The organism is uncultured Stenotrophomonas sp., assembly GCF_963519925.1.
In the GTDB taxonomy this organism is placed as follows: domain Bacteria; phylum Pseudomonadota; class Gammaproteobacteria; order Xanthomonadales; family Xanthomonadaceae; genus Stenotrophomonas; species Stenotrophomonas maltophilia_AE.
The window spans coordinates 1-41,791 of sequence record NZ_CAUQPH010000024.1; the positions used below are offsets into that span (position 1 = coordinate 1).

At 67.9% G+C, this 41,791-nt stretch carries 46 protein-coding genes, 1 tRNA gene and 1 pseudogene; 11 read left to right on the forward strand and 37 right to left on the reverse strand.

The features are described 5' to 3' along the window. From RWO33_RS06755 to rlmE, 11 genes and pseudogenes are all read right to left on the reverse strand, one after another. Positions 1-227 (reverse strand): annotated as a pseudogene (locus RWO33_RS06755) (repressor LexA); the annotation flags it as partial. A 358-nt stretch (positions 228-585) separates the two neighbouring features. Beyond that, positions 586-2,259, reverse strand: coding sequence for a 2-polyprenylphenol 6-hydroxylase (ubiB, locus tag RWO33_RS06760; RefSeq protein ID WP_314103504.1), 1,674 nt, complete (start codon positions 2,257-2,259; stop codon positions 586-588). Between the two features lie 35 nt (positions 2,260-2,294). Further along, the gene (locus tag RWO33_RS06765; RefSeq protein WP_145477997.1) at positions 2,295-2,795 is read right to left on the reverse strand and encodes a CinA family protein; all 501 of its coding nucleotides are present in this window, start codon (positions 2,793-2,795) and stop codon (positions 2,295-2,297) included. Then, the gene (gene hflX / locus RWO33_RS06770; protein ID WP_314103507.1) at positions 2,789-4,099 is read right to left on the reverse strand and encodes a ribosome rescue GTPase HflX; all 1,311 of its coding nucleotides are present in this window, start codon (positions 4,097-4,099) and stop codon (positions 2,789-2,791) included. The genes RWO33_RS06765 and hflX overlap by 7 nt, the downstream gene beginning before the upstream one ends. A 23-nt stretch (positions 4,100-4,122) precedes the next feature. After that, positions 4,123-4,407, reverse strand: a complete 285-nt coding sequence (hfq, locus tag RWO33_RS06775; RefSeq protein ID WP_145477999.1) for an RNA chaperone Hfq — start codon at positions 4,405-4,407, stop codon at positions 4,123-4,125. Between the two features lie 102 nt (positions 4,408-4,509). Beyond that, positions 4,510-5,463 (reverse strand): tRNA (adenosine(37)-N6)-dimethylallyltransferase MiaA, encoded by a 954-nt coding sequence (gene miaA, locus RWO33_RS06780; protein ID WP_314103511.1) that lies wholly within the window; start codon positions 5,461-5,463, stop codon positions 4,510-4,512. Beyond that, on the reverse strand, positions 5,463-6,362 hold the full coding sequence (gene folP / locus RWO33_RS06785) for a dihydropteroate synthase (protein WP_314103514.1): 900 nt from the start codon (positions 6,360-6,362) through the stop codon (positions 5,463-5,465). The genes miaA and folP overlap by 1 nt, the downstream gene beginning before the upstream one ends. 56 nt (positions 6,363-6,418) lie before the next feature. After that, complete coding sequence (locus RWO33_RS06790; RefSeq protein WP_314103516.1) at positions 6,419-6,919, reverse strand: hypothetical protein; 501 nt, start codon at positions 6,917-6,919, stop codon at positions 6,419-6,421. An 86-nt stretch (positions 6,920-7,005) separates the two neighbouring features. After that, entirely contained in the window at positions 7,006-7,188 is a 183-nt protein-coding gene (locus RWO33_RS06795) for a hypothetical protein (RefSeq protein WP_314103591.1), read from the reverse strand. After that, the gene (gene ftsH, locus RWO33_RS06800; protein WP_186308830.1) at positions 7,185-9,128 is read right to left on the reverse strand and encodes an ATP-dependent zinc metalloprotease FtsH; all 1,944 of its coding nucleotides are present in this window, start codon (positions 9,126-9,128) and stop codon (positions 7,185-7,187) included. Before ftsH ends, RWO33_RS06795 begins: the two co-directional genes overlap by 4 nt. A 53-nt stretch (positions 9,129-9,181) precedes the next feature. Then, positions 9,182-9,814, reverse strand: a complete 633-nt coding sequence (gene rlmE, locus RWO33_RS06805; protein ID WP_145478004.1) for a 23S rRNA (uridine(2552)-2'-O)-methyltransferase RlmE — start codon at positions 9,812-9,814, stop codon at positions 9,182-9,184. A 65-nt stretch (positions 9,815-9,879) separates the two neighbouring features. Between rlmE and yhbY the strand changes: the two genes are divergently transcribed. Then, positions 9,880-10,185, forward strand: a complete 306-nt coding sequence (gene yhbY, locus RWO33_RS06810) for a ribosome assembly RNA-binding protein YhbY (RefSeq protein ID WP_145478005.1) — start codon at positions 9,880-9,882, stop codon at positions 10,183-10,185. Between the two features lie 7 nt (positions 10,186-10,192). Further along, positions 10,193-10,588 (forward strand): Mth938-like domain-containing protein, encoded by a 396-nt coding sequence (locus tag RWO33_RS06815; RefSeq protein ID WP_314103519.1) that lies wholly within the window; start codon positions 10,193-10,195, stop codon positions 10,586-10,588. 157 nt (positions 10,589-10,745) lie between these two features. Here RWO33_RS06815 and RWO33_RS06820 read toward each other — a convergent pair whose 3' ends face one another. The 4 genes from RWO33_RS06820 to surE are packed head-to-tail and all read right to left on the reverse strand — an operon-like array spanning position 10,746 to position 13,603. Beyond that, positions 10,746-11,519, reverse strand: a complete 774-nt coding sequence (locus RWO33_RS06820) for a peptidoglycan DD-metalloendopeptidase family protein (protein WP_314103522.1) — start codon at positions 11,517-11,519, stop codon at positions 10,746-10,748. Further along, complete coding sequence (locus RWO33_RS06825; RefSeq protein ID WP_145478008.1) at positions 11,516-12,130, reverse strand: YqaA family protein; 615 nt, start codon at positions 12,128-12,130, stop codon at positions 11,516-11,518. Before RWO33_RS06825 ends, RWO33_RS06820 begins: the two co-directional genes overlap by 4 nt. Positions 12,131-12,149: 19 nt before the next feature. Next, positions 12,150-12,827, reverse strand: a complete 678-nt coding sequence (locus RWO33_RS06830; RefSeq protein ID WP_145478009.1) for a protein-L-isoaspartate(D-aspartate) O-methyltransferase — start codon at positions 12,825-12,827, stop codon at positions 12,150-12,152. Beyond that, positions 12,824-13,603: a 5'/3'-nucleotidase SurE gene (gene surE / locus RWO33_RS06835; RefSeq protein WP_314103526.1), complete on the reverse strand. Its 780-nt coding sequence runs from the start codon at positions 13,601-13,603 to the stop codon at positions 12,824-12,826. The genes RWO33_RS06830 and surE overlap by 4 nt, the downstream gene beginning before the upstream one ends. Positions 13,604-13,790: 187 nt before the next feature. Here surE and RWO33_RS06840 point away from each other — a divergent pair, with 187 nt between their 5' ends. After that, entirely contained in the window at positions 13,791-14,330 is a 540-nt protein-coding gene (locus RWO33_RS06840; protein WP_314103528.1) for a Smr/MutS family protein, read from the forward strand. Positions 14,331-14,425: 95 nt separating this feature from the next. Here the strand turns inward: RWO33_RS06840 and truD are convergent, their stop codons facing one another. The 7 genes from truD to RWO33_RS06875 all read right to left on the reverse strand — a co-directional run bounded on the left by truD (position 14,426) and on the right by RWO33_RS06875 (position 20,662). After that, positions 14,426-15,469: a tRNA pseudouridine(13) synthase TruD gene (truD, locus tag RWO33_RS06845; protein WP_314103531.1), complete on the reverse strand. Its 1,044-nt coding sequence runs from the start codon at positions 15,467-15,469 to the stop codon at positions 14,426-14,428. Next, entirely contained in the window at positions 15,466-15,963 is a 498-nt protein-coding gene (gene ispF / locus RWO33_RS06850; RefSeq protein ID WP_145478013.1) for a 2-C-methyl-D-erythritol 2,4-cyclodiphosphate synthase, read from the reverse strand. Before ispF ends, truD begins: the two co-directional genes overlap by 4 nt. 64 nt (positions 15,964-16,027) lie before the next feature. Continuing rightward, a complete protein-coding gene (gene ispD, locus RWO33_RS06855; RefSeq protein WP_145478530.1) occupies positions 16,028-16,726 on the reverse strand; it encodes a 2-C-methyl-D-erythritol 4-phosphate cytidylyltransferase in 699 nt (232 codons plus the stop codon). Next, the gene (gene ftsB / locus RWO33_RS06860; protein ID WP_145478014.1) at positions 16,723-17,073 is read right to left on the reverse strand and encodes a cell division protein FtsB; all 351 of its coding nucleotides are present in this window, start codon (positions 17,071-17,073) and stop codon (positions 16,723-16,725) included. The genes ispD and ftsB overlap by 4 nt, the downstream gene beginning before the upstream one ends. Positions 17,074-17,078: 5 nt before the next feature. Continuing rightward, positions 17,079-18,365, reverse strand: coding sequence for a phosphopyruvate hydratase (gene eno / locus RWO33_RS06865; protein ID WP_145478015.1), 1,287 nt, complete (start codon positions 18,363-18,365; stop codon positions 17,079-17,081). A gap of 69 nt (positions 18,366-18,434) precedes the next feature. Then, complete coding sequence (locus RWO33_RS06870) at positions 18,435-20,084, reverse strand: CTP synthase (RefSeq protein ID WP_314103536.1); 1,650 nt, start codon at positions 20,082-20,084, stop codon at positions 18,435-18,437. Between the two features lie 335 nt (positions 20,085-20,419). Further along, on the reverse strand, positions 20,420-20,662 hold the full coding sequence (locus RWO33_RS06875) for a hypothetical protein (protein ID WP_314103538.1): 243 nt from the start codon (positions 20,660-20,662) through the stop codon (positions 20,420-20,422). Between the two features lie 162 nt (positions 20,663-20,824). Here RWO33_RS06875 and parE point away from each other — a divergent pair, with 162 nt between their 5' ends. Beyond that, positions 20,825-22,714 carry a DNA topoisomerase IV subunit B gene (gene parE, locus RWO33_RS06880; protein WP_145478018.1) on the forward strand — a complete coding sequence of 630 codons (1,890 nt, stop codon included), beginning with the start codon at positions 20,825-20,827 and terminating at the stop codon, positions 22,712-22,714. A gap of 613 nt (positions 22,715-23,327) precedes the next feature. Here parE and RWO33_RS06885 read toward each other — a convergent pair. Next, positions 23,328-24,449 (reverse strand): inorganic phosphate transporter, encoded by a 1,122-nt coding sequence (locus RWO33_RS06885; RefSeq protein WP_145478020.1) that lies wholly within the window; start codon positions 24,447-24,449, stop codon positions 23,328-23,330. Between the two features lie 13 nt (positions 24,450-24,462). Continuing rightward, a complete protein-coding gene (locus RWO33_RS06890) occupies positions 24,463-25,089 on the reverse strand; it encodes a DUF47 family protein (RefSeq protein WP_070207259.1) in 627 nt (208 codons plus the stop codon). 272 nt (positions 25,090-25,361) lie between these two features. Between RWO33_RS06890 and RWO33_RS06895 the strand changes: the two genes are divergently transcribed. Together RWO33_RS06895 and RWO33_RS06900 are read left to right on the forward strand one after the other, a co-directional pair. Then, positions 25,362-26,684, forward strand: coding sequence for a hemolysin family protein (locus tag RWO33_RS06895; RefSeq protein WP_145478021.1), 1,323 nt, complete (start codon positions 25,362-25,364; stop codon positions 26,682-26,684). Continuing rightward, the gene (locus RWO33_RS06900) at positions 26,668-27,327 is read left to right on the forward strand and encodes an exopolysaccharide biosynthesis protein (RefSeq protein WP_314103547.1); all 660 of its coding nucleotides are present in this window, start codon (positions 26,668-26,670) and stop codon (positions 27,325-27,327) included. Before RWO33_RS06895 ends, RWO33_RS06900 begins: the two co-directional genes overlap by 17 nt. Before the next feature lie 171 nt (positions 27,328-27,498). On the opposite strand, the gene RWO33_RS06905 is transcribed toward RWO33_RS06900, so the two are convergent. The 4 genes from RWO33_RS06905 to RWO33_RS06920 all read right to left on the reverse strand — a co-directional run bounded on the left by RWO33_RS06905 (position 27,499) and on the right by RWO33_RS06920 (position 30,390). Then, a complete protein-coding gene (locus tag RWO33_RS06905) occupies positions 27,499-27,999 on the reverse strand; it encodes a pyridoxamine 5'-phosphate oxidase family protein (RefSeq protein WP_314103549.1) in 501 nt (166 codons plus the stop codon). A 127-nt stretch (positions 28,000-28,126) separates the two neighbouring features. Then, the gene (locus RWO33_RS06910; protein ID WP_314103552.1) at positions 28,127-29,116 is read right to left on the reverse strand and encodes an LLM class flavin-dependent oxidoreductase; all 990 of its coding nucleotides are present in this window, start codon (positions 29,114-29,116) and stop codon (positions 28,127-28,129) included. A gap of 116 nt (positions 29,117-29,232) precedes the next feature. Then, the gene (locus RWO33_RS06915) at positions 29,233-29,979 is read right to left on the reverse strand and encodes a sulfurtransferase (protein WP_314103555.1); all 747 of its coding nucleotides are present in this window, start codon (positions 29,977-29,979) and stop codon (positions 29,233-29,235) included. A 45-nt stretch (positions 29,980-30,024) separates the two neighbouring features. After that, complete coding sequence (locus tag RWO33_RS06920) at positions 30,025-30,390, reverse strand: DUF6164 family protein (protein ID WP_314103557.1); 366 nt, start codon at positions 30,388-30,390, stop codon at positions 30,025-30,027. Positions 30,391-30,453: 63 nt separating this feature from the next. Between RWO33_RS06920 and RWO33_RS06925 the strand changes: the two genes are divergently transcribed. Beyond that, positions 30,454-30,894 (forward strand): FKBP-type peptidyl-prolyl cis-trans isomerase, encoded by a 441-nt coding sequence (locus tag RWO33_RS06925; protein WP_314103560.1) that lies wholly within the window; start codon positions 30,454-30,456, stop codon positions 30,892-30,894. Positions 30,895-30,899: 5 nt separating this feature from the next. Next, on the forward strand, positions 30,900-32,144 hold the full coding sequence (locus RWO33_RS06930) for a TIGR03862 family flavoprotein (protein ID WP_314103562.1): 1,245 nt from the start codon (positions 30,900-30,902) through the stop codon (positions 32,142-32,144). A gap of 102 nt (positions 32,145-32,246) precedes the next feature. Here the strand turns inward: RWO33_RS06930 and RWO33_RS06935 are convergent, their stop codons facing one another. The 5 genes from RWO33_RS06935 to RWO33_RS06955 form a co-directional block, all read right to left on the reverse strand. Continuing rightward, a complete protein-coding gene (locus RWO33_RS06935) occupies positions 32,247-33,869 on the reverse strand; it encodes an FMN-binding glutamate synthase family protein (protein ID WP_314103564.1) in 1,623 nt (540 codons plus the stop codon). 47 nt (positions 33,870-33,916) lie between these two features. Next, positions 33,917-35,224 carry a nucleotide sugar dehydrogenase gene (locus RWO33_RS06940; protein ID WP_314103566.1) on the reverse strand — a complete coding sequence of 436 codons (1,308 nt, stop codon included), beginning with the start codon at positions 35,222-35,224 and terminating at the stop codon, positions 33,917-33,919. A 227-nt stretch (positions 35,225-35,451) separates the two neighbouring features. After that, a complete protein-coding gene (locus RWO33_RS06945) occupies positions 35,452-35,931 on the reverse strand; it encodes a BLUF domain-containing protein (RefSeq protein ID WP_314103568.1) in 480 nt (159 codons plus the stop codon). Between the two features lie 58 nt (positions 35,932-35,989). Then, positions 35,990-36,949 carry a TraB/GumN family protein gene (locus RWO33_RS06950; protein ID WP_314103570.1) on the reverse strand — a complete coding sequence of 320 codons (960 nt, stop codon included), beginning with the start codon at positions 36,947-36,949 and terminating at the stop codon, positions 35,990-35,992. Positions 36,950-37,087: 138 nt separating this feature from the next. Next, positions 37,088-37,813 carry a glutathione S-transferase family protein gene (locus RWO33_RS06955; protein ID WP_222116588.1) on the reverse strand — a complete coding sequence of 242 codons (726 nt, stop codon included), beginning with the start codon at positions 37,811-37,813 and terminating at the stop codon, positions 37,088-37,090. 51 nt (positions 37,814-37,864) lie between these two features. Here RWO33_RS06955 and RWO33_RS06960 point away from each other — a divergent pair. Then, a tRNA-Leu gene (locus RWO33_RS06960) sits at positions 37,865-37,951 on the forward strand. A gap of 28 nt (positions 37,952-37,979) precedes the next feature. Here RWO33_RS06960 and RWO33_RS06965 read toward each other — a convergent pair. From RWO33_RS06965 to RWO33_RS06980, 4 genes are all read right to left on the reverse strand, one after another. Beyond that, positions 37,980-38,270 carry an addiction module antidote protein gene (locus RWO33_RS06965; RefSeq protein ID WP_314103574.1) on the reverse strand — a complete coding sequence of 97 codons (291 nt, stop codon included), beginning with the start codon at positions 38,268-38,270 and terminating at the stop codon, positions 37,980-37,982. A 23-nt stretch (positions 38,271-38,293) separates the two neighbouring features. Then, positions 38,294-38,623: a type II toxin-antitoxin system RelE/ParE family toxin gene (locus RWO33_RS06970; RefSeq protein ID WP_314103577.1), complete on the reverse strand. Its 330-nt coding sequence runs from the start codon at positions 38,621-38,623 to the stop codon at positions 38,294-38,296. 191 nt (positions 38,624-38,814) lie between these two features. Then, positions 38,815-40,224, reverse strand: coding sequence for an oxygen-independent coproporphyrinogen III oxidase (gene hemN / locus RWO33_RS06975; RefSeq protein WP_314103579.1), 1,410 nt, complete (start codon positions 40,222-40,224; stop codon positions 38,815-38,817). 44 nt (positions 40,225-40,268) lie between these two features. Beyond that, positions 40,269-40,706 carry a group III truncated hemoglobin gene (locus RWO33_RS06980; RefSeq protein WP_314103582.1) on the reverse strand — a complete coding sequence of 146 codons (438 nt, stop codon included), beginning with the start codon at positions 40,704-40,706 and terminating at the stop codon, positions 40,269-40,271. 104 nt (positions 40,707-40,810) lie between these two features. On the opposite strand from RWO33_RS06980, the gene RWO33_RS06985 reads away from it, so the two are divergent. Together RWO33_RS06985 and RWO33_RS06990 are read left to right on the forward strand one after the other, a co-directional pair. Further along, on the forward strand, positions 40,811-41,104 hold the full coding sequence (locus tag RWO33_RS06985) for a hypothetical protein (RefSeq protein ID WP_314103585.1): 294 nt from the start codon (positions 40,811-40,813) through the stop codon (positions 41,102-41,104). After that, on the forward strand, positions 41,101-41,791 hold a 691-nt coding region (locus RWO33_RS06990), incomplete at its 3' end, for a 4Fe-4S dicluster domain-containing protein (RefSeq protein WP_314103588.1). The genes RWO33_RS06985 and RWO33_RS06990, both read left to right, overlap by 4 nt.

A 41,791-nucleotide genomic window follows, 5' to 3' on the forward strand; every position in this document is an offset into this window, starting at 1 on the left:
CCCTCCTGCAGCGGCGGCGCCTGGACCAGCCGGATGCCGCGCGCCTGGCCGGGGATGCGACGGATCGCCCCGGCCTGTTCCAGCGCTTCCAGGTGGTACTGCGCGGCCCGCACGCCCTTGAAGCCGAACGCGCGGGCGATTTCCGTCTGCGACGGCGGCGCGCCGTCGGTCTCGATGCGCTCGGCGATCAACTGCAGGATCGCCTGCTGGGTATCGGTAAGGTCCATGGTTAGTAGTAATACTACTAACACCTGATCGGCACAAGTGCCCCGATCAAAAAAGCGGAGAGCAGCCACGCAGGGCGTGGCTCTACGTCGGTCGTGCCATCGCAATGCGCGACGACCCTGGGCGCGAAGAGCAGCCACGCAGGGCGTGGCTCTACGGTGGTCGGGCCATCGCAATGCGCGACCACCCTCGTAGCAGCAGGTGTAGATCCACGCCCTGCGTGGAGACCGCGCGCAGCGCGGCCACGTGTCCGAAGCCGCACCCGCCCTCTTCCGGCCATCCGTCCAACGTTTAGAGGTGCCGAAGCCGCCGGTCAGGTGTCATGACGCCGCCCGAAGTGCAGCCGACCAACGGTCGGCTCTACCGCCCCGATCGCCAGATCGAAAACAGGATCCACACCCCGCACAACCCCGCCCCCACGAACCCGGCCACGCCCAGCGCCAGCAACCAGCGGCTGGAAAGCCCGCCCACGCTGTGCATCACGATCGACGAGCCGATGATCAACGCGGCGGTGATCACCCCCACCACCAGGCGGTTGGCAGCACGATTGACCTGCTCGCCGAACCCCTGCAGCGCCGTCGTTTCCACTTTGAGCTGCAGGCGCCCGCGGCGCGCCATCTGCACCAGCCGGCGCACGTCGCGCGGCAGGTCGCCGGCCAGCTCGAGCAGGCCGACCACGCTGCGCTTGCCCCGCTTGAGCAGGGCCGAGGGCGCGAAGCGCTGCCACATGACCCGCTCCAGGAACGGGCGCGCGGCAGTGGCCATGTCGAACTGCGGGTCGAGCTGGCGGCCCATGCCTTCCAGGGTCAGGAAGGTCTTGATCATCAGCGCCAGGTCGGCTGGCAGGGTCAGCCCGTACTGGCGCAGGATCTGGGTGATGTTGCCCAGCATCAGGCCCATGTGCAGGTCCTTGAGCGGCACCCCGCGGTACTGGTCGACGAAGCTGCTGATGTCCTGCTGCAGCCGCGATTCGTCCACGTCGATGCCACCGGACCAGTCCAGCAACACGTCGGTCACCGCTTCGGGCTCCTGCGCCACCAGGCCATGCAGCAGCTGCGCGACCTGGAACCGGCGCTGCTCGGAGATCGCCCCGACCATCCCGAAGTCGATCACCCCGATCCGGCCGTCGCGCAGGTAGATGATGTTGCCCGGGTGCGGGTCGGCGTGGAAACAGCCATCTTCCAGCACCATCTTCAGCACGATGCGGGCACCGGTGCGGGCCAGCCGCACCCGGTCCAGGCCGGCGGCATCCACGCCGGCCAGGTCGCGGCCGGGAATGCCGTCGACGAAATCCTGCACGTTCAGGCTTTCGCAGGTCCACTGCCAGTGCACGCTGGGAATCAGGATGTCGGTACGCCCTGCGAAATGGCGCGCGATGCGTTCGGCGTTGCGGCACTCGGCGGCGAAATCCAGTTCGCGCCGCAGCGACACCTGGAACTGCTGCACCACCTCGGCCGGACGGTAGCGCTGCAGGTCCGGCAGTCGCGCCTCGACGATCTCGGCCAGTCGCGCCAGCAGGCGCAGGTCGGCTTCGATCACGTCGCGGATGCCGGGGCGGCGGATCTTCAACACCACCGCGCGGCCATCGTGCAGGGTGGCGCGATGCGCCTGCGCCAGCGAGGCGGCCGCCATCGGCGTTTCATCCAGCCAGGCGAACACCTCGCTGGCCGGCGCGCCGAGGTCGGCCTCGAGCTGTTCGAGCACGGCCGCATAGGGCAGCGCAGGCACCGCGTTCTGCAGTTCGGAGAACTCGGCGATCCACTCCGGCGGAAACAGGTCGACGCGGGTAGCCAGTACCTGGCCGAGCTTTACGAAGGTCGGGCCGAGCTCCTCCATCGCACGCCGCACCCGCACCGGCGCGGTCATGCGCAGGATCTGCCCGGTATCGTTCCAGTGCAGCAGGCGGCCGGCACGTTCAAGCACATCGGCCAGGCCGATGCGGCGCACCAGGTCGCCGAAGCCGTAACGGATCAGGACCGAGGCGATTTCCTGCAGGCGCCCCAGGTCACGGACGGTTCCCAGCGTTTCCCACATTGGCGCACCCTCGTTCGACGACCCGTCTCAGGATGTCACACCGCCGGGAAAATTCCCGTCAGCGCCTGCAGCACGGTCTGGCGGCGGATCGCATCGCGGTCGCCGTCGAACTGGAACAGCTGGGCGCGGGCATAGCCGCCGCGCTGTTTCCAGCCGATCCAGACACTGCCCACCGGCTTGTCGGCGCTGCCGCCGCCCGGGCCGGCGATGCCGGTTACCGCCACGGCCATGCCGGCGCCGGAATTGACCAGCGCGCCGGAGACCATCTCCAGCACGGTCTCGCGGCTCACCGCGCCGAACTGCTCCAGGGTCTGCGCGCGCACGCCAAGCAGGCGCTGCTTGGCTTCGTAGCTGTAGACCACCATCCCGCAGTCGAAGAAGGCCGACGAACCGGCAATGTCGGTCATCGCCTTGGCGATCCAGCCGCCACTGCAGCTTTCGGCCGTGACCAGCTGCAGCGACGCCTGCTGCAGGCGCTGTCCGACCTCGCGGGCGAGATCGGACAGGTCGGCGTCGGTGGGAACGGAGGTCACCATTCCGGAACCTTCTCGGGCAGCAGCGTGCGGATCGGCGCGCCGTCGTCTGCCGCGGCCAGCTTCTCGGCTTCGGCGATCGGGATTTCCACCTGCAGCAGCCAGCCGTCTTCGTCGCTGTGTTCGCCGCGCACCACTTCAAGCTGGTGCAGGCGCGAGCGCAGGCGACCGGCGGTCGGTGGCAGGCGCAGGTCGCCGCTGACATGCTGCAGGCCCAGGCGCTTGCCCAGCACCGACTGCAGCAGGTCCAGGCCCAGCCCATCGCGCGCCGACATCCAGACCCGCTCGCGGCGGGCGCTGTCGGGGATGCCGTCCTGGCCGTCGTGACGGACCTCGCTGCCCTCGATGCGGTCGATCTTGTTGAACACCAGCAGCTGCGGCAGCTCGCCGGCGCCGACTTCGTTGAGCACCTCGTCGACCTGGGCGATGCGCTCTTCGCGATGCGGATCGGCCGCGTCGACGACGTGCAGCAGGAAATCGGCTTCGCGCGCTTCGCTCAGGGTGGCGCGGAAGGCCGCGACCAGTTCGTGCGGCAGGTCGCGGACGAAGCCCACCGTGTCGGCCAGCACCACGTTGCCGCCCGGCACCGCGATGCGCCGCACGGTCGGGTCGAGGGTGGCGAACAGCTTGTCGGCCGCGTAGGCCTCGGCCCCGGTCAAGGCATTGAACAGGGTCGACTTGCCGGCATTGGTGTAGCCGACCAGCGCCACGCGCGGCAGCTCGCTGCGCACGCGCGCGCGGCGCATCTGGGTACGCTGCACTTCGACCTTTTCCAGCCGCTTCTGCAGCTGCTCGACCCGCTTCTGCAGCAGGCGACGGTCGGTTTCCAGCTGGGTTTCGCCCGGACCGCGCAGGCCGATCGAACCGCCGCGCTGGCGCTCCAGATGGGTCCAGCCGCGGATCAGCCGCGTCGACATGTGGCGCAGCTGGGCCAGTTCGACCTGCAGCTTGCCTTCATGACTGTGCGCACGCTGGGCGAAGATGTCCAGGATCAGGCCGGTACGGTCGATCACCCGGCGCTCGAGGAACCGCTCCAGGTTGCGCTCCTGCGACGGCGACAGCGCATGGTTGACCAGCACCAGGTCGGCACCGGTGGCCTCGGCAGCTGCCTTGATTTCGTCGAGCTTGCCCGAGCCGATCAGCACCGACGGATTGGGCCGGTCGATGCGCGCGGTAAGGGTGGCCGCGATGCTGGCCCCGGCCGAGCGGGCCAGGTCGGTAAACTCTTCCAGCACGTCTTCTTCCAGCCTGCCGGCGTGCGGCTGGATCAGCAGCGCGTGTTCGCCTCGCTTTGAACGGTCAAACACGCGCGCCTCCGTTGTTGCTTACTTCATTCAACGTCGTCTTCTTCCTGGGCGCCGTCGGCGCCACCGTCACTGGACTGCACATAGCCACCACCGGGGCCTACCTTGACGTTGCGTGCCGGCACCACGGTCGAAATGGCGTGCTTGTACACCATCTGGCTGACCGTATTGCGCAGCAGGACAACGAACTGGTCGAACGATTCGATCGTTCCCTGCAACTTGATGCCGTTCACCAGATACACCGACACCGGCACGCGCTCGCGCCGAAGTGCATTCAGAAACGGATCCTGCAGCGATTGCCCCTTGGACATTGCACACTCCTCATTATTGTTTTTATGGTCTTCCGGCAGTCGCCACGGCCCCCGCCACCGGAACCCCCGATGGTACACGGGCCGGCGGCAACACGCTGTGGCTCAGCGGGCCACAAAGGCGGCGACCGCATCCGCCAGGGAAGCATGGTCGATATGGGGGTCGAACCAGCGCGCATCAAGCTCGCCGCGCAGCCAGGTGAGCTGGCGCTTGGCCAGCTGCCGGGTGGCGTAGATGCCCCGGTCGCGGAACGTGGCGGCCGTCCCCTGCCCGTCCAGGAACTCCCAGGCCTGCCGGTAACCGACCGCGCGCACTGCCGGCAGGTCCAGCGGCGCGGCGGCGGCGGCCATCTGCGGCAGCGCCCGCAGCGCCCGCACCTCGTCCAGGAAGCCGTGCGCGAGCATGCGGTCGAAGCGGGTCTCGATGCGCTGGTGCAGGACGCTGCGCTCGCGCGGGGCCAGCACCAGCTTCAGGCAACGCACCGGCAACCTGTCCACGCCAGGCTGCTTCTGCCAGTCGCTGATCGGCCGCCCGGTCAGCTGGTAGACCTCCAGCGCGCGCTGGATGCGCTGTGGATCGGTGGCATGGATGCGCGCAGCGGCCACCGGGTCGACCGCCGCCAGCTGGGCGTGCAATGCCGGCCAGCCCTGCACTGCGGCTTCGGCGCTGATCCGGGCGCGCAGCCCTGGGTCGGCCGGCGGCATCGGTGACAGCCCCTGCAGCAGGGCGCGGAAATAGAGACCGGTGCCACCGGCGAGGATCGGCATGCGCCCCCTCGCGACGATGTCGGCCACGGCGCGCGCGGCGTCGGCGCCGAACTCGGCCGCTGAATAGGTCTGCCACGGGTCGCGCAGGTCCAGCAGGTGGTGCGGCGCCTGTGCGCGCTCGTCGGCATCGGGCTTGGCCGAACCGATGTCCAGCCCGCGATACACCAGTGCCGAATCGACGCTGACGATCTCGCCGCCCAGCTGCCGGGCCAGGGCGATGGCGGTCGCGGTCTTGCCCGACGCGGTCGGGCCCATCACCGCGATCGCGAGCGGGCGCCGATCGACCGCCATCAGTCCTCGTCCGGCCAGCGCGGCATGGCCGGTGCGGCGTCCACGCGCGGCATCGGCACCGCGTCCACCGCCGCCCACACCTTCAGCGCATCCACGGTGGCCGCCACGTCATGCACGCGCAGGATCATGGCGCCACGCTGCGCGGCGAGCAGGTGTGCGGCCACCGAGCCGGCGACACGCTCACGCGGCACCTGGCGTCCGGTCAGCTCGCCGATGCTGCGCTTGCGCGACAGCCCGGCCAGCATCGGCACGCCCAGCTCCAGGAAGCGGGCCGAGCGCGCCAGCAGGACCATGTTGTGGTCGGTGGTCTTGCCGAAGCCGAAGCCCAGGTCGATGACCAGGTTCTTCTTCGCGATGCCGGCCATTTCCGCCGAGAACATCCGGTCGGCCAGGAAACGGTGGACCTCGGCGACGACGTCGTCGTACTGCGGGGTGTCCTGCATGCTGCCGGGCTCGCCCTGCATGTGCATCAGCACCACCGGCACGCCCAGCTCGGCGGCAGCGGCGAGCGCACCCTCCTGGCGCAGCGCGTGGATGTCATTGATCATCCCGGCGCCGGCGGCGACCGCCGCACGCATCACCTCGGGCTTGAAGGTATCGATGCTGATCGGCACGGCGGTCTGCCGGGCCAGCTGCTCGATCACCGGGATCACCCGGCGCAGCTCTTCGTCCAGCGGCACCGGGGCACTTCCCGGCCGGGTCGACTCGCCGCCGACATCGAGCAGGTCGGCGCCTTCGGCCACCAGTTGCAGCCCATGTGCGACTGCTGCGTCCACCGTGTCGTGCGCGCCGCCGTCGGAGAACGAATCCGGGGTGACGTTGACGATGCCCATCACGCGCGGGCGGTCCAGCCGCAGCACGCGGCCGCCGCAGTCAAGCTGGGGAGAAGTGTCGAACATGGGCCATCCACGAAGTACGCCAGCGCCTAGTTTACGCTGGCGCATGGCAGCCCCCCTCAGCGGGTGTCGCCCAGGCGTACGTTGTCGACCGGGTCGGCCAGCCACTGCGCCAGGTCGCCGCCGATGGCGGTGACGATCCGCTCCAGCGCTTCGCACGAGCCCTTGTTGCCGCCGCTGGAGACCAGTCCGGAAGAACGGCGCGCGGTCACGCCCGCCAGCCGCCGGCCATCTTCATACAGCTCGCCCCGCACCGTGGCCGACTTGCCGAAGCCCAGGAACATGTTGCCCTTGCCGTTCGCTTCGATGAACTCGAGCTTCAGCACGCGCCCCTGCCCGCCCGGTTCCGCCTGCAGCTGCACCGTGTTGCCAAACTCACCGGCACGCTCGGCGAGCGCGCGGGCCAGCTGCTGGCCCATCTGGCATTCGGACATGATGTAGCGCGGGATGTAAGCCTCTTCCGAAAACGGCACCGGGTCCTGTACCTGGACGGTAGCGGCCATGACGGGCGTGGCACAGCACAGCAGCGCGGCGAGCGCCGCGCGCATAGAATGACGCATCGAATTCCCCCTGGATTGTGGTGCGCGGACGCGACATGCGACCCCGCATGCGCATCCTGCCCAGTGCGGGCAGCCGCTGCAATACCTCAGCGCCTGCGCCGCCTGCGGTCCAGGTAGACGGTCTTGCCCACGCTCAGGACGATGCCGAGCCCGATCCCGACGATGCCACCCAGCAGGTAGTTCTCGCTGAGCAGGCCCACCGCAGCGCCCACCACCGTGGCGATCACCATTTCGGTGGTATGCGAAACCGGGGGCGGTGGCACCCTCAGATCTGCTCGGCAGGCCCGGCGATCGGCGGCACCGGACGGGCGTCCCCACCCTTGTCGTTGTTGTTGTTGCCGCCGTCCTTGTTGGACTTGCCCCAGCCCATCGGCGGCGGCGGATCGCGCCCTTCCATGATCGCGTCGATCTGCGGCGCGTCGATGGTTTCGTACTGCAACAGCAGCTGCGACATGGTGTGCAGCTTGTCCATGTTGGCCTTCATCAGCTCCGTGGTGCGGGCATACGCCTTGTCCAGGATGCTGCGGACCACTTCGTCGATGCGGCGCGCGGTGTCGTCGGAAACGCTCTTGTGCTGGGTCACCGAACGGCCCAGGAACACTTCGTCGTCCTCCTCGCCATAGGCGATCGGGCCGAGCTCGTCGGACAGGCCCCACTTGGTGACCATGTTGCGGGCCATCTTGGTGGCGCGCTCGATGTCGTTGGAGGCGCCGGTGGTGACCTTGTCGGCGCCGAAAATCAGCTCTTCGGCCACGCGGCCGCCGTACAGCGAGCACAGCTGCGATTCGATCGCCACGCGGTTCATCGAGTACTTGTCGCCTTCCGGCAGGTACATGGTCACGCCCAGCGCACGGCCGCGCGGGATGATGGTGACCTTGTAGACCGGGTCGTGCTCGGGCACCAGGCGGCCGACGATGGCATGGCCGGCCTCGTGGTAGGCGGTGAGCGTCTTTTCTTCCTCGCTCATGGCCATCGAGCGGCGCTCGGCACCCATCAGGATCTTGTCGCGCGCGCGGTCGAAGTGCTCCATGCGCACTTCCTTCTCGTTGCTGCGGGCGGCGAACAGCGCCGCTTCGTTGCAGAGATTGGCCAGGTCGGCACCCGAGAAGCCCGGGGTACCGCGCGCGATCACCATCGGCTCGACATCGTCGGCCAGCGGCAGCTTGCGCATGTGCACCTTGAGGATCTGCTCGCGGCCCTTGACGTCGGCCAGGCCGACCACGACCTGGCGGTCGAAGCGGCCCGGGCGCAGCAGCGCCGGGTCGAGCACGTCGGGACGGTTGGTGGCGGCGATCACGATCACGCCCTCGCCCCCTTCGAAGCCGTCCATTTCCACCAGCAGCTGGTTCAGGGTCTGCTCGCGCTCGTCATGCCCGCCACCCAGGCCGGCACCGCGATGGCGGCCGACGGCGTCGATTTCGTCGATGAAGATGATGCACGGGGCCTGCTTCTTGGCCTGCTCGAACATGTCGCGGACGCGGCTGGCGCCGACACCGACGAACATTTCAACGAAGTCCGAACCGGAGATCGAGAAGAACGGCACCTTGGCCTCGCCGGCGATGGCGCGGGCCAGCAGGGTCTTGCCGGTACCCGGCGGACCGACCATCAGCACGCCGCGCGGGATCTTGCCGCCGAGCTTGGTGAACTTGGTCGGGTCGCGCAGGAAGTCGACCAGTTCGCCGACTTCTTCCTTGGCTTCGTCGCAGCCGGCAACGTCGGCGAAGGTGACCTTGATCTGGTCTTCGCCCTGCAGCTTGGCGCGCGACTTGCCGAAGGACATCGCGCCCTTGGCGCCACCGCCGCCGCCCTGCATCTGGCGCATGATGAACAGCCAGAAGCCGATGATCAGGATCACCGGGAGGAAGTTCATCAGGATCGCCCCCAGCGAGATGCCGCTGGACGGCTCTTCCTGGACGATTTCCACGTTCTTGCCGCGCAGCACGTTGATCAGGTCGCGATCCATCGGGGCGTTGATCGTGGCCGACTGTCCGCCGCGCGTGGTGTAGGTCAGCTGGTTGGTGCCGCTGCGCAGGTCGCCGCTGAAGGTGACCTTCTGCACGTTGCCGCTGTCCACCTGGTCCAGGAACTGCGAATAGGTCGCACCCTGGGCACCGGCGCCACTGGTCTTCGGCGAGAAGCTCTGGAAGACCACCATGAGCACCACGGCGACGACCACCCATAGCAGGAGGTTCTTGGTCAAGTCGTTCATCCTCATTGGCTCCGGTGTTCCTCTAATGCCTGACGCTATTGGTATGGTTGAGCTTACTTGATCTGGGCGCGTTTGCCCTGCCCCAGGGCATACACCTCGGGCGAGCGCTTCCGCGACGCTTCAGGCTTGCGGATCACGACCTTGTCGAACCGGCGGCGCATCTCGCGCACGTAGTCGTCGAAGCCCACGCCCTGGAACAGCTTGATCAGGAACGCGCCACCCGGCTTGAGATGGTTGTCGGAGAAGTCCATCGCCAGCTCGGCCAGGTGCATCATCCGCGGCTGGTCGACCGCGTCCACTCCACTCTTATTGGGGGCCATATCCGAGAGCACAAGGTCTACCGGCTGGTCGCCCAGCATGGCTTCGAATGCTGATAGGACGGCCTGCTCCCTGAAGTCGCCGTGAAGGAACTCCACGCCGGCCAGCGGCGGCATCTCCAGGATGTCCAGGGCCAGCACCCGGCCGGTGTCGCCGATCTGGCGCCGGACCTGCTGCGACCAGCCGCCCGGGGCGGCGCCGAGGTCGACCACGACCATGTGCGGCTTCAGCAGCCGGTCGCGCTCGAGCAGCTCCTCCAGCTTGTAGGCCGCGCGCGAGCGCATGCCTTCGGCCTGGGCCTTCTTCACGAAGGGGTCGGCGAAGTGTTCTTTCAACCAGCGTTGACTGCTCTTGCTGCGGGAAGCCATTGGAAATAGGGCCGGACGGGGTGGTCATGATACCCTGATCGCCCCAGTTAACCGCTTGTTCCTGAATGTCTATCGTCCTGACCTCCGCCCAGACCCGCTTCCTCCGCGGCCATGCCCATGATCTGAAAGCCCTGCTGCAGATCGGCGGCAAGGGGGTCACGCCGGCCTTCCTGGCCGAGCTGAACGAGGTGCTGGAGCGCCATGAGCTGGTCAAGATCAAGGTCGGCGCCGAGGATCGCGAGGCCCGCGACGCGATGATCGCCGAGCTGGCCCAGGCCACCGAGAGCGCGCTGGTGCAGCGCATCGGCCATGTCGCGGTGCTGTACCGGCCGAGCCGGGAACAGCGCCAGATTGTGCTTCCGCGCGGCTGAGCCAGCGATGCAGCTGAACCACGAAATCCCGGATTTCGCCTATGCGTTCCGCGCCGTGGGTGACAGTTCGGTGCTTCTGGAGGACCGCGAACACGGCGAGCCGCGGACACTGGTCCAGAGCTTCGCGCTGACCCCGCACTCGCTGCTGGATACCTGGGCGGTCCCGGGCGCGGTCCGCGACATGACCGCCGAGCACCTGGCACCGGTGCTGGCGCTGAAGCCGGAGCTGGTGATCCTCGGTACCGGCAGGACCCAGCAGTTCCCGCCCACGGCCGTGATGGCCGCCTGCCTGACCCTTGGCATCGGCATCGAAGTGATGGACAACCCGGCGGCCGCACGCACTTTCAACCTGCTGGCCGGCGAAGGCCGCAACGTGGCTGCGGCGATCCTCCTGCCGGGCTGAAATTGGTTGAATCCGTTCAGGAAAGGCTGCCGTTGGCAGCCTTTTTTGTGTCGACTGACCGGACGCTGCAGCCACGCAGGGCGTGGCTCTACGTTACCCGCACCGCCATACGAGGCCTCGACGCACGGGTAGAGCCACGCCCTGCGTGGCTGCGCGATCACCTGGGAGGCAGATACAACAACGGGTCGACCGGCTTGCCGTTGTAGCGGATCTCGAAGTGCAGCATGTCGCGGGTGGTGCCGGTGCGGCCCATTTCGGCGATCTGCTCGCCGGCCTTGACGCTCTGGCCCTCGTTGACCAGCCGCTTGCGGTTGTGGCCATAGGCCGACAGCCACTGTTCGTTGTGCTTGATGATGATCAGTTCGCCGAAACCGACCAGGCCCGCGCCGGAATAGACCACCACGCCCGCCGCCGTGGCCCGTACCGGCTGGCCGCTGCTGCCGGCGATGTCCACGCCCTGCTTGGTGACGTCGGCGCCGACGAAGCGCCCCACCAGCGCACCATCGGCCGGCCAGCGCCAGTTGATGCTGCTCTTGATGGCGGTGGTCGGCGACGGCGTCGGGGTGGGCGCCGGGGTCGAGGTGCCCGGGCGCGGCGCGGTGACCACGGTGGTGGGCGCACGCCCCGGGCTGCCGCCCGGATACAGGCGCAGGGACTGCCCGGGATAGATGGTGTACGGCTCGCTCAGCCCGTTCCATGCGGCCAGGTCGCGCGGGGTGATGTTGTGGATGCGTGCCAGCGCGTAGAGGGTGTCGCCACGGCGCACGACCGCGGTCTGGCCGGGCTTGGCCACCGAAGTCTGCGGCGTGGTGTGCGCGGTGCGCCCGCCGGACGGTTTGACCACCGTAGCGGTGCCGCAGGCACCCAGGGTGGACACCACCAGCAGCAACGCGGCCAGCCGCGCGGCCCCGCTCATACGATCAGCACTCATGCGAACTTCGACCTCCATACAAGCCAGGCCACCAGACCCACCACCAGTACGGTGGCGACCCAGCCCAGCGGTTCAATCCAACGCCGCAGGGCGGCTTCGGCACGTGCGCCGCCGATGCGGATCACCGCAGCCAGGACGTACACGCGCTTGCCGCGACCGATCAGCATGCTCAGGAAGTACTGCGGCAGCGGCACCCCGACGATACCCGAAGCCCATGTGAAGACCTTCATCGGGATCGGCATGAAGCCGCCCAGTACCAGGAAGGTGAACACCGCCCACGGGGATTCGGCCATCTTGGCCTGCACGATGGCGATGCCGCCTTCGATGCTGGTCAACATGCCCATCGCGGCGAACAATGGCTTGATTGCTTCGAAGGCGTAATGGCCCAGGGCGTAGCCGACCAGCGCACCGGCCATCGACCCGGCCAGGCTGAGCGTGGCGAACCACCAGCCGCGTTTGGGCTGGGCCACGCACATCGGCGCCAGCATCACCTCCGGCATCACCGGGAAGATGATCGCCTCGATGAAGCTCAGCACGGTGAGATAGGTTGGCGCGCGCTCGTGCGCGGCCCACTTCATTGCCCGCTCGTACAGCGGACCGAAAATCTTCATGACGCGATGCTCCTTGGGATCAGTCCAGCATGCCAGACAGCAGCGGTACGAACGTGACCGGCGCCAGTACCTGCTGCTCGACACTGCCGTCTCCACGACGGGTAAGCTGGATCAACGACTGCGCACCGGCCGCGCCCACCGGCGCCACCAGGCGCCCGCCCACCGCCAGCTGCTCGACCAGCGCATCCACCAGCGCCGGTGCGGCGGCGGTGACCACGATGGCATCGAACGGACCGTGTTCGGCCCAGCCGACACGGCCGTCGTCGTGCTTGCTGCGGATGTTCATGCCCAGCGCGCGGAAGCGCTTGCGCGCCTGCCGCAGCAGGTCGCCGATGCGTTCGACGGTGTACACCTCCAGCCCCAGCGCGCCGAGCACGGCGGCCTGGTAGCCCGAACCGGTGCCGACCTCCAGCACCTTCTTCGGTGCCGACTGCAGCACCGCTTCGGTCATCCGCGCCACCACCCACGGCTGCGAAATGGTCTGGCCATGGCCGATCGGCAGCGCGGTGTCTTCATAGGCGCGCGAGGCCAGCGCTTCGTCGATGAACAGATGGCGCGGGACCACCCGGATCGCGTTCAGCGTGTCCTCGTCGACGATGCCGCTTTCGCGCAGGCGTTCGACCAGGCGGTCGCGCACGCGCTGCGAGGTCATGCCGATGCCGACCGCTTCGGGTTGCAGGCGCAGGCGCTGGCTCATGCCGGGCGATCCAGCGCTGCGGTCAGTCCACCGACCCAGCTGGCGACCTTTTCCAGCGCCTGGTAGCGGGTCAGGTCGACCTGGATCGGGGTGATCGAGATGTAGCCGTTGCGTACCGCATGGAAATCCGTGCCCGGACCAGAATCCTGTTCCCGCCCGGCCGGCCCGATCCAGAACACTTCATTGCCGCGCGGGTCGCGCTGGGCGATGCAGCCTTCGGCCCGATGGCGGTTGCCCAGCCGGGTGACCTCGAAGCCACGTACCTGGTCCCAGGGCAGGTCCGGCACGTTGACGTTGAGGATGGTGTCGGCGGGCAGCGGGTCGGCCTTGAGCCGGGTGACGATTTCAACCGCGGCACGCGCGGCGGTTTCGAAGTTGCGTGGATCGTGGTTGTGCGTGACCAGCGACATCGCCACCGCCGGCAAGCCGAGGAAGCGCCCTTCCATCGCCGCAGACACGGTGCCGGAGTAGATGACGTCATCGCCGAGGTTGGCGGCATTGTTGATGCCGGAGACCACGATGTCCGGGTCGTATTCCAGCATGCCGGTCAGCGCCAGGTGCACGCAGTCGGTCGGGGTGCCGGCCACCGAGCAGGTGGCGGCGTCGATGCGCTTGACCCGGACCGGGAGGTCGAGGGTCAGCGAGTTGCTGGCCCCGGAACGGTCGCGGTCGGGGGCGACCACCATCACGTCATGGCCGGCCTCGCGCAGTACCGAGGCGAGCATCCTGATGCCCGGGGCATCGACGCCATCGTCGTTGCTGACCAGGATCCGCATGGGAGTTTTAACCGCTTGATTGTTCAAGACTTCATTTCCATCACTTTCCAGCGTTGGCGGGGCCGGCCCTCTCCCGAGCCGGGATCGGCGACCGCGCAAGTGCGTCAGCTATTGTGCCGCAAGCGGGCAGATCGGCCTACCCCGCCGGGAGGTAGGCAGGGCCGATCCGGGGCATTAGGCTGTACCCATGTCACATCCTGAAGACGAAGATCCGGCCGCGCTGTTCCGGGCTGCCATCGGCGAGGTCACGCCGCTGCGCAGACCGGTGGCTGCCCCGCCGGCCACGCCACGGCCGAAGCCGCGCGCGCGGATGGCCGAACAGGACGACGACGCCGCGCGCGGGGAGTTCGCCCGGCTGCTGCGCGACAGCAGTCCGCTGGAAGCCGGGGACACCGCCAGCTACCGGCGCGACACCTTGCCGGCGCGGATGTTCCAGCGGCTCAAGCGTGGGCAGTATTCGGTGCAGGACGAACTGGACCTGCACGGCGCCACCGCGGCGCAGGCGGAAACGCTGCTGCGCCAGTTCCTGCTGGAAGCGCATGCGCACGAGCATGGCTGCGTGCGCATCATCCATGGCAAGGGGCTGCAGTCCGATGGCGGCGCACCGGTGTTGAAGAACCTGGTGGACCGGTTGCTGCGCCAGCGCAACGATGTGCTGGCGTTCCATTCGGCGCCGGCCGGGCAAGGCGGGACCGGCGCGGTGCTGGTGTTGTTGGCGCGGCGGTGATCGCCCGCACCGCGCAGCCACGCAGGGCGTGGCTCTACGGCAAGGTGGCGACGGATCCGTCGTAGAGCCACGCCCTGCGTGGCTGCACGTAAAAATCAATCGTTCGACGAAGCGCTGCTGGCGTCGTCCACCGGACCCAGCTCATGCAGGACGGCGGTGGCATAACACCCCGGCGGCAGCGCGAAGGTCAGCTCCAGCACATCGGCTTCCAGCCAGCGGTGCTGCAGATTGGCCGGGCGCAGGCGCAGGGCGCGGCGCTCCTGCTTCAGGCGGGCGCCTTCCAGGCCGGCACGCAGGCGCAGGGATTGGTCGTCGCTGATCGCGCCCAGCTCCAGTGCCGCCGCCGCCCCCGTGCTGCGCAGCTCGCCTTCACCCCACAACGGCCCGCTGGGATGGATGTCGAAGCGTCCCAGGCGGTCGGCCAGCAGGTCGGTCCACGGCTCGGGGCCGAACACGCTGCGGCTGCCATCCAGCATCCACACTTCGCCCTCCAGCGAGCTGTCCCAGTTGCCCTGCGCGACGCGCTCGGCCAGCACCTGGTTGAACAGCGCCGACCGCGCCGCCGACAGCAGCAGCGAACGCTGGTCCGGGCGCATCCGGCGGCCTTCGAACATCGCCAGCGCGGCCGGCACGTTGCCGCCGTCGCGGCCGAAGCGCTGCTCGCCGAACCAGTTCGGCAGGCCGCGCGCGGCAATCAGCGAAAGACGTTCGTCGATCGCCCTGGCATCGCCCTGGACATTGCGCAGCACCAGCCTGAACCGGTTGCCGGCCAACGCACCGCGCTGCAGCTTGCGGTTGTGCCAGGTCGATTCAAGCACCTCCACTTCGTCGGAGGCCAGGCTGGCGACATCCGGCGCGACGCGCTTGGGCAGGTGCACGCTGAACCGCTGGGTGGTGACGGCGTGGCGATCCTTCATGCCGGCATAGCTGACCGCCATGTCCGGCAACCCGGCCCACCTGGCCAGCAGCTTGGCCACGTGCACGGTATTGGCGCCGCGCTTGCGGATCGTCAACAGCAGGTGCTCGCCCTCCCCGCTCGGCTCGAACGCCGGCAGTTCGTCGACCTGGAAGTCCTCGGGGGTGGTACGGATGTCGGCGTGCAGCAGCGGCGCGCCGAACGCCAGCGGCAGCGGGATCACAGCGCCACCAGCAGCACGACGGCCTGGGCCGCGATGCCCTCCCCGCGCCCGGTGAAACCGAGCTTTTCCGAGGTGGTCGCCTTGACGCTCACCGCATCCAGCGCGATGCCCAGCAGGCCGGCAATGCGTTCGCGCATCGCCAGCGCATGCGGGCCGACCTTGGGGCGTTCGCAGATCACGGTGATGTCGGTGTTGCCGACCTGCCAGCCGCGCTCGCGCAGCAGGCCGTTGCAGTGCTCCAGGAAGCGGCTGCTGTCGGCGTCTTTCCAGCGCATGTCCGACGGCGGGAAGTGCTGGCCGATGTCGCCGAGCGACAGCGCCCCGAGCATGGCATCGCACAGCGCATGCAGGATCACGTCGCCGTCGCTGTGCGCCAGCACGCCACAGCTGTGCTCGACCCGGATGCCACCGAGCATGATGTGGTCGCCCTCGCCGAAGGCGTGGACGTCGTAACCCTGGCCGATGCGGACGGGCGGAAAAACAGGCGTGCTCATGGTTGGAACCCAACGGTAACGCCGGGCACGGCCCGGCCGGGTGACAGGGGCGCAGCGCGGGAACTCAGGTCCCGCGGCGCGACAGTTCGAATTCGAACCGGGACAGATCGGCCCGGGTGGTGACCTTGAAGTTGTCTTCGCTGCCCTCGACCAGCAGCGGGCGCAGCCCCTGCCGTTCCATCGCCATGGCCTCGTCGGTCACTTCCACGCCGGCCGCGGCCGCGTCCTGCAGCGCACGCGCCAACTGGTGGCGGCGGAACAACTGCGGCGTGAGCGCACGCCACAACCGCGCACGCGGCTCGGTGGCGTCGATGCCGCCGTCGTCGCCGGCGCGCTTGAGGGTGTCGCGTACGGGCGCGGCCAGGATCGCGCCGACCGGGTCGTTGCGCCCCACTTCGAGCAGCCGGCCGAGGTCGGCTGCGGCCAGGTTCGGCCGTGCCGCGTCGTGCACCAGCACGAAATCATCCGCGCGCACGCTCTCGGGCAGTGCCTGCAGGCCGGCCAGCACCGAGTCGGCACGGGTTGCCCCGCCGGTGCAGGTCAGGATCGGCTTGTCGGCCAGTGACTGCCAGCCGGGCCAGTCGGCATCGTGTTCGGCGATCACCACCATCACCCCGGCCACCACCGGGTGCGAAAGCAGTGCTTCCAGGGTATGCGCGAGCAGCACCCGGTCGCCTGCGGGCAGGTACTGCTTGGGCACCTGGCCACCGAAACGGGTTCCCCGTCCGGCGGCCGGGACCACGGCCCAGACGCTGCCCATCAGGGCACTTCCTGGTGCGGCGCGTCCGGGTCGGCCAGCAGCGCCGGCGCGCGCGGCGGAGCCACCGGCGCGTTCTCGACTACGCGGTAGAACGTCTCGCCAGGCTTGATCATGCCCAGCTCGCTGCGCGCGCGTTCCTCGATCGCGGCCTCGCCTTCCTTGAGGTCCTTGACCTCGGCCGCCAGCGCATCGTTGCGCTGCTGCAGGCCGGCGTTGTCGCGCTTCTGGGCTTCGACCTGGGCTTCGAGCGTCATCACCTCTCCCGAGTTGCCCGGGCCGAACCAGAAGCGGTACTGCAGCCATGCCAGCAGTACCGCAAGCACCAGCAGCAGCCAGCGCCAGTTGCGCATGCGGATCAGCGCTTCAGCGAAACGAACGCGTCACGCCCGGCGTAACGCGCGCCGGCACCGAGGGCTTCCTCGATGCGCAGCAGCTGGTTGTACTTGGCCACGCGATCGCTGCGGCACAGCGAGCCGGTCTTGATCTGGGTGGCGGTGGTGGCCACGGCGATGTCGGCGATGGTGGTGTCTTCGGTTTCGCCCGAACGGTGCGAGACGACGGCCGCGTAGTTGGCGCGGTCGGCCATCGCGATCGCTTCCAGGGTTTCGGTCAGGGTGCCGATCTGGTTGACCTTGATCAGGATCGCGTTGGCGGTGCCGGACTCGATGCCTTCCTTGAAGATCTTCGGGTTGGTCACGAACAGGTCGTCGCCGACCAGCTGCACCTGCTTGCCGATGCGGTCGGTGAGCAGCTTCCAGCCCGCCCAGTCGTTCTCGGCCAGGCCGTCTTCGATGGTGATGATCGGGTACTGCGCGGCCCAGTCGGCCAGGAAGTCGACGAACTGCTCGGAGGTCAGGCGCTTGTTCTCGCCGACCAGGTTGTACTTGCCGTTCTCGTAGAACTCGCTGGAGGCCACGTCCAGGCCCAGCAGCACGTCTTCACCGGCGGTGTAGCCGGCCTTGCCGATCGCTTCGAGGATGGTGTCCAGGGCCTCGACGTTGCTGCGGAAGTCCGGCGCGAAGCCGCCTTCGTCGCCCACCGCCGTGCTCAGGCCATGGCCCTTGAGCACCGACTTGAGCGAATGGAAGATTTCGGTTCCGGCGCGCAGCGCTTCGGAGAACGAGGTGAAGCCGACCGGCAGCACCATGAACTCCTGGAAGTCGACATTGTTGTCGGCATGCGCGCCGCCGTTGATGATGTTCATCATCGGCACCGGCAGGGTCACGTCACGGCCCTGGGCCAGGTACTGCCACAGCGCCTGCTTCTTCGACGCGGCCACGGCATGGGCGTTGGCCATCGAAACCCCGAGCAGCGCGTTGGCGCCCAGGCGGCCCTTGTTCTCGGTGCCGTCCAGGTCGATCAGGCGACGGTCCAGGCCTTCCTGGTCGGCGGCATCGAAGCCCTTCAGCGCCGAGGCGATGGTGGTGTTGACGTTGGCCACGGCATTGCGCACGCCCTTGCCCAGGTAACGGGTCTTGTCGCCATCACGCAGCTCGACCGCTTCCTTGGTACCGGTGGAGGCACCCGACGGCACGGCGGCACGGCCGAACGAGCCGTCCTCCAGGGTGACTTCGGCTTCCAGCGTGGGGTTGCCACGGCTGTCGAGGATTTCACGGGCGTGGATGCTGCGGATCGCGGTCATGGCGGGCCAATTTCCAGTCGGTAAGGGGAAAGCGCCGCCCTCTGGCGGCGCGTCAAACATGCGTCGTGATTATGCAGCAGAACGTGCAGCTTTTCGCTCGCGGGCGGCGCTGATGAAACCGATGAACAGCGGATGGCCATCGCGCGGGGTGGACAGGAATTCCGGGTGCGCCTGGCAGGCCAGGAACCACGGGTGCTGGTCGCGTGGCAGTTCGACCACTTCGACCAGGGTGTCGTCCATGGACTTGCCGGCGATCACCAGGCCGGCGTCTTCGAGCTGGGTGCGGTAGCGGTTGTTGAACTCGTAGCGGTGGCGGTGGCGTTCGGAGACCACGTCCTTGCCGTACAGTTCGCGGGCCAGGGTGCCCGGCTTCAGGCGCTGCTCCTGCAGGCCCAGGCGCATGGTGCCGCCGAGGTCGCTCTTGTCGTCGCGTTTTTCGACGTCGCCGGTGGCGGTGCGCCATTCGGTGATCAGGCCGATCACCGGGTTCGGCGACTGGCGGTCGTTCTCGGTGCTGTTGGCGCCTTCCAGGCCGACCACGTTGCGGGCGAAGTCGACCACCGCGGCCTGCATGCCGTAGCAGATGCCGAAGTACGGCATCTGCTGCTCACGGGCGAACTGCGAGGTCAGCACCTTGCCTTCGAAGCCACGGTCGCCGAACCCGCCCGGCACCAGGATGCCGTCGACGTCCTGCAGCGCGGCCATGTCGGTGCCTTCCAGGTCCTGCGCTTCCAGCCACTTCAGGTTGACCTTGGTGCGCTGGCGCAGGCCGCCGTGCTTGAGCGCTTCGCCGACCGACTTGTAGGCGTCCTGGTGGTCGACGTACTTGCCGACCACGGCGATGGTGACTTCATCCACCGGGTGCAGGGTGGCGTCCAGCGCGGCTTCCCATTCGTGCAGGTCGGCCGGACCGGCCTTGTCGCCGAGCTTGAGCTGGTTGATGACGATCTCGTCCAGGCCCTGCGCGTGCAGGCCCATCGGAATGCGGTACAGCACGTCGACGTCGGGCACGCTGATCACGGCACGTTCGGAGACGTTGGTGAACTGGGCGATCTTGCGGCGCTCGGAATCGGGTACCGGCTGCTCGGAGCGGCACAGCAGCACGTCCGGCTGGATGCCGATCGAGCGCAGTTCCTTGACCGAATGCTGGGTCGGCTTGGTCTTGAGCTCGCCGGCGGCGGCGATGTACGGCACCAGGGTGAGGTGCATGAACAGCGCCTTTTCCGGACCGCGCTCGGTGCGCACCTGGCGGATGGCTTCCAGGAACGGCAGCGACTCGATGTCGCCCACGGTGCCGCCGATTTCCACCAGCGCCACGTCGAAGCCTTCGGTGGCTTCGTCCATGCAGCGGCGGATCTCGTCGGTGATGTGCGGGATGACCTGCACGGTGGCGCCCAGGTAATCGCCGCGACGTTCCTTGCGGATCACGTTTTCGTAGATGCGGCCGGTGGTAACCGAGTTTTTGCGGCTCAGGCGGGTGCGCACGAAGCGCTCGTAGTGGCCCAGGTCGAGGTCGGTCTCGGCACCGTCGTCGGTGACATAGACCTCGCCATGCTGGAACGGGCTCATGGTGCCCGGGTCGACGTTGATGTACGGGTCGAGCTTCATCATCGTGACCTTCAGGCCACGGGCTTCAAGGATGGACGCCAGCGAGGCGGCGGCGATGCCTTTGCCAAGCGAGGAAACCACGCCGCCGGTTACGAAGATCAAGGGAGTCATGGCTGGGGGTGTCCTGTCAGGAAGGGGGAAACGACGCCGGCGCGGGGGGCGACGGACGACGTGAAGGGGATATCGGGGTGGAAGCGGTCGGCGGCGGAGTGGTCACGCGCCGGGGCATCCTGCGAGGTCGGGGGGGCCGTGCCGGTCGCCGATGGGACCGTCACCTCCTGCCTACCCTGCTGGCGGTCGCGCACGACCAGACCAGTCCATTCGCTGATGGATGACACGCACTGCTCCCGGAAAGCCATAGTTTACAGATTGGAGCGCCCAAGCCCAAGGGGCATGAACGAAGACGCCCCGGCAAGCCGGGGCGTCGGGGAGGCCAAAACGCAGGGTCAGCGCTTCTTCTTGGCCTCTTCTTCCTCCTCCTGCTGCGGCACCTGCTGGCCCTTGGCCTTCATTTCGGCGGTGGCGGCGGCGCGGCGCTTGGCCTTGGCGTCGGCTTCGGACTGGGCCCTGGCCTCGGCCTGGTCGCCCTGCTGCGCGGTGGACTGGCCCTGTCCGCCGTTCTGGGCCATGGCCAGCGGCACGGCCACGACGGCGGCGGCAATGGCAACGATGGTCAGCAACTTCTTCATGGGGGTCTCCTCGCTATGGCTGGGGATGGCGTGGCCGGGGGCCGGCTTTCACCACCGGAACCATTCTATCGCGCGCTGGTCGGCCGCCCCCTGAACGTGCGGCGTGCAAAAAAGCCGTCCAGACCGCAAACTTCGCCGTCGCTTTGCGCTTCTTGAAGACCGATGAACACCCGCTATAACGCCGCCGATATTGAAGTCCTGTCTGGCCTGGACCCGGTCAAGCGCCGCCCCGGCATGTACACCGACACCGCCCGCCCGAACCATCTGGCCCAGGAGGTGATCGACAACGCCGTGGACGAAGCCCTGGCCGGGCATGCCCGCACGGTCGAGGTGACCCTGTACAAGGACGGCAGCTGCGAGGTCAGCGATGACGGCCGCGGCATGCCGGTGGACATCCACCCGGAGGAGAAGATCCCCGGCGTGGAGTTGATCCTGACCCGCCTGCACGCGGGCGGTAAATTCAGCAACAAGAACTACACCTTCTCCGGCGGCCTGCACGGCGTGGGCGTGAGCGTGGTGAACGCGCTGTCGACGCTGGTGGAAGTGCACATCAAGCGCGAAGGCAGCGAGCACCGCATCACCTTCCGCAACGGCGACCGCGCCACGCCGCTGGAAGTGGTGGGAAGCGTCGGGAAAAAGAACACCGGTACCCGCGTGCGGTTCTGGGCAGACCCGAAGTACTTCGACACGCCCAAGTACAACCTGCGGGCGCTGCGCCACCTGCTGCGCGCCAAGGCGGTGCTGTGCCCGGGCCTGACCGTGAAGCTGCGCGACGAGGCCACCGACGAGCAGGACACCTGGTATTTCGAGGACGGCCTGAGCGACTACCTGAAGGCCGAGCTGGGCGAGCGCGAGATGCTGCCGGCGAACCTGTTCGTGGGGTCGTTGAAGAAGGACACCGAGGTGGTGGACTGGGCGGTGGCATGGCTGCCGGAAGGCGAGCTGGTCCAGGAAAGCTATGTCAACCTGATTCCGACGGCGCAGCACGGCACCCATGCCAACGGCCTGCGCACCGGTCTGACCGAGGCGCTGCGCGAGTTCTGCGACTTCCGCAACCTGCTGCCGCGTGGCGTGAAACTGGCGCCGGAAGACGTCTGGGACCGGGTCTCGTTCGTGCTGTCGCTGAAGATGACCGACCCGCAGTTCAGTGGCCAGACCAAGGAGCGGCTGTCGTCGCGGCAGGCGGCGGGTTTCGTGGAAGGCGCCGCGCACGACGCGTTCAGCCTGCTGCTGAACCAGAACGTCACCCTGGGCGAGGCGATCGCGCAGCTGGCGATCGAGCGCGCAAGCGCGCGCCTGAAGACCGAGAAGCTGGTGGTGCGCAAGAAGGTCACGCAGGGCCCTGCCCTGCCCGGCAAGCTGGCGGACTGCATCAGCCAGGACCTGTCGCGCACGGAGCTGTTCCTGGTGGAAGGCGACTCCGCCGGCGGCAGCGCCAAGCAGGCACGCGACAAGGACTTCCAGGCGATCATGCCGCTGCGCGGCAAGATCCTGAACACCTGGGAGGTGTCGTCGGGCAGCGTGCTGGCCTCTGAGGAAGTGCACAACCTGGCGATCGCGATCGGCTGCGACCCGGGCAAGGAAGACATCAGCGGGCTGCGTTACGGCAAGGTGGTGATCCTGGCCGACGCGGACTCGGACGGCCTGCACATCGCGACGCTGTTGACGGCGCTGTTCCTGAAGCATTTCCCGGCGCTGGTGGATGCCGGCCACGTGTTCGTGGCGATGCCGCCGCTGTTCCGCGTGGACGTGGGCAAGCAGGTGTTCTACGCGCTGGACGAGGAAGAAAAGCGTTCGCTGCTGGACAAGATCGAGCGCGAGAAGATCAAGGGCCAGGTCAGCGTGACCCGCTTCAAGGGCCTGGGCGAAATGAACCCGCAGCAGCTGCGCGAGTCGACCATCCACCCGGACACGCGCCGCCTGGTGCAACTGACGGTGGACGACGGCGAGCAGACCAGCGCGCTGATGGACATGCTGCTGGCCAAGAAGCGCGCGGGCGACCGCAAGCAGTGGCTGGAAAACAAGGGCGACCTGGCTTCGCTGGAAGTCTGATTCGAAAAAATCCCGCTTCGGCGGGATTTTTTTTGGCTCTGGTTGCACGCCATCCCGTAGAGCCGGGCTCTGCCCGGCTGCTTCACGCATCTGGGCGAACAGCCCTTGGCTGATGCATGTACTGGGCTGGGCCGGCGGGGGCGGGGTTGCGGGACACGCCGTGAATCCATCCATGGAGGCTTGTAGAAAACATCCATGTTTTCTACAGTCCCGCAACCCCGCCCCCGCCGACCCTCTACGGTGTGTTGGTGGCCATGGGAGATCAACGGCGGTGCCGATCATTTTCATGCGTTGACGGATGTTGGTGCCGTGCGTGCGTTCGTTCGGGAACCGAACCTACCAGCGCACCGCGTAGAGCCACGCCCTGCGTGGCTGCCTTTTCCATCCGCACACGACCATCTGTCGGGGGCGGCCGGCGGGTAGCCCCCGTAGGGACTGTCAAAAACATGGATGTTTTTGACAAGCCTCCATGGATGGATTCACGGCGTGTCCCGGAGGGGGCTGCCCGTCGGCCGCCCCAGCTCGGACGAATGAAAACGCTGCTCTTCGCGACCAACCAGCAGAGACAAAAATCCCGGCCGAAGCCGGGTTTTTCCGTTTCAAACCAACCGAATCAGGCCCAGCCGAACAATTCGAACAGCTTCAGGATCAGGTAGGCACAGCCGCCGGCGGCCGGGATGGTGAGGATCCAGGCCCAGACGATGCGCTCGATCACGCCGAAGCGCAGCGAACGCGGGTTCTTGGCGTAGCCCACGCCCATGATCGCGGTGGAGATGCTGTGCGTGGTCGAGACCGGCATGCCGAAATGCGCGGCCAGGGTCAGGATCGTCGCCGAGCTGGTTTCCGCCGCGAAACCGTGGATCGGGTGCAGCTTGACCATCTTGTGGCCCAGCGTCTTGATGATCTTCCAGCCGCCCGAGGCGGTACCCGCGGCCATCACCACCGCACAGGTCAGCACGATCCACATCGCAATGCCGTCACCGGCGTGCGCGTCCGGGTGCATGAAGGCCAGCCACGACGGCAGGTCGTTCAGCGCGCCGGTCGCCTCCGCACCGATCAGGGTCATGGCGATGATGCCCATGGTCTTCTGCGCGTCGTTGTGCCCGTGCGCGAAGCCCATGTAGGCCGCCGACACGATCTGCGCCTTGCCGAAGAACGCGTTGACGATGCGCGGACGCGCCAGCCGGCCCAGCCAGCCGCCCACCTTGGCCATGCCCGCGATGATCGCCCACAGCAGCAGCATCACCAGGATGCCCAGCAGGAACCCGGCGATCGGCGAAGTGATCATCGGCAGGAACACCTTCCACAGCAGGCCCTTGTTCTGGGCCCAGGTGCCGATGCGCTCGGACCAGATCAGCGCATCCCAGTTGTTGTGCGCCGCGGCCAGGCCGGCACCGCACAGACCGCCGATCAGCGCGTGCGAGGATGACGACGGCAGTCCCTTCCACCACGTGATCAGGTTCCAGATGATCCCGCCCAGCAGCGCGCACAGGATCACCTGCGGGGTCACGTCGACCACGTTGGTGTTGAGCAGGCCAGAGGCGATGGTCAGCGCGACGGCGGTGCCGGTGAGCGCGCCGATCAGGTTCATGAAGGCCGCAAGCATCACCGCCCAGCCGGGCGAGAGCACCTTGGTCGCCACTACCGTGGCGATGGAGTTGGCGGTGTCGTGGAAGCCGTTGATGAACTCGAAGACGAGCGCGGCCAGGATCACCACCAGAACGAGGGTCAGCATGCTGTGGCGTCCGTCAGCTGTTCTTCAGCACGATCTGGTACGCCACCACGCCGGCTTCGCGGCAACGGTCGATGGCTTTTTCCAGGATCTCGAAGAACTCCTTGAGCAGGAACATCTGCAGGTTGTCCAGGCGACCGGAGTAGATGTCGCGGTACAGCTCCAACATCAGGCGGTCGGCCTCGTTCTCCAGCGCGCGCAGCTTTTCATTGAGCGCGGTCATCCGGTCCAGGTTCATGTGGCGCAGGTCGCTGACCATCTCCACCACCACGCTGGCCGCCTGTTCGAGCATCGCCGCGCGCGGCGCGAAGTCGATGTGCTCCAGGTGCTTGGTGGCCAGCGAATAACGGTCGGCGAACTTCTCGACCTGCTTGGGAATCTTGTACAGCGCCGAACCCAGCGCTTCGATGTCCTCGCGCTCGATCGGGGTCATGAAGCTGTCCACCAGCGCCTGGCTGATCTTGTCCGAGGCGGCGCGTTCGCGCAGGCGGGCCAGCTTGAACGCGTCCAGCGCCGGCTGGCGGTCGGCCTCGCGCAGCATCGAATGCAGCGCTTTGGCGCTGTCGTGGGCGGCCTGGGCAGCCTCGTCCAGCAGGGTGTAGAACTGTTTGCCGGAGCCGAAAATGGTCTGCAGAGAGAACATGGAGAAACCTATTCGCCGTCGAGGAAGGACGGCACCGGGCGGAATTATGACGGTTTGATGTCCAAACTGGGTACTCCCGGCGTCTTCACGCCGCTCCCGGGCCACCTGAACGACTCTGTTTGCACCCCTCCCCCCGGCTTTTGTTAAGATGCGGCGGCACCTTCGGGTGCACTCTATGGACGACGACCCTTACCCCCCGCCGCGCCCCCCAGGCTTGACCTGGCCCGGTAGCCGCCCCCGCTTGAACACGCCCTCCCTGCCACCAACCGGGGATGACGCCCGTGTTTGAACTGATCCTGCTCGTTTTCGCCCTGATCCTGCTCAACGGGTTCTTCGCCATGTCCGAGATGTCGGTCATGACCTCGCGCAAGAGCCGCCTGAAGCAGATGGCCGCCTCCTCCAAGCGCGCCGCCCGGGCCCTGGAGCTGTCCGAGAAGCCGGAAAGCTTCCTGTCCACCGTGCAGATCGGCATCACCGTGATCGGCGTGCTGACCGGCCTGCTCGGCGGCGACGCCATCGGCGAGGCCATCGCGGGCTGGATCAAGGGCCTGATGCCCGGCTTCGGCCACGCCGAGTTGGTCGGCAAGGGCCTGGCCGTGACCCTGATCACCTTCGTGACGCTGATCTTCGGCGAACTGGTGCCCAAGCGGCTCGCCCTGACCCGTTCGGAAGACATCGCCGGGCTGGTAGCCCTGCCGATGAGCTGGCTGGCCAAGCTGGCGTTCCCGTTCGTCTGGCTGCTGTCCAAGACCACCCGCCTGGTGCTGCGCCTGCTGGGCCTGGGCAACGACGAAGCGGCCACGGTCACTGAAGAAGAAATCCGCATGCTGGTCGCCGAAAGCCATGAGGCCGGCGTGATCGACGCGCACGAGCGCGACATGATGAACCGGGTGATGCGCCTGGGCGACCGTACCGCCGACAGCCTGATGACCCCGCGCAACCGGATCGCCTGGCTGGACACCCAGGCCGATCCCGAAAAGAACTTCGCGTCGATGCGCGAGCACGAGTTCTCGCGTTACCCGGTGTATCGCGGCAACGACCAGGACATCGTCGGCGTGCTCGAAGTGAAGAGCCTGGTCACCCGCCTGGTGCGCGATGACCATGCCCTGTTCCAGCAGCTGCGCGAGCCGTTGTACGTCTCCGACTCGACCCATGCGATGAAGCTGCTGGAGATCTTCCGCGAAGAGCAGCAGTCGATGGCGCTGGTGGTGGACGAGTACGGCGAGATCCAGGGCCTGGTGACCATCAGCGACCTGATGGGCGCGGTGGTCGGGCGCATGCAGTCGGTGGAGAACGTCGACGAGGACGCCCTGGTGGTGACCCGCGAGGACGGCTCGCTGCTGGTGGACGGCTCGCTGTCGATCGAAGACCTGCGCGAACTGATGGGAAATGCCGAACTGCCGGATGCCGAGGACGGCGACTACTACACGCTGGCCGGCATGTGTATCCACTACTTCGGCCGCATTCCGCACGCCGGCGAGTACTTCGACTGGGCCGGCTGGCGTATCGAGATCGTCGATCTGGACGGCGCGCGCGTGGACAAGCTGCTGATGCGCGCGCTGGCCGAAGAGGAGACCGATGAACTCACCGGCTGATCCGCCCGGCGCACCGGACCAGGGCCGGCCGGAGTACCGGAACGAAGGCATCCGTACGCTGCTGGCGATGTTCGACCACGGCGACCCGGAGCAGCGCCTGCTGCTGGGCGAGATCCTGCAGGGCCTTCAGCAGAGCGCGTTCGGGGTGTTCCTGTTCGTGGCGATCCTGCCCTCCTTCATCCCGATCCCGGGGCTGGGCGGTGCGGTGAGTGGCCCGCTGGTGATCCTGATCGGCGTACAGATGCTGTGTGGGCTACGGCGCCCGTGGCTGCCGGGGTTCATCGCCAACCGCGGCCCGCGTCGCGGCACCATGCATCGCTTCCTGGCCCGTATCGACCGGCCGTTGCGGCGCCTCGACCGCATGCTGAAACCGCGCCGGCCGGTGCTGCTGGTGCCGGTGGCGGCGCATGCGTTCACCGGGCTGCTGCTGGTGCTGATGGGGCTGCTGCTGTCGCTGCCGATCCCCTTCACCAACTATCTGTTCGGTTTCCAGCTGCTGCTGTTCTCGCTGGCGCTGCTGGAGCGCGATGGCACGCTGATGCTGTTCAACTGGATCGGCGCGATTGCCGCGGTGGTGTTTTTCAGCTTCAGCTCGGGGCAGCTGGTGGAGTATCTGGTGGAGCTGTTCCAGCGCTGGTTCTGACCGCGCGTGCGTCCCGACCAACGGTCGGGACCTACCGGTAAAGAATGCGTGCGTCCCGACCAACGGTCGGGACCTACCGGGGCGTGTCGCGTGCGTATCCACCACGGTAGCACCCGACAGCTGGTCGGGTGAACAGTCACCGGTAGCACCCGACCGTTGATCGGGTGACGATCAGCGCAGGTCGACGACGCCGTTGTCCGACATCGCGGCCGGGTCGTCGGTCACCGCGGACAGCACGAAGCTCAGCGCCTTGCCCAGCAGCGTGCCCGGACCATCCCAGTACTCGGCCGATTCGGCGCTGACGTGGATCAGGCGCAGGTTGGGATCGTCCTTGCCGCCCGGGAAGAACAGCTTCATCGGCGGCGACCACAGTTCTTCGATCTTGGCGCGATCATCGACGATGCGCGCGATGCCCGCGACCGAGACGTAGGTATTCTTCGACTGCGAAGCATAGGCCACGTTGACGCGCGGATTGAGCGCGATCTCCGCCACCTTGGGGCTGTCGGCGGCGGTGGCGAACCACAGGTCGCCGTCGAACTCGACTTCCTGGGTACCCAAGGGACGGCTGTAGAGGCGTCCGTCGACACCGGTGGTGGTGAACATGGCAATGTCCACGCCACGGATCAGTTCGGCCAATTGTTTGATGTGCTGCTGGCGATCGGTATCGGCCATGGGATGACTCCTGCAAAAGGAGCCCCATCTCAGCAATGTGGCGGCCATGGCGACGTGAACCGGATGGTCACGCCGCCTTCGCGGCTCGGTGCGCGTCACGCACCGGGCAGACACCCATGGGGTGCCTCTACGCGTTCAGGCCCTTCCACGCTTGCATCGCCAAGCCAAACGAGCGCTTGCGCGCGGCATGGTCGTAGATGTTGGCAGTGAGCAGGAGCTCATCGGGCTTGTGACGTGCGGCGAACGCGGCCATGCCTTCGCTGACCTGGCGCAGGTCGCCGACCACCGCACAGGCCAGTGCATTCTGCACGCCCAGCTTTTCGTGGGGCTGCCAGAACGCCTCGATATCGTCGATCGGCGGCGGAATCAGGCCCGGCTTGCCACGACGCAGGTTGACGAAGCTCTGCTGCTGGGTGGTGAACAGGCGCTTGGCTTCGGCTTCGGACTCGGCGGCGACCACGTTCAGGCCCAGCACCGCATACGGAGCGGTCAGGTACTGCGACGGGCGGAACTCACGGCGGTAGACCGCCAGCGCCTCATCCATCGCGTCCGGGGCGAAGTGCGAGGCGAACGCGAACGGCAGGCCCATCGCGGCCGCCAGCCGCGCACTGAACAGGCTGGAGCCGAGTAGCCACACCGGCACCGGAATGCCGGCGCCGGGCACCGCGCGTACCGCCTGGCCCGGCTGCGCCGGCTCGAAGTAGTGCAGCAGTTCGCGCACGTCCTGCGGGAACTGGTCGGCACTGTCGAAATAACGACGCAGCGCGCGTGCGGTGGGCTGGTCGGTACCGGGCGCACGGCCCAGGCCCAGGTCGATCCGGTCCGGATACAGCGAGGCCAGCGTGCCGAACTGCTCGGCCACCTGCAGCGGCGAATGGTTGGGCAGCATGATCCCGCCCGCACCGACCCGGATGCGCTCGGTGCCGCCGGCCACGTGCCCGATCAGCACCGCAGTGGCGGCGCTGGCGATTCCGGGCATGTTGTGGTGCTCGGCCAGCCAGTAACGGTGGTAGCCCCAGCCTTCGGCGTGCTGGGCCAGGTCCAGCATGTTGGCGAAGGCGACCGTGGTGTTGCTGCCTTCACAGACCGGGGCCAGATCAAGGATCGAAAGTTGCATGCGCACGTTCCATCAAAGGGTATGACCCCTGGATGGGGGCGCCCGCCGCCAGACACCATGGGCGCTGGCGGAATGGTGATTCCTGCGGGATCGCCAGGGCCGGCCAATGGCCGGAATCAGTCGGTGGCCAGGTCCACCAGCGGCTTCAGCTCCGGATCCAGCGCTACCCGTTCGTCGAACACGAAACAGCGCCCGTCATAGCCTTCGCCGCCGACCTCCTCGAAATAGCCGAGGATGCCGCCTTCCAGCTGCAGCACGTTGTCCATGCCGTCGTTGCGCATCCACAGCGCGGCCTTCTCGCAGCGGATGCCACCGGTGCAGAAACTCACCACGGTGCTGTCGCGCAGCGCCTCGCGGTGCGGCGCCAGGGCGTCGGGCAGGTCGGTGAACTTGCTGATTGGCAGCACCAGGGCATCCTGGAAGGTGCCGTATTCGATTTCCTGGGTATTGCGGGTGTCGAGCATCACCACCGGCTTGCCGGCGTCGTCATGGCCCTGGCGCAGCCAGCGCTGCACCGTGGCCGGGTCCACCGACGGCGCGCGTGGAAAAGCCAGCGGCTGGCCGTCGTCGATGCGGAAGCTGATGATCTCCGGCTTGACCTTGGCCTTGAGCCGGGCGAAGGGCTGCATCCGGCTGTAGCTGGTCTTGACCCGCATCCCGGCAAAGCGCGGGTCGGCCTGCAGCGCGGCGTAGAAACCATCGATACCCGATTCGCTGCCGGCCAGGAACAGATTGACGCCCTCGCCCGCGACCAGCACCGTGCCGCGCAGCCCGGCGGCCTCGGCACGCGCCAGCAGCGTGGCGCACAGCGCATCGGGGTCGTCGATCGGGGTGAAGTGATAGGCGGCGGTATTGGCGATCATCCGCGCATTTTACCCGCCTGTGCTGCCCCCGCCCACGAGGGGCGTTCAGCCGCGCAGCAGCACGAACGGCAGCAGCACCAGCGCGGCCGCCGCCAGCATGCCGGCCAGCACCGCCAGCACGAACAGCGGGCGCCGCCGCAGCAGCGTGCCGAAGGTTTCGGCGGTGCCGTCGGCCAGCGCCGCCTGGCGCTCGGCGCGGACCCGCTCGCCGCGCGCCTGCTGATACCCCGCCATCAGCGCCTTGGCCCGGGGCTGGTCGGCGTCGTCACGGATCCAGATACCACCGAAGGAAATCCCCCACGGACTGGGCTCGGTGCGGTAATGGCCGATGCCGGCCTGGTCCAGCAGGGCGGTCACGTCCTGGATTTCATCGTCTGCGACGTTGCGCAGGTTGAGCAGCAGTTTCGACATGCGCCCATGATAGCCCCCGGCGATGCGCTACCCTTGCGTCCCCCTGTCCAACCGGTGCCGCCGATGCGTCGTCTGCCGAAACTCCTGCTGGTTCCCGCGCTGCTGTCGCTGCTGGCCGCCTGTACCCCGCCTGGCCCGCCGCCGGGGGGCAGCATCGCCACGTTCGAGAAGATCGACACCCAGCCCGGCACCGGCGCCGAAGCGACCCCGGGCAGCACGGTGGTGGTCCATTACACCGGCTGGGTGTACGACGAAAAGGCGGCCGACAAGCACGGCGAAAAATTCGACAGTTCGGTCGATCGCGGCGAACCGTTCAGCTTCATGCTCGGCGAAGGCCGGGTGATCCGCGGCTGGGACGAAGGCTTCAGCGGCATGAAGGTCGGCGGCAAGCGCACCCTGATGATTCCGGCCGAGTACGGGTACGGCGCGTCCGGCGCCGGCCCGATCCCGCCGAACGCCTCGCTGGTGTTCGACGTGGAACTGCTCGACGTCAAGCCGCGCTGACCGGCATGGAGCAGGCTGTTCCCGCGATGCGACGCGTGGCCATCATCGGTGGCGGACCGGCTGGCCTGATGGCTGCCGAAACCGTGCGCGCCGCCGGCCATGCGGTGGACATTTATGAAGCCAAGGGCTCGCCGGGGCGCAAGTTCCTGATCGCCGGCAAGGGCGGCCTGAACCTGACCCATTCCGACCCGTTCGAGGTGTTCGTGGCGCGCTACCGCGAGCGCAGTGCGGCGGTGGGCGCGTGGCTGGCCGATTTCGACGGCCCCGCGCTGCGCACGTGGGCGCTGGGCTTCGGCGTGGAAACCTATGTCGGCAGCTCCGGCCGGGTGTTTCCGCTCGACCGCAAGGCGGCGCCCCTGCTGCGCGGCTGGGTGCGGCGACTCAAGGAATCCGGCGTGCGCTTCCATGTGCAGCACCGCTGGACCGGCTGGGACGACGACGGCGCGCTGCGCTTCGATACGCCCGACGGCGGAGTAGCGGTGCACGCCGATGCGGTGGTGCTGGCGATGGGTGGCGGCAGCTGGCCCGAGCTCGGGTCGGACGCGGCATGGGTGGCGCCGCTGACCGCCCGCGGCGTCGATGTCGCGCCGCTCAAGCCGGCCAACTGTGGCTTCGACATCGGCTGGACCCCCTACTTCCGCGACCGCCAGGCCGGCGCCCCGCTGAAGCCGGTGGTGGCGTACTGGACCGCGCTGGATGGCCAGCCACGTTCGCAGCAGGGCGAGTGCGTGATCAGCGCCGATGGCATCGAAGGCAGCCTGGTGTACGCGATGGCGGCCGACCTGCGCGACACGCTGGCGCGCGATGGCCAGGCGGTCCTGCACCTGGACCTGCTGCCGGGCCAGACCGAAGCACAGGTGGCGGAAAAGCTGCAGCGGCCGCGCCAGGGTCGCAGTTTCGGCGAACACCTGCGCCGCCAGCTGGGGCTGGGCGGAGTCAAATCCGCGCTGCTGTTCGAGGTACTGGGGAAGGAGGCCGGCCAGCTTCCGGCCGAGGCGATCGCTGCGGCCCTGAAGCGCCTGCCGTTGTCGCCGCTGCGCGCGCGGCCGATCGCCGAGGTGATCAGCAGCGCCGGTGGCGTACGCCTGGAAGCGCTGGATGACGCGTTGATGCTGCGCGACCTGCCTGGCACGTTCTGCGCCGGGGAGATGCTGGATTGGGAAGCACCGACCGGCGGGTATCTGTTGACCGCGTGTTTCGCGAGCGGGCTGCGTGCCGGGCGTGGGGTGGTGGAGTATTTCGCGCGGTGACGCCGTGTACCGGCCAACGGTCGGTACCTACCGGGTTGTTGAACCCGTTGACCCACGTGCGGTAGCGCCCGACCGTTGGTCGGGCGGCGATCCAGCAGATCGCTAGCGCGATTTGCTGTTGCGCAGGGCCTGGATGCGCGCGGGCGGTTGGAACGAGTCGCTGCGCGCGTCGCCCCAGAAATCATGGAAGACCGCGTGGTCCGGCACCCGGCGCAGCAGTTCGCCCGGGCCGAGATAACGGTACAGCGAGGCCAGCGAACGGATCTCCACCCGCGACACGCGGCGCACGATGTGCTCCGGTCCCAGCTCGGCCGGATGCTGCAGGCCGGCCGCGCACAACAGGTCGCGCAGCGCGCGCAGCGTGTTCTCGTGGTAGTGGTGCACGCGCGTGGCCTTGTCGGCGGCATCCAGGTGCCGCCAGCGGCTCGGGTTCTGCGTCGCGATCCCGGTCGGGCAGCGGTCGCTGTGGCAGCTCAGCGACTGGATGCAACCCAGCGCGAACATGAAGCCGCGCCCGGCGTTGCACCAGTCCGCGCCCAGCGCGATGGTGCGCGCGATCTCGAAGGCGCTGCTGATCTTGCCCGCCGCACCGAGCCGGATCCGATCGCGCAGGTCCAGCCCGACCAGGGTGTTGTGCACCAGCAGCAGCGCCTCGTGCATCGGCACGCCGACATGGTCGATGAATTCGGCTGGGGCGGCGCCGGTGCCGCCTTCGGCACCATCCACCACGATGAAGTCCGGCAGCAGCCCGGTTTCCTGCATGGCCTTGGCAATGCCGAACCACTCCCACGGATGCCCGATCGCCAGCTTGAAACCGACCGGCTTGCCGCCGGACAGGTCGCGTAGGCGGGCCACGAACTGCAGCAGCTCCACCGGCGTGTTGAACGCCGAGTGCTTCGACGGCGACACGCAGTCCACGCCCATCGGCACGCCGCGCGTGGCCGAGATCTCAGCACTCACCTTGGCGGCCGGCAACACCCCGCCATGGCCCGGCTTGGCGCCCTGCGACAGCTTGATCTCGATCATCTTCACCTGATCGCTGCTGGCGTTGGCGACGAAGCGCTCCTCGCTGAAACCGCCGTGCTCGTCGCGGCAGCCAAAGTAGCCCGAACCGATCTCCCAGACCAGGTCGCCGCCCATCTCGCGGTGGTACGGCGAGATCGAGCCTTCGCCGGTGTCGTGGTAGAAGCCGCCGCGCCGCGCGCCTTCGTTGAGCGCGCGGATCGCGTTGGCCGAGAGCGAACCAAAGCTCATCGCCGAGATGTTGAACACGCTGGCCGAATACGGCTTGGCGCAGTTCGGCCCGATCAGCACGCGGAAATCGTGATCGACCACCTCGGTGGGCGCCAGCGAATGGTTGATCCACTCGTAGTCCACCGCGTAGGTACTGCGCAGGGTGCCGAACGGGACCACGTCCATTTCGTTCTTGGAGCGCTGGTAGATCAGCGCACGCTGCTGGCGCGAGAACGGCACGTCTTCCAGGTCGCTCTGCACGAAGTACTGGCGGATCTCCGGCCCGATCGATTCCAGCCCATATCGGAAGTGCGCCAGCACCGGGTAGTTGCGCCGCAGCGTGCTGCGCTTCTGCACCAGGTCCCAGGTGCCCACCGCCACCATGGCGGCGGTGATGCCCACGCCCCAGTACCACGCCGGCCAGATCGTGGCCAGCCACAGGCAGAGCGGAAGCAGAAGGATGGCGAGCAGGTAGACAAGATACCGGTGCATGGCGTTCCTCGATCAACACATGCGCCGCAGTCTACAACCCCTGCGGTCTACAGCCGGTCGTCGACCAGGTCGCGCGGCCAGACCGACTTCACGTCGTACACCACGCCCTGCGGGCGCAACAACGCCTGGATCGCCGCACGCTCCATGTGGCGGAAACTGTCGTGCGCCACCGCCAGCACCACTGCGTCGTAACCCTGCGGATCCGGCGCGTCCACCCATTGCAGCGCACTGCCCTGCAGCGTGGCCGGCCCCACCCAGGGGTCCTGCACCTGCACCCGGGCACCGGCGGCCTGCAGCGCCTGGGCCAGCTCCAGCGCGCGGCTGTTGCGCAGGTCAGGGCAGTTTTCCTTGAAGGTCACGCCGAGGACCAGGATGCGCGCCTGCGCCACGGCATGGCCACGCGACTGCAGCAGTTCCAGCACCCGCTGCGCCACGTGCGCGCCGACCCGGTTGTTGACCTGCCGCGCGGTGTGGATGAGGTCGGGGTGGTAGCCCACGCTTTCGGACTTGTGCAGCAGGTAGTACGGGTCCACGCCGATGCAGTGCCCGCCGACCAGGCCGGGCCGGAACGGCAGGAAGTTCCACTTGCTGCCGGCGGCATCCAGCACGTCCTGGGTATCGATGCCGAGCCGGTCGAAGATCAGCGCCAGCTCATTGACCAGCGCGATGTTGACGTCGCGCTGGATGTTCTCAATCACCTTGGCCGCTTCGGCCACGCGGATCGACGGGGCCGGCCAGGTACCGGCGGTGATGATGCGTGCGTACAGTGCGTCGACCACCGCGGCAACCTCCTCCGTGGAGCCGGAGGTGATCTTGCGGATGTCGGCCAGCCGCCGCTGGCGGTCGCCCGGGTTGATCCGCTCGGGGCTGTAACCGCAGTGGAAATCCTGGTTGAAGCGCAGGCCGGAGCCGGCTTCCAGCAGCGGCACGCACACCTCTTCGGTGGTGCCGGGGTAGACGGTGGATTCGTAGATGACCAGATCGCCCGGTTTCAGCGCGCGGGCGATCAGGGTGCTGGCGGAGCGCAGCGGACCGAGGTCCGGCTGCTCGTGCGCATCGATCGGCGTGGGCACGGTGACGATGTAGACGTTGCACCCGTCCAGGTCGGTCGGATCGGCACTGTAGCGCGCGTGCACGGCGGCGGCCAGCTCGTGCGCTTCCAGCTCCAGGGTGTGGTCCACCCCCTGCTGCAGCTCGGCCACCCGTGCCGCGTCGATGTCGTAGCCCAGGGTCGGTTGCAACGTGCCGAAGGCGACGGTCAGCGGCAGCCCCACGTAACCCAGGCCGATCACGCAGATGCGCGCCTGCGCGGCGGCGGCGGGCGCGTGCGGGAACAACAGGTTGGATGGGGTCATGCGTGGCCCGGTGGCAGGAAGCTGAGGCAACAAGCCTAACGTGTCGCGTGCGGCGCCACAAAGAACAAAGCCGCCGCCCGCGGAGAGTACGGACGACGGCTACAAAATGGTCCAGCTGCGGTTACTACCCTTTCAGACAACCCCGGGGGCATACCCCGGACCGGTCACAGCTGGTAGACACATGGTAGGCGCTGCACTGTGATCTTTCTGTTACGAATCACCCGCCATCACGAGCCCAACGTGACCGCCGCCGGTTCCAGCTCGCCGGACACACCGGTCCACAGTTCGAGCAGGCGTGCGAAACCGACCCGGCGCTGGCCGTCGACAGGCGCGGCGGCGGTGAAACCAGGCCAGTCCGCGTCGACGATCGCACTCATCACGCCGGGCTCGATCCGCGACGAGGCCATGGTCCAGCGCGGGAAGTGCCGGGTGGCGACTTCGCCACGCGCCAGTTCGCGTATGCGCACATGGCTGCGGGCATTGAGTACGCGCTGTTCGACCGAGGCCACGCCATCGTCGGGCCCTTCCAGGTACTGCAGGAAGCGCTGGCCATCGAACATCAGGACCCCGGTGACACCGGTGACCTTGTTGAAGCTCGACGCTGCGGCGAGTATTCGGTCGATGTCCGACCCGTCGATTCCTTCGACAGCTTCGCTGACGTAAGCGAACGCGTGCAGCGCCATGGGCACCCCCGGTGTGGTCGTCATGACTATGCCATGAAGCGTGCGCAGGGGAAAAGACGCCGAACGGTGCCGGTCTCCTGCGCTACGGATCCTGCACGCTGTAGCCGGCCTGGCGCAGCCGGTCGAGGTAACCGCCGGGCTCGACCAGCGAATGCACCGGCACCGTGGCGAAGGTCACCGCGTGCCGCGCCAACGCGTCGCGGGCGGCGCCCAGCCACTTCTCGGTGGCGCGCGCGTCGAGCTGGGTCATGCCACGCCGCTGCCCCATCGCGCTGCTGGCAATGGCGCCGATGCAGGCGTCGTACTGACTTTTCAGCGCCAGCTGCTGCAGCGCTGCGGTGTCGCCTACGGCCCAGGCGTTGGCGCGTTCGACCAGCAGCGGCAACTGGTGCTCCACCACGTCCAGCGTGCGCTGGAGGCAGGTCACATCCTCCAGGGTGCTGGCGCGCACTTCCTTCAGCGCCGCGCGCGGGTCGTCCACCTTGATCTCCAGTTTCGTCACCACCGGGGTCAGCCCGCGCCGCTTGTAAGCCTTCTTCAGCTGCTCGCCGACGCCGGCGCGCGGACTCAGGCCCACCTCCTCCAGCGCTGCGGCATACAGCCGGGTAGCCGCGACCAGCGGGCGATCCTTCTCCACCCCGCCACCGCGCCCCAGGTAACGCTGCTTCAAGGGCTGCCAGCGCGCATACAGGTCCGCGGGGAGAATCTGCTGCAGGCGCCGTCCCTGCGGATCGTGGGCGGCCTTCATTGCCGACGGCATCAGGGTCAACCGGCCAAAGAAACCGACATCGGCGTCCAGCGTCCAGCCCGGCGCACCGAGCACCGCATCGGCACTGGCGATCACCGCCTCGACCTCGTCGGCCCGCCACTCCAGCCTGGCCGGCAACGGCGACACCGTGCCGAGGATCCACAGCGCATGGCCATCGGTGCCGGTGACCCGCCACATCCCCGGACCCGGCTGCACGCCGGACACTACGACCGGGGCGAGGTCGACCACCTCGGGCGGACGGGTCTGGGCGCTTCCCAGGGAATGCCCACCCATGCCAGCGCCATGCCCAGCACCACACCTGCTGCCGCCTTCGCCATGCCCGCCCCGATCCCTGTGTGAGTGCTCAGCGCAGACTACGGCGCCAGCGCGGCTGGCGTAAAGACCGCGTCGGCCGCCCTCCTTCAGCGCCGTTCAGGGCGCATCCGGGGCTTGCCGGTATGGCTCCTCGAACGGACGGAAGTCATGTTCGGCCAGCGCTGCGGCCACCCAGGCCTGCACGCCCTCAAGCGCCTGTACCTGTTGCATGTAGCGGGCCACGCGCGGCGACACCGGCACGGCGTAGGTCTGCAGGCGCATCACCACCGGCGCGAAGAAGGCATCGGCGATGCTGAAGCGCTCGAACAGCAGCGGACCGTCATGCCGGGCCAGCAGGCGCTCCCACAATGCCTGCAGCCGCTGCAGGTCGGCGACGACCTCGGGCTGGCTGCGCAGCACGCGTGCGCCGATGTCGGGGAGGCGCGCCTCGATGTTCATCGGAAAATGCGAACGCAGCGCGCCAAAGCCGCTGTGCATGGCCGCCGTCGCGCTGCGCGCCAGCGCGCGCTCGCCGCGGTCCAGCGGCCACAGCGCATGCTCGGGAAAGCCTTCGGCCAGGTACTCGGCGATGGCCAGGGTGTCCCACACCACGCGCTCGCCATCGACCAGCACCGGCACCGTGCCCGAGGGCGACAGCGCCTCGGCGCTGCGCTTGAACTGCGAGCCGGGATCGAAGCTGTCGAAGCGCAGCACCACCTCCTGGAACGGGATGCCGACCTGGGTCATCAGCACCCACGACCGCATCGACCACGAGGAGTAGTTCTTGTTGCCGATATGCAGCGTGAGCATGGCCAGCGGTTCCGGGCGGGAGGGATACGCCATGCTAGCGCAGCGCTGGACCGGCTTTCCGCTACACTTGCCCCCGCCAAGCGCGCCCGGATGGCGAAACTGGTAGACGCATCGGACTTAAAATCCGCCGGGGGCAACCCCATGCCGGTTCGATTCCGGCTCCGGGCACCACGTTTGGACTGCGACAGGCCGCGGGCCGTCACGCAGCGTGAAGCGGGGGCATTGCAGCCAGCGGTTGCACTGCCAGGCGCAGTCCCATCGCCTTGAGAATGGCAGTGAGGCTGCTCAATGCGGGATTGCCCCTCGGCGACAAGGTCCGGTAAAGCTGCGTGGGATTGAGATGTGCCTGCTCGGCAACCGACTGGACTCCGCCCACGGCCTGCGCCAATTGGCGCAGCACCGTCATCAACTCCGCCTGTGTACCATCGGCCAGGATGCTGTTGACGACATCCAGCGCGAGCGCAGGATCGCTGCGGTACAGTTCGGCCATTGCTTCGTCGTTCGCTCGGCTTCTCATCGTTCGATTCTCCGATTCCAATCCTGCCAATACTGCACGGCACGCTTGATGTCCGTGTCCTGCGTGCGCTTGTCGCCGCCACACAGCAGCAGCACGACGCTCTGGCCCGACATGCCGTAGTACACGCGGTACCCCTGGCCAACATCCACGCGCAGCTCCCACACGCCGTCGCGGCAGAACCTCTGATCACCGAAGTTCCCGTGTTCGATGCGGGCGATCCGTCGAATGACCGCGATACGGGCCTGCGCATTCCGCATTCGCCGCAGCCACTCCATGTACGGATCTCGCTGCTGGTCCGCCGTCAGGTAATGCTCGATCGTGTTCATGGCCATTTTCGTTTACAAACGAATAGATGTCAATGGCACGGATTCTCCACGCGTGTTTCGCCGGCGCCTGATCCGCTACTTCGCGACTCTATTGGCACCGTTCCCCCGGCTCCAGACGATTCTTTCAATGAAATTACCGCTTTGAATTCACCACACCAGATGCATGTCCGAGCGAGGACGACGCGCGAGGTTCAGATCGCCTTCGAGTAGCGGACCGGGTGGTCCGGTTGGGCCAGGTAGCGGTCGAAGCACATTGCCAGCAGGCGCAGCAGCGGGCGGCCGCGGTCGGTGCCGCGTACCACGCCGTCGCGGTAGTCCGCCAGACCGTCGGCCTGCAGCGCTGACAGCGAGGCCAGGGCCTCGGCGAAGTACTGGTCGAAATCGACGCCATGGCGTGCCGCAAGCGCTCGCCCGTCCACTTCGCCCTGGCACATCAGCTGGTTGATCAGCGCCGCGCGCAGTTCGTCGTCCGCATCCAGGGTGAGCCCGCGCCAGACCGGCAGGCGACCGGCGTCCACCGCCGCCTCCCAGCCCGGCAGCTCGCGCGGATTCTGGCTGTAGCTGCTGCCGATGCGACTGATCGCGCTGGCGCCCAGACCTACCAGGTCAGTCTGCGCGTGGGTGGTGTAGCCCATGAAATTGCGGTGCAGCTGGCCCGCGCGCTGGGCGCGCGCGAGGTTCTCGCCCGGCAGCGCGAAGTGGTCCATGCCGATGTACTGGTAGCCGGCCAGCGACAGCCGGCGGACCGCCAAGCCCAGCAGGGCCAGTTTCTGGTCCGGCCCGGGCAGCGCCGCATCGGGAATCTGCCGCTGTGCCTTGAACAGGTTCGGCAGGTGCGCGTACCCGTAGATCGCCAGCCGGTCCGGGCGTTCGCGCAGCACCGCTTCCAAGGTCCGCGCAAAGCCGTCCAGGGTCTGGTGCGGGAGCCCGTAGATCAGGTCGACGTTCACCGACGCCAGCCCATGTTCGCGGCAGGCGCGCAGTACCTCCAGGGTCGCTTCCACGCCCTGCTCGCGATTGATCGCGCGCTGCACCACCGGGTCGAAGTCCTGGATGCCGAGGCTGGCCCGGTTGAAGCCGAGCGCGCCCAGCCCGGCAATGTCCTCGCGGCTGACGAACCGCGGGTCCAGTTCGATCGAGAAATCGCGGTCGGCGGCCGTGCTGAAGGTGAAGCGGCGGCGCAATCCATCGATCAGTTCACGCATCTGTGCCCGCGCCAGGAAGTTGGGGGTGCCACCGCCGAGGTGCAGCTGGACCACCTCGCGCGTGGCATCGAACAGCGGCGCGACAAGGTCGGCTTCGCCGAGCACGCGGGCAACGTAGGCTGCGCCCCTGCCGTGGTCGCGGGTAATGACCCGGTTGCAGCCACAGTAGAAGCACGGGCTGCTGCAGAACGGGACGTGCACGTACAACGACAACGCCCGCGCCTGCCGGTTGCTGGCCGCGATCGCCGCGCGCAGGGCGTGTTCGCCGAAGCCGTCATGGAAATGCGGCGCGGTCGGGTACGAGGTGTAACGCGGCCCGGGCCGGTCGTGACGGCGCAGCAGCTCGGGATCGAAGTGCCAGGCAAGACCGGCGGCGGCAGGCGAAAGGGTATCCATGCCGCCAGCATGCGCGGAGGCACGCCGACGCGCATTGAGCCAGATCAATCCGGACGCAGCGTGCGCACGACCGGCAGCTCCGACCAGCGCTGCATCTGGATGCGGCGCCAGAAGGTGTCGGCGATGCGCGCCGCCACGTCGTCGGCCAGGCGCTGCATCGGCGCATTGTCCGACTCGGCGGTGGTACGGCCGAACAGCAGCAGCCAGCGGTCGAACAGCGCACGTTCGAGCTCGGGCATGGCCATGTGCTTTGACATCGGGTTGCCGTTGAAGCGACGCGTGCCGCGCAGCATGGCCGACCAGAAATCGACCAGCTGGGCCAGGTGCGCGTCCCAGTCGTGGACGCGCGCGTCGAACACCGGGCCCAGCTGCGGGTCCCGGCGCACGCGTGCGTAGAAGTCGTGCACCAGCCGCGTCACCTCCGCTTCGCTGCAGAGCTGCGGCGATGCCACGGGCAGGGCCGGAACAGCGGGGGACGACATGGGATTCCTCGGCGGCGGGCCGGACAGGGCACCGTGGGCATGATGCTACGCCGCTTTGATCAGGATCAATGTGGCGTGCTGTCGCAGGGCCTAACGTGCGGCTCATGCGCCCATCCAAAGACCCGCCCGGCACGCGCCGCCGCTTGCTCATCCAGTACTGGGGCGCGGTGCTGTGGCCCAGTTTCATCGCTGCCGGACTGGCCTGCGGGGTGTTCTTCGCCTTCGTCGATCCGCTGCGCCTGCGTGATATCAGCTTCCCCGGGCAGGCGATCAGCCGCGAGCTCGGCTACACGCTGGGCTTCTTCATGTTCTGGGCGGTGACTGCGCTGGCGAGCGCGGTCACCGGCTACCTGTTGCGGCCCCTGCCCCGCGACGATAACGAGCTGCCGCTGGGATGAGGGCGCCCTGCGCCCCGGTTGCGCGCCCGGCGCTGCGCTGGCGCGCGCTGCTGTCGGTGGCCCTGCTGACTGGCTTCCATGCCCTGCCCTGGCTGCGCTGGGACGGCCGCCAGGCCCTGCTGTTCGATCTGCCGGCGCGCCGCTTCGACCTGTTCGGCTGGACCCTGTGGCCCGGTGACGTGGGCGTGCTGTTCGGGCTGGTCGCGGTCATGGCGTGCTCGCTTGCGCTGCTGACCTCCTTGGGAGGGCGCGTCTGGTGCGGGCATGCCTGCCCGCAGACCCTGTGGGGCACGTTGTTCCGCTGGGTCGAACACGGGTGCGCGCGCTGGCTGCACCGACCGGCCCTGGCAGCGACGATCAAGCATGTGGGGTGGGCCGCAATCGCGTTGTGGACCGGGATCACCTTCGTCGGGCTGTTCACGCCCATCGACGCACTGGTCGCCGGGTTCTGGCCCGGGCGCTGGAGCGCCTGGGAACGGTTCTGGGTGCTGTTTTACGCCACCGCCACCTGGGCCAATGCCGGCTTCCTGCGCGAGCAGGTCTGTCTTGACCTGTGCCCCTACGCGCGCCTGGCACCGTCGCTGTTCGACGCGGACACCCCGCAGGTCTGCTACGACGCGCGTCGTGGCGAACCGCGCGGGCGCCGCGCGCGCGGCTGCGGCAGCGTGCAACAACGCGGGCGCGGCC

Excerpts from the sequence above, each read along its gene's own strand:
- ftsB (WP_145478014.1), bottom strand. The coding sequence starts at position 17,073 with ATGCGCAACTGGCGCTGGCTGCTGCTGGTGCTTGCGGTACTGCTGGCA.
- RWO33_RS06820 (WP_314103522.1), bottom strand. The coding sequence starts at position 11,519 with ATGAGTGCTGATCGTATGAGCGGGGCCGCGCGGCTGGCCGCGTTGCTG.
- hfq (WP_145477999.1), bottom strand. The coding sequence starts at position 4,407 with ATGTCCAAGGGGCAATCGCTGCAGGATCCGTTTCTGAATGCACTTCGG.
- RWO33_RS06890 (WP_070207259.1), bottom strand. The coding sequence starts at position 25,089 with ATGTTCTCTCTGCAGACCATTTTCGGCTCCGGCAAACAGTTCTACACC.
- RWO33_RS06925 (WP_314103560.1), top strand. The coding sequence starts at position 30,454 with ATGCGTCGTCTGCCGAAACTCCTGCTGGTTCCCGCGCTGCTGTCGCTG.
- RWO33_RS06815 (WP_314103519.1), top strand. The coding sequence starts at position 10,193 with ATGCAGCTGAACCACGAAATCCCGGATTTCGCCTATGCGTTCCGCGCC.
- ubiB (WP_314103504.1), bottom strand. The coding sequence starts at position 2,259 with ATGTGGGAAACGCTGGGAACCGTCCGTGACCTGGGGCGCCTGCAGGAA.
- RWO33_RS06945 (WP_314103568.1), bottom strand. The coding sequence starts at position 35,931 with ATGACGACCACACCGGGGGTGCCCATGGCGCTGCACGCGTTCGCTTAC.
- miaA (WP_314103511.1), bottom strand. The coding sequence starts at position 5,463 with ATGGCGGTCGATCGGCGCCCGCTCGCGATCGCGGTGATGGGCCCGACC.
- RWO33_RS06875 (WP_314103538.1), bottom strand. The coding sequence starts at position 20,662 with ATGAAGAAGTTGCTGACCATCGTTGCCATTGCCGCCGCCGTCGTGGCC.
- RWO33_RS06910 (WP_314103552.1), bottom strand. The coding sequence starts at position 29,116 with ATGCAACTTTCGATCCTTGATCTGGCCCCGGTCTGTGAAGGCAGCAAC.
- RWO33_RS06935 (WP_314103564.1), bottom strand. The coding sequence starts at position 33,869 with ATGCACCGGTATCTTGTCTACCTGCTCGCCATCCTTCTGCTTCCGCTC.
- RWO33_RS06970 (WP_314103577.1), bottom strand. The coding sequence starts at position 38,623 with ATGAACACGATCGAGCATTACCTGACGGCGGACCAGCAGCGAGATCCG.
- RWO33_RS06895 (WP_145478021.1), top strand. The coding sequence starts at position 25,362 with ATGACGCCCGTGTTTGAACTGATCCTGCTCGTTTTCGCCCTGATCCTG.
- RWO33_RS06965 (WP_314103574.1), bottom strand. The coding sequence starts at position 38,270 with ATGGCCGAACTGTACCGCAGCGATCCTGCGCTCGCGCTGGATGTCGTC.
- parE (WP_145478018.1), top strand. The coding sequence starts at position 20,825 with ATGAACACCCGCTATAACGCCGCCGATATTGAAGTCCTGTCTGGCCTG.
- yhbY (WP_145478005.1), top strand. The coding sequence starts at position 9,880 with ATGTCTATCGTCCTGACCTCCGCCCAGACCCGCTTCCTCCGCGGCCAT.
- RWO33_RS06790 (WP_314103516.1), bottom strand. The coding sequence starts at position 6,919 with ATGCGTCATTCTATGCGCGCGGCGCTCGCCGCGCTGCTGTGCTGTGCC.
- RWO33_RS06955 (WP_222116588.1), bottom strand. The coding sequence starts at position 37,813 with ATGGCGTATCCCTCCCGCCCGGAACCGCTGGCCATGCTCACGCTGCAT.
- rlmE (WP_145478004.1), bottom strand. The coding sequence starts at position 9,814 with ATGGCTTCCCGCAGCAAGAGCAGTCAACGCTGGTTGAAAGAACACTTC.
- RWO33_RS06980 (WP_314103582.1), bottom strand. The coding sequence starts at position 40,706 with ATGTCGTCCCCCGCTGTTCCGGCCCTGCCCGTGGCATCGCCGCAGCTC.
- RWO33_RS06840 (WP_314103528.1), top strand. The coding sequence starts at position 13,791 with ATGTCACATCCTGAAGACGAAGATCCGGCCGCGCTGTTCCGGGCTGCC.
- folP (WP_314103514.1), bottom strand. The coding sequence starts at position 6,362 with ATGTTCGACACTTCTCCCCAGCTTGACTGCGGCGGCCGCGTGCTGCGG.
- eno (WP_145478015.1), bottom strand. The coding sequence starts at position 18,365 with ATGACCGCGATCCGCAGCATCCACGCCCGTGAAATCCTCGACAGCCGT.
- RWO33_RS06930 (WP_314103562.1), top strand. The coding sequence starts at position 30,900 with ATGGAGCAGGCTGTTCCCGCGATGCGACGCGTGGCCATCATCGGTGGC.
- RWO33_RS06905 (WP_314103549.1), bottom strand. The coding sequence starts at position 27,999 with ATGGCCGATACCGATCGCCAGCAGCACATCAAACAATTGGCCGAACTG.
- RWO33_RS06940 (WP_314103566.1), bottom strand. The coding sequence starts at position 35,224 with ATGACCCCATCCAACCTGTTGTTCCCGCACGCGCCCGCCGCCGCCGCG.
- ftsH (WP_186308830.1), bottom strand. The coding sequence starts at position 9,128 with ATGAACGACTTGACCAAGAACCTCCTGCTATGGGTGGTCGTCGCCGTG.
- RWO33_RS06920 (WP_314103557.1), bottom strand. The coding sequence starts at position 30,390 with ATGTCGAAACTGCTGCTCAACCTGCGCAACGTCGCAGACGATGAAATC.
- RWO33_RS06825 (WP_145478008.1), bottom strand. The coding sequence starts at position 12,130 with ATGAAGATTTTCGGTCCGCTGTACGAGCGGGCAATGAAGTGGGCCGCG.
- RWO33_RS06900 (WP_314103547.1), top strand. The coding sequence starts at position 26,668 with ATGAACTCACCGGCTGATCCGCCCGGCGCACCGGACCAGGGCCGGCCG.
- RWO33_RS06985 (WP_314103585.1), top strand. The coding sequence starts at position 40,811 with ATGCGCCCATCCAAAGACCCGCCCGGCACGCGCCGCCGCTTGCTCATC.
- RWO33_RS06885 (WP_145478020.1), bottom strand. The coding sequence starts at position 24,449 with ATGCTGACCCTCGTTCTGGTGGTGATCCTGGCCGCGCTCGTCTTCGAG.
- RWO33_RS06830 (WP_145478009.1), bottom strand. The coding sequence starts at position 12,827 with ATGAGCCAGCGCCTGCGCCTGCAACCCGAAGCGGTCGGCATCGGCATG.
- surE (WP_314103526.1), bottom strand. The coding sequence starts at position 13,603 with ATGCGGATCCTGGTCAGCAACGACGATGGCGTCGATGCCCCGGGCATC.
- RWO33_RS06765 (WP_145477997.1), bottom strand. The coding sequence starts at position 2,795 with ATGGTGACCTCCGTTCCCACCGACGCCGACCTGTCCGATCTCGCCCGC.
- RWO33_RS06915 (WP_314103555.1), bottom strand. The coding sequence starts at position 29,979 with ATGATCGCCAATACCGCCGCCTATCACTTCACCCCGATCGACGACCCC.
- hemN (WP_314103579.1), bottom strand. The coding sequence starts at position 40,224 with ATGGATACCCTTTCGCCTGCCGCCGCCGGTCTTGCCTGGCACTTCGAT.
- RWO33_RS06950 (WP_314103570.1), bottom strand. The coding sequence starts at position 36,949 with ATGGGTGGGCATTCCCTGGGAAGCGCCCAGACCCGTCCGCCCGAGGTG.
- RWO33_RS06870 (WP_314103536.1), bottom strand. The coding sequence starts at position 20,084 with ATGACTCCCTTGATCTTCGTAACCGGCGGCGTGGTTTCCTCGCTTGGC.
- ispF (WP_145478013.1), bottom strand. The coding sequence starts at position 15,963 with ATGAGCACGCCTGTTTTTCCGCCCGTCCGCATCGGCCAGGGTTACGAC.